Source organism: Ruminococcus sp., assembly GCF_017549005.1.
GTDB lineage: Bacteria > Bacillota > Clostridia > Oscillospirales > Ruminococcaceae > Ruminococcus.
This window is the reverse complement of the sequence record NZ_JAFYYT010000018.1, coordinates 1-45,571: the sequence shown is the minus strand read 5'-3', so window position 1 is coordinate 45,571 and position 45,571 is coordinate 1. Positions and strand designations below refer to the sequence as shown.

Below are 45,571 nucleotides of genomic sequence, written 5' to 3'. Positions count from 1 at the left end.
CTGATTAGCTGCGCCGCACATTTTTGGCTATTTGTCAATACCTTTTTGCAAAAATTTACATTATATACAAAAAAAATAATCACAGGATCTTTTTGATTCCTGTGATTATTTTACTTTTCCTTAGCTTAATGACATTAGCCTTGCTGGAGCTATCACTTTTTGCTATAATGGTGATTCTCCTGTTCATAACATATTTCGTTGTACCACTATCATCAAAAGCCCATAAGATAATTTACTGGGTCATTTCAACAACACTTAGTCTGTTTACAGCATGGTTTTGGATGTACTTTATTGCGGGACCAATTTGGAAATACTGACCTGAAAGAGTCTATCCCGAATACTCCTGGTGGTATAAGACCAGCTGAACCTTGGGAAATTCCATAAGGAGGTGTAAAATGTATGAATATGCTAAAATGGTTGGAAAGATGGTATAAATCCAATTGTGATGGTGATTGGGAGCATTCATATGGGGTCACTATTAGCACATTGGACAATCCAGGATGGGCTGTTAAAATCAACTTGATTGAAACTTCGTTAGAATACAAAAAATTTGAAAGAATTAAGATTGATAACGGCGATGATGACTGGATTGTATGTTGGGTTGAAGATGGAAGTTTTAATGGTGCTGGCGATACAGAAAAATTATTCTCCATTCTTGAGATTTTTAAAAAATGGTCTGAGAGTTAAATCCACTTTATTCAATATATAAAACATAATAATGTTTGTAAAGAAAACAAAGTTTTATATTTCAGAATATAATCAAGAAAAAAGTGCTAAATAATTGTAATAGTTTTATTAAGCGGGCTCATCTGAGTCCGCTCTTTTTTCACTCATATCAGTGTCAAGAGGAAATTCAATTATACAGCAGCAAAAGTCTCCGAAAACCAGGAAGGGAAAACGACTATGAAGTACAGTAAAGAATTCAAAGAAGAAATAAATGCCGCAATATCTGCCTGCGGTCATTGATGAACATCTTGGTTATCTGGTAATCGTTGTTGTAACAGGCATTGACGAGATAGTTCGACAGCAGAAAGCTATCGGACGCAACCTCAATCAGATAGCTACGCTCGCAAACATGGACAGGCTGACCGCCGTGAACTTCCAACCGCTCCTCGATGAGCACAGAAAGGTCACGTAGATGATTTATGATGCATTATAGAGGAGTTTCTCAATATATTCTGATATAATTCTGAATTTGCTTTCATAGCTTCCCGACTGGTTTACTTTTCGTAGCAGGTCCTTATACTGTCTCTGTGACAGTATAGGCTTTGTACTGCATAGTATCACCGTATAAAAATATAAAGTTCATAGACTTAATTAAACAATTCAAACCAATGTTTATAGGCACAACAGAATTAGTTTCAACCTTGACATAAGGCGCTATTTCCTTATCTTCTCTCTGTAGACCTCCAAATCTATCTCTCCGTTTTCAGCCTTATCTCTCAGTTCAAGAGCATAATCTCCCCATTCAGCAAATTCAGCCTGAGACATCTTCTTTTTCATGTAGCGGGCGTAGTGCTGCTTGTAAGCCTTGCTGTAAATATTCCAGTAAGGATTTGTTTTAACCTTATCAGCATATTTCTTCCTGTGTCCCATATCACGGCATACCCTGCCGTCCATACCTTCGATCTCTCTTGTGCAGTAGTCAGAGAAAAGACCTGCTGTGAGAAGAAAATATTTACCGCAGTAACCGCATTTCTTTGGAAGATAATGTAGTTCCAGACCTTTGAACAATTCAATATACAGATAGCCTCCGAGCGTTGTGAAAGTATAGTGCTGACACAGCTCGGAGCTTTTTCTTTGCCTCAGAACTTTATAGGATAACTGCATATTTCCTGACGGTTCTAATCTTTCATAAGGATAGAGTCTGTTTTTAGGTATGTCGTTAAAGTCTGCAAGAACCTGTGCTGTTTCGTTATTATCAAGATAACGGCTTTCACTGTGTATTTTCTCTAAGAACGGTTCAAAGGTGCGCTTTATCCGAAGAATGTCCTCTATGAAGATACGCATTTCTGCTGCAAAGGCTTTTAGCTTATCATTAAGTATGTAAATATCCCTGAGAAGCTCTGAATCTTCCATATCACCTGAGCCAATACGTACATAGAAATGATAATGCTCTTCTATATTATCTTCATTCAGATCATCATCATCGCCCAACTCATCTTCATCAAACGCCCAGCTATGCTCATTGAGTATCCTCCGCAGCGTATCGCGCTGCATATCCATAGAGCTGTACGGAGGAGTATTAGCTATCATCTGCTCTATTTTATCATAGAAAGATATCGCTTCCTGAAACAGCTCTTCACTTTCATTAGCTTCACGCATATCCTCGGGATAATGCAGTATAGCTTCATATCGCCTGCATTCCGAATAGAGCTTATCGAGCTCACGGTAACGCTTATCGAGTATCTTTTCAAGTATCTCGCCCAGTACATATTTCTTTTTTCCGTTTATGTATACGGTATTCCCGTTAAAATACGCTGAAAACCCTGTCATGGCAATTCTCCTTTAGCAGTTGTTTTATTCATTGTATCACATCTACTTTATATAGTCAACTCAGAAGAATTACATCAAAAATTTTTTTCTGTCAGTTTTTGTTAGTAGGGACTTTTTTTAAATGCTGGATTTTACAATAGAAAAATTTAAACAGCGTAATCAAGCCGTTTAAGAGACGAATTTCAAAAAATAGATGTTGCTTCTGAAAAAGTAGAGTATATGTCAGAATAGATGTGAAATAGTTGTAAATAGAGTATGACTATCACATCTATTGACTTTAGCGTTTGGGTTCGATATAATGGGATTGCAACGTTGCAAGAGTTACCTGAAAACATAATAAATCACAGTGGGCTAACAAATGATAGTTCCTTTCGCCGTCTTGTAATACATACAGCTTAAAAGCGTATGTCAGCGGCAATGCTGATCTTATTAAAAGGAGGAGTCATAACTATGACTACACCAAAAAGAAAAGTGCTTACGATCAAAGAGGCGGCGAAGCTTATCGAGGGACTGACGGAATACCGTATCAGACAGATGTGTATTTCGGGAGACCTGCCATGCTTCAAGGCTGGCAAGAAGTACCTCATTTCCGAGGAAGCTCTTATGAAAGCTGTCTTCGGACACTACGAACCCGAGGGCGGTGATGCTGCATGAACATCTTTGAAAAGATTCGTGGCAGTATTACCATGCAACAGGTGGCGGAGCTCACGGTGATGCAGTATCATTTGCTGTGCAGATTTCGTGAAGAATATGCTCTGCAAACACAGAAAGAAAGAGGAGATGTATTTGAATATGAAGAATGTAGAATGGACTAAGCCAAAGCCGTTAAGGACAGACAAGGAAATGCTGCCGGAATTTCCTGTGAACTGCCTTCCATCGATCATAAAAGCTATGGCGCTCAGTGTTGCTGAGACAACATCAACGGATACCGCAATGGCAGCAACTGCTCTTCTGAGTGCATTGTCATATTGCTTTTCAGGCGTTTACAGAATGTATGGAAAGGAAGATCACAGTGAACCTGTTACGCTGTATTCATTAATACTTGCAAATCCTGCGGAAAGGAAATCTCCTGTTATGAGGTTTATAAAATCTCCTTTTATCTCATTCAATGATGAGTATAACGTTTCCAATAAAGAAGCAATATACGCTTTTCAGGAGGAACGAAACAGACTTGAAAAGGAAATAAAGAAAATGCAGGAGTCAAGCGAATTTGAATCAAACGAGATAGCCGAAAAAAGGGCTGAGCTTGAAAGTATGGACAAGCTTTTTTTCAGAAGGATATGCATAGATGACATAACGCCCGAAGCTCTTGTTAAAAACCTTGATGACAACGGTTCATTGCTTATGATGTCAGATGAAGCAGGTGTATTCAAAAATTTCGGCGGCAGATATTCCAACGGAACACCGAATATTGATCTGATACTGAAATGCTGGGGCGGCGAAATGTTTATAAAGGACAGGTACAACAGCGATCCGATAGTATTATCAAAGCCGTATCTTTCAATCTGTCTCTGCGGTCAGCCATATATTCTTGATGAATTAATGAATAACAACGCATTTCTGTCAAGCGGACTCGTTGCAAGATTTCTGTACTGTTTTCCTAAGTCAAAGGTCGGAAGCCGAAACTATGATACCAGACCTGTAGATAGTCGGATAACCGAAGCTTATAAGAAACTTGTATATGGTTCATTGAAGTACAAGTTTAATTATTTCAGTGATGAAACAGCGCTGAGATTTGACGAAACAGCAAGAAAGACCTTTGCTGATTATTACAACACAGCAATAGAACCCGTTCTTATGACGGAGTTTGCAGAGTGTCCTGACTGGGGAGGAAAGTTTCACGGACTGATACTCAGATTATGCGGACTGCTTCACTGTATTAAATGTATATCAGTAGGAGTAAATCCTGAAAATCTTGAAGTCGATATGATGATCCTCGGAGCCGCAATAGATATTGCAGTTTTTTACAAAGCACAGGCACTTTGTGCATATGGAATGATCGGCGGCGACACTACATTAACAACAGCGGAATATATCCTAAAGAAACTGAGAGCAAATTATGTAACTGAAGCAACAGGCAGAGACCTTCTTCACCTGTGCAGAAAGTTCAGAACAATGGACGAAATGACGCAGCCGCTGCAGGCACTCATAGACTACGGATATATCCGCCAGGTCAGAAAGAATGCACCTGACGGAAAAAAGACCACAACAGTATATGAAGTGAATCCGAATTTTTAACTCCACTCCGCGTACCACGTACCAAACGTACCAGATGTACCACATTTTATTTGGAATGTATAATCTGTTACGTTTGGTACACTTGGTACGTGGTACGTTACACATGTTTCAGATACTGAAAAAGTTGATTTGGGAAGGGGAGCAAGCATAGCCTTTGTAAAGACACTTCAGCGGTTTCTGAAGAAACTGTACTTGCTCCTTTGGTGGGGAGCAAGCAACGCCTGTGTCATTACACTTTCGATTTTTCAAGAAAAATCGTGTCAAAGGCAGCAGACATTACTGGGAGATTCCCAGACCCTTTTCGATGATGTTTATGATATTTTTCCAAGGAGGGAAGATATGGCAAACCGTGTAAGAAAGCACATGATTAATTTCTATGTTGATGACGATGAGCTTGCAGCTATCAGGCTGAAAATGAGTAAAATTAACATGACCAATCAGTCGCTGTATATGAGAAAAATGGCACTTGAAGGACGTATCATAAAAGTGGACTATTCCGTTTTCAATAATATCGCAAGTTCCATTTCGGGCGTAGCGAGAAATATCAATCAGATAGCAAAACGTATCAATGCTACCGATAACATTTATGCAGAAGATATGCAGCAGATAAAGCAGACTCAGGAGAATATCTGGAAGTTATTGAAAAAGATACTTTCAAAACTTCTCTGAACAAGCAGACATTGTTTAACGGCAAAAACTGGCAGTTGACCTTTCCATGTAATTCACCAGCTGCAAGTATTGACTTTAAAGCGAGAAAGTGATATAATCAGCGTGGAAAGGTACGCTGTAATATTATCGAGGAGGTAATTATTATGGCCAGTATCACAAAACGAGGCGGCAGTTACCTTATCAAGGTAAGTTGCGGCTATAATTGCAAAGGCAAGCAGATGGTTCAGACTATTACTTGGAAACCTGAACCAGGAATGTCAGCTAAACAAATAGAAAAGGAGGTCAACAGGCAGGCTGTATTATTTGAAGAAGCCTGCAATCAGGGATATCAGAGTGTAGCAGTAAAGTTTGAAACCTTTTGCGAAGAATGGTTTGAGAGTTATGCGAAAAACAATCTTCGTAATACGACATACGAGCGAATGCTCAGACTGCGTCCAAGGGTCTACTCTGCTCTCGGTCATATCAGAATCGACAAGATGAATCCGAGACAGATACAGGCGTTTATTAACTCTCTTTCGTCCAAAGGTGCAAATCAGCGTAATGGTAATCCCCTTTCGCCCAAAACAATAAAGCATTATTACAGTTTAATATCAGAAGTTTTTACCTATGCTGAGAAAATGGATGTTGTCAGTCAGAACCCATGCAAAAAAGTTTCTATCCCCAAAGGGCAGTATAAAGAAAAGGAGATCTATTCTCCCGCTGAAATACAGAAGATTCTCAATCTTCTCGAAAACGAACCGATAAAGTATCAGGTGTTCTTTACTCTTATGATATACAGTGGTTTTCGCCGTGGGGAAATGCTTGGACTTGAATGGAAAGATGTAAACTTTGAAAGTAGCATTATCAGTATCCGCAGAACAAGCAACTATACTTCAATGAAAGGCACATACACCGATACTACAAAGACAAGGCGCTCACAGAGAACATTGAAGTTCCCGGAGCACATAATGTCCCTTCTGAAAAAGTACAAGAGCGAACAAGCTGAACATGCATTCAAATGCGGAGATAAATGGATAGAGAATGATCGTTTATTCACTAAATGGAACGGTGAGCCTATGTATAACGGTCAGCCTTATTCATGGTTTGAAGGTTTCTGCGAAAAGAATGATATTCCATTCCGTGGAATCCACTGCTTCAGACACACCTTCGCTTCGCTCCTTGTCAACCAGGGCGTTGATATCGTAACTGTGTCGGGAGCGTTAGGACACTCCGAGGTTTCTACAACAAGCAATATTTACTGTCACATACTTGATGAAGCAAGAGCAAAAGTAGCTGATGCAGTCAGTGCAGCTCTTGACTTTACAAATAAAAAAACAGAGCCAAGAGGCGCTTGATCTGCTTGGCTCATAATAGCTATATCATTTAATAAAGAACAAATAAAGAACAACCGCCTTTTTCTAAAAAAAGTGAAACTCGGGAATGGCTATATATAGCCATTCCCGAGCCTTTAAAATGGTGGAGCATAGGGGATTCGAACCCCTGACCCCCACACTGCCAGTGTGATGCGCTCCCAGCTGCGCTAATGCCCCAAACTGTTAAAAGTATAGCACATTATCGCGGTTCTGTCAAGAGTTTTTTAATAATAAAGGGCGTAGCCGTCGGCACCCGAAGATTTTACGGCATTAATCTGCTTGTTTATGATATCCGGATCGTTTATCCACTCAAGTTCTGCGGAGCTTCCTGCCCACTTGTCCTCACGTCCCAGCTTATATGCAGCCAGCCCAATGATAAGCGATACCTCGCTACCCTCAGTGAGTTTCACCCATTCGTCCAGAGTAGGCAGGAACGGCATAGTTTCATTTTCAAAACCGAAGTAAATCTGCGGAACGATATAATCGCAGAAGCCGCTCTCGCTCCCCCATTTTCTCACATCGGCATACTGTGTCTCATAGTCAGCCCTGATGTTACCCTGTGGACTAATACCGAAAAGAAGCCTTTTGTCCCTCTCCTTGACCGTATCGTGTAGCTTCTTCACAAAACGGCTCACGTTCTCGGTTCGCCATGCGGCAAGGTCTGAAGCTCCGCTCTCTGCGAAAGCTTCGCTGTCAAAACCGGGAGAAGTCGTCGGGTAGAAATAATCGTCGATATGAACGCCGTCAACGTCGTATTTTTCCACGATCTCACGGACCGTACCGCCGAGGAGCTCTACCGTTTCGGAGTAAGCAGGGTCAAGGTACCATCTCCCGTTCACGTTCTTTACAAATGGTTTTCCCGTATCAATCCACTTTTTCACTATGAAGCTGTCGGGCAGATTCTCCATTTGCTCGTTTGTCTGCATACGCAGGGGATTGATCCATGCATGGACAGAAATTCCTCGCTTATGAGCTTCTTCAAGAACTATCTCAAGAGGATCGTAGTTCCCGTCGAGATAAGCTCCCTTTGGGTAAATATCCGAGGAAAAATATGCGTCGCCGTTTGGGTGGACATGAAAATAGACCGTATTTACGCTTTCAGCGGCTGCGTCCTCAAGTATCTCCGCCACACTCTTCCGGAAGTCCTCCCCGCTTTTCCCCTGCATATATTCGGGAAACTTCACATACGGGAGCCACATTCCAATCTGTTTCGGGTAATTCATAGGCACATAGCCTCTTTTCGACTCTGCTGCCTGGGGAGCTTCCCTGCTGACTGCACTGCTCCTGTTTTCGGTGGGAAGAACAGCCGAGCAGCCTGACGATATAAGAAAAGCAGCTGCACAGGCAGTTGCAATGAACTTTTTCATAGCTGTCACCTCACTGAATTATATTCAGCAGGAGGACATGATATGCAAAGTAAGTCAAGAGTTAAGAGTTGCAGTGCCCCCTGCGGCGACGAATAAAAAACCAAAATCTTACTTGGCGTAGTTTACGATAGTCATTCTCTCGTTTATGACCTGAGTTTCGCCTGTCTGACGGTAGCCCATTTTCTCATAAAGGCGGCAGTTACCCTCTTCCTGCAAAATTGTATCGAGGTTCCAGTTATCTCTGCCGTGAATCTCCTCTGCAGCTCTCATAGCCGCCTGTGCGAAGCCCCTTCCGCGAAACTCCTTCATAATGAATACAGGCGATATACGCTTTGCAGAGCCGTCCTTCATATCCACAATGCGGACAGCTCCAACAGCCGTTTCGCCGTCCATGATGAAGTAACAGTAAGTAAACGGCTGACGAAGCCTTTCCTCCACGCGGCTCATTGGCTCGTTTGCAGGACTTATATCGTAGTCACGGTACTTTTCGAGGAGTCCCGAAAAAGCTTCCACCTGCATTTTCCAGAGCCTTTCGCAGTCTTTGAGCTCTATGCGTTCAAGTTTGATATTCATTTTTATACTCCATTTTGCAGGGACCGATGTCCCATACAACTAATTACTAAAAATAGCTCCCGAAGAATTACTCCCCGGGAGCTTTTGCATTATATCTGATTTGCTATAGGAGCAGCTGCGTTGTGCTCGCCGTAGCCTTCATTCTTAACGACCTCAACGTTTCTGTAGCACTCCATACCTGTACCTGCAGGAATGAGCTTACCGATGATAACGTTCTCCTTGAGTCCGAGGAGTCGGTCGCTCTTGCCTCTGATAGCAGCGTCTGTGAGAGCCTTTGTAGTCTCCTGGAACGAAGCTGCTGACATGAAGCTGTCTGAATTTGATGAAGCCTTTGTGATACCCTGAAGAACAGGACTTGTCTGAACAAGCTGTACATTGTACTCGCCTGCGTCGATACGAGCCTGGAGCTCTTCATTGATAGCGTCGATCTCCTTGCTGTCAACAAGAGTACCGGGAAGCAGATAGCTGCTGCCTGTTTCCTCTACCTTGATCTTGCGGAGCATCTGACGGACGATAACTTCGATATGCTTATCGTTGATATCAACACCCTGTAAACGGTAAACCTTCTGAACTTCATTGATGATGTAGTTCTGAACAGCCTGTGTACCGAGGATATTGAGGATATCAGCAGGATAGATGTTACCTTCTGTAAGACGTGTTCCCTTTTCGATCTCTTCGTTCTCCTGAACTCTGATCTTGAGGTTGTAAGGGATCATATAGCTTTCAGACTCGCCTGTCTCGTCGTTGGTAACGATGATATTTCTTGTGGTCTTGATCTCTTCGATGTGTATCTTACCTGAAATTCTCGAGAGGATAGCGGCACCCTTAGGACGTCTGCTCTCGAAAAGTTCCTCAACACGTGGAAGACCCTGTGTGATATCTTCTGCGTCGGCAGAAGCAACACCACCGGTATGGAAGGTTCTCATGGTAAGCTGTGTACCGGGCTCACCGATAGACTGAGCAGCGATGATACCAACAGCTTCACCGACTGAAACCATATTGTTGTTTGCAAGGTTAGCACCGTAGCACTTAGCGCATACGCCTGTTCTTGACTTACAGGTGAGGACTGAACGTATCTTGATCTTTTCGATGCCTGCGTCGATTATCTTCTTTGCGTCAGCGTCGTTTATGATCTTGTTGCGTGAAACGATGAGCTCGCCTGATTCGTCGCGGAGGTCCTCAGCAAGGAATCTTCCCACAAGACGCTCTGCGAAAGGCTCAACTATCTCGTTGCCGTTCTTGATCTCGAATACCTCGATACCCTCTGTAGTTCCACAGTCCTCCTCACGGATTATAACGTCCTGAGAAACGTCAACAAGACGACGTGTAAGGTAACCGGAGTCAGCGGTACGGAGAGCCGTATCAGCAAGTCCCTTTCTCGCACCACGTGAAGCGATGAAGTACTCCAGGATGTTAAGGCCTTCACGGTAGTTAGCTCTGATCGGGATCTCGATAACGGTACCGGAAGTATTGGCGATAAGTCCACGCATACCTGCGAGCTGACGGATCTGTGAGATAGAACCACGGGCACCCGAGTCAGCCATCATCCAGATAGGATTGTATCTGTCGAAGTTGGATTTAAGAGCCTTTGTAACATCGTCTGTGGTATTTGTCCAGAGAGCGATGATCTTCTTTGTCTTTTCCTGTGCGGAGATATAACCGTACTCATACTCTGATGTGATCTGCTCTACCTCTGCGTCTGCCTTTGCGAGTATCTCCTTCTTCTGAGGAGGAATGGTAGCGTCGCAGACAGCAACGGTAAGAGCTGCTCTTGTCGAGTACTTGTATCCGAGAGCCTTGATACGGTCAAGTACCTCAGATGTGGTAGTTGTTCCGTGGATCTTGATGCAGCGCTCGATGATATCAGAGAGCTGCTTCTTACCTACGAGGAATGCAACCTCGAGGTCGAACTGCTTGTCGGAGTTGGTTCTGTCAACGTAGCCCAGGTTCTGAGGGATATTCTCGTTGAAGATAAGTCTGCCGACTGTAGCGTCTATTATCTTGGATACCTTCTTGTCGCCGATATCCTTTGTTATCTTTACCTTGATATTAGCGTGGAGCGATACGTCATGCTCGTTGTAAGCCATGAGAGCCTCGTTCACGTCGCGGAATACCTTGCCCTCGCCGGGTTCGCCGGGCTTATCCATTGTCAGGTAGTAGGAACCGAGTACCATATCCTGTGAAGGAACGGCAACAGGCTTACCGTCTGACGGCTTGAGCAGGTTGTTTGCAGCAAGCATGAGGAATCTTGCCTCAGCCTGAGCCTCTGCCGAAAGAGGAAGGTGTACGGCCATCTGGTCACCGTCGAAGTCAGCGTTGAACGCAGAGCATACCAGCGGGTGGAGCTTGATAGCACGACCCTCAACGAGGATAGGCTCGAATGCCTGGATACCGAGTCTGTGAAGCGTAGGAGCACGGTTCAGCATAACAGGGTGATCCTTGATAACGTCCTCGAGAGCGTCCCAAACCTTATTGTCGGCACGGTCGATGAGCTTTCTTGCGCTCTTTATATTAGCTATAGCCTTCTTGTCAACGAGTCTCTTCAGTACGAATGGCTTGAAGAGCTCGAGAGCCATTTCCTTAGGAAGACCGCACTGATACATCTTGAGCTCAGGTCCAACGACGATAACCGAACGTCCAGAGTAGTCAACACGCTTACCGAGAAGGTTCTGACGGAAACGTCCCTGCTTACCCTTAAGCATATCGGAAAGCGACTTGAGGGCACGGTTGCTGGGACCTGTAACAGGTCTGCCGTGTCTGCCGTTGTCTATGAGAGCGTCAACAGCTTCCTGAAGCATACGCTTCTCGTTTCTTACGATGATGTCCGGAGCGTCGAGCTCGAGCATTCTCTTGAGACGGTTATTTCTGTTGATAACTCTTCTGTAGAGGTCGTTAAGGTCTGATGTAGCGTAGCGTCCGCCGTCGAGCATTATCATAGGACGGATATCAGGCGGAATAACAGGTACCACGCTGAGAATCATCCACTCGGGCTTGTTGCCTGAAAGGCGGAATGCCTCGATAATCTGGAGTCTCTTGAGGAGCTTTACCTTCTTCTGTCCTGCCGGGAGACCTACCAGTTCAGCCTTGAGGTCGTCAGCAACGATCTCGAGGTTGTTTCTCCAGTCGATGTCCTCCAGCTCCCTGAACTTCTGACACTCCTCGCACTCGCACTCTGTAGGCTTGTTGAAGCACTCGAGCTTCTTGCCGCCGAGAGATACCTTACCCATTTCGATAAGTCTCTGCTTGTGTGTATCATATCTTGCAGGGTCATACTCATTAAGAAGCTTTCTGATAGCCTCTGCGCCCATTTCTGCCTTGAAGTCGTCGCCGTACTTCTCGAGGTATGAGAGGTACTCCTTCTCGGAGAGGAGCTGCTTCTTGAGGAGCTCTGTATTGCCGGGGTCTGTTACGATGTACTTTGTGAAGTAGAGAACTTCCTCAAGTCTCTTCTGAGATACCTCAAGCACCTGACCGATACGGGAAGGAGTGCCCTTGAAGTACCAGATATGAGAAACAGGAGCAGCCAGTTCGATGTGACCCATTCTCTCTCTTCTTACTCTTGCTCTTGTGACCTCAACGCCGCAGCGGTCACAGATCTTGCCCTTGAAGCGTATCTTCTTGAACTTTCCGCAGTGACACTCCCAGTCCTTGGTAGGTCCGAATATCCTTTCGCAGAAAAGGCCGTCGCGCTCGGGCTTCTGAGTTCTGTAATTTATAGTTTCAGGTCTTTCAACTGCGCCGTGTGACCAGCTTCTGATCTGCTCAGGCGAAGCAAGACCTATCTTTATTGATTCAAAAGTTGTAAATTCCAAACTGCTACCTCCTAATATATTAATTCGGAATTATGAATTAGGAACTGCCGACCGCAGTCTGCACACAGACCGCAGCCGTTCATTATTCGTATCCGCTGTTCTTGATTTGTGTTCCTTATATCAGTCTTCGCTGTCGAAGTCGAAATCATCGCCGCCGTCGTCAAGATCAAGAACGTCGTCGTCCTCGGATTCGAGGTCCATATCAACGTCGTCCTCATAGCTGAACTCATCGTCGCCGTCAACAAAGTCGAGATCTCCTTCCTCATCGTCCTCGCCTTCAAAGCCGAAGCCTGCCTCGCCGAGTTCGCTCTCGCTCATATCCGAGCTGTCGAGAGTATCCTCGTCATCATATGAACGTGAAGGCATCGGATCATCGTCGTCGAAGCTCTGAGTGAGGTCGATCTCCTCCTGATTTTCGTCAAGGACCTTGACGTCGAGACAGAGTGACTGCATTTCCTTGATAAGAACCTTGAAGGACTCGGGGATACCCGGAGTAGGAACGTTCTGTCCCTTAACGATAGCCTCGTAGGTATTGACACGTCCGATAGTATCGTCAGACTTGACTGTAAGGATCTCCTGAAGGGTGTAAGCAGCACCGTAAGCTTCAAGAGCCCAAACTTCCATTTCTCCGAAACGCTGTCCGCCGAACTGAGCCTTACCGCCCAGAGGCTGCTGTGTAACGAGAGCGTAAGGACCGACTGAACGTGCATGGATCTTATCGTCAACGAGGTGGTGGAGCTTGAGGTAGTACATATAGCCCACAGTTACGCGGTTATCGAACTTTTCACCTGTACGTCCGTCATAGAGTGTAAATTTACAATCCTCTGTGAATTCCAGAGCATTGGGGTTGATAACTTTATCCATAGCCTTGAGCTCGAACATATCGTCCTTGTGCTCCTTGGCGTGTTCGTTGGCCATTTTGAAGCATTCACGGATATCGTCCTCGTGAGCGCCGTCGAATACAGGAGTCATGATGTGCCAGCCCAGAGCCTTACAAGCCATACCGAGATGTACTTCAAGAACCTGTCCGATATTCATTCGTGAAGGAACGCCGAGAGGATTGAGCACGATATCGAGAGGTGTACCGTCAGGAAGGAACGGCATATCCTCCTCAGGGAGTATACGTGAAACAACGCCCTTGTTACCGTGACGGCCGGCCATCTTATCGCCGACAGTGATCTTACGCTTCTGAGCGATGTAGCAGATAACGCGCATATTTACGCCTGCCGAAAGCTCGTCGCAGTTGTCTCTCGTGAATACCTTTACGTCAACGATAACTCCCGATTCGCCGTGAGGTACCTTGAGTGAGTTATCACGTACTTCTCTTGCCTTCTCACCGAAGATAGCGCGGAGAAGTCTTTCCTCGGCTGTAAGCTCTGTTTCTCCCTTAGGAGTTACCTTACCAACGAGGATATCGCCGGAATTAACCTCGGAACCGATGCGGATGATACCGTTTTCGTCGAGATTTGCAAGTGCATCGTCGCCCACGTTGGGGATATCACGTGTGATCTCCTCAGGTCCGAGCTTTGTATCACGGCACTCGATCTCGTATTCTTCTATATGAACTGATGTGAATACATCTTCTCTTACAAGGCGCTCGTTAAGGAGAACGGCGTCCTCGTAGTTGTAACCTTCCCATGTCATGAAGCCGATGAGAGCATTCTTACCGAGTGAGATCTCACCGTCAGCAGTTGCGGGACCGTCTGCAAGCACCTGTCCCTTCTTTACCTCTTCGCCTGCTGTGACGATAGGTCTCTGGTTCACGCAGGTACCCTGGTTTGAACGCTTGAACTTGATGAGCTCGTACTTGTGCTCAACGCCGTCGGTATCGACCATTGTGATCTTGTCTGCGTCAACATATGTTACCTTTCCGTCGTAGTCGGAAACAACGCATACGCCCGAGTCAACGGCAGCCTTGTACTCCATACCAGTACCGACGAAAGGACGCTCTGTCTTGAGGAGCGGAACAGCCTGACGCTGCATGTTCGAGCCCATGAGGGCACGGTTAGCGTCATCGTTCTCGAGGAACGGGATCATGGAAGTAGCTACAGAAACGACCATCTTAGGCGAAACGTCCATGTAGTCGACCTTTTCACGCTCGCACTCGAGTATCTGCTCACGGTAACGCGCGTTGACACGCGGTCTTGCAAGCTTGTTGTCCTCTGTGAGGGGCTCGTTTGCCTGAGCAACAACGAAGTTGTCCTCCATATCGGCAGTCATGTAAACGACCTCATTGGTAACAACGCCGGTAGCCTTGTCTACCTTTCTGTAAGGAGCCTCAACGAAGCCGTACTCATTGATCCTTGCAAAAGTAGCAAGATATGAGATAAGTCCGATGTTAGGACCTTCAGGTGTCTCGATAGGACACATTCTTCCGTAGTGGCTGTAGTGAACGTCGCGGACCTCAAATCCCGCACGGTCTCTTGAAAGACCGCCTGGTCCGAGGGCTGAAAGACGTCTCTTATGTGTAAGCTCGGCAAGAGGGTTGTTCTGATCCATGAACTGTGACAGAGGTGAGGAGCAGAAGAACTCCTTCATAGCCGAAGAAATAGGTCTTATGTTGATAAGAGTCTGAGGAGTGAGCGTATTCACATCCTGAGTCTGGAGGTTCATTCTCTCGCGGATACCGCGTTCCATTCTTGTGTAGCCGATGCGGAACTGGTTCTGGAGGAGCTCACCTACGGAACGGATACGTCTGTTTCCGAGGTGGTCGATATCGTCAACCGTACCTACGCCCTCGCAGAGGTTGAGGAAGTAGCTGATAGAAGCTCTGATATCGTCAAGGGTGATGTACTTCGGTGAGAGCTCGTCTGCCTTCTTCTTGATAGTTTCCTCGAGCTCGTCAGCGTCTGCGGCATTGTCGATGATATCCTTGAGGACATTGAATGAGACCTTCTCGTTGATGCCGTACTTCTCGGCGTCGAAATCAACATAGCCCTTGATGTCGACCATACCGTTACCGATGACCTTGACTGTCTTTTCGACCATGCGGACCGATGTCTCGCCGCGGTCGTCGGTATAGTACTCCTTAGCCTCAACGTTTACGTAAGCGCTGTAAACGCCTGCCTGCTCGATCTCGCAGGCCTTGTCGTATGTGAGGGTCTCGCCGGCGTCAGCGAGGATCTCGCCTGTCATTTCGTTGATGATAGGCTGTGCAAGAGTTCTGCCCGAAAGACGTGAAGCGATACCCAGTTTCTTGTTGTACTTGTAGCGTCCGAAGCGGCAGAGGTCGTATCTCTTAGCCTCGAAGAAGAGGTTATTGAGGTGGCTTACTGCGCTTTCGACCGTAGGAGGCTCGCCCGGACGGAGCTTCTTGTATACGTCTATGAGAGCGTCTGAGCGGTTCTTTGTCTGATCCTTCTGGAGGATAGTCTGTCTGAGGCGCTCATCGTCGCCGTATATCTCGAATATCTCCTCATCGGTACCCTCTTCGCCGAGAGCTCTGATGAAAGTAGTGAGCGGTATTTTTCTGTTTTTATCTATACGAACGTAAACAACGTCGTTTGAATCCTGTTCATACTCCAGCCATGCACCGCGGTTAGGGATTATCTGCGAGCTGAAGAGGTCTTTACCTGTCTTGTCCTTTGTGAATGAATAGTAAACACCCGGCGAACGGACGAGCTGAGATACGATAACACGCTCAGCGCCGTTGATGACGAAAGTTCCGCTGTCAGTCATGAGAGGGAAGTCGCCCATATAGATCTCGCTTTCGCTGACTGCGCCCGTTTCCTTGTTTGCAAGTGTAGCGGTCGCTTTCATCGAGACCTGATAGGTAGCTCCTCTGGATTTACATTCTGCGAGAGAATACTTGGGAGTATCGTCAAAGCGGTAGTCCTTGAAGTTGAGGACGAGATTGCCGTTGTAGTCAGTGATGGCGGTCATCTCGCGGAACACCTCGCGAAGACCTTCTTCCTTGAACCACTTATACGAGTTCTTCTGCACCTCGATAAGGTTCGGCATCTCCAGAGGCTCGGTAATCTTACCGAAGCTCATTCTGACATTCTTTCCCAGCTGCTTAGGTGTAACATTCACCATAGGCGGAACCTCCTTGTATTTTTTTACTGCATTCCCCTGCGCACACAGAGCATGGAACAGCAGTTCTGTTTATAGCTGCCGTATCATCTGAAAAATTTTCTGCAAAACTATTGACAAGTCTGTGCAAAGTATGCTATAATATCTTGCAAAATAGCGATACTATTCCATATTGATACATTATAACATTATAATACAGTTTTTGTCCCATGTCAAGGGGCTATGGAAAGATTTATCAAAAAGCGCCGAATTTGTAAATGAACAGGCGCTTTTTTTGTTGGTTTTTGAGGGCGGAGTTTTCTCGTTCCCGAGCATGAAAACCGGGATATCAGCTTTGTATGAATGCACATAATAACAGCAAAGCGCTTGTGCAATACGCACAAGCGCTCTTTGTAATTTCAGGTCACTTTACAAGCTCGACCTTGTAGCCCTTTTCCGCAAGAAGGTCGTCTATGCCCTTCGTTCCCGAAAAATGAGTAACTCCTATAACAACAAAGTACTTATTTCCGCTCTCCATGAACTCTCCAAGCTTATCAGCCATATTCCTGTTGCGCTTGTAGAGGTTAACCTCGAGGTATTTCGCATAGTCGTCGTCGAGGTCTGAGGAACGGTCGTTCCAGTAGTACTCCTCGTCGAGAGCGTCCACATCTCCCCTTGCCCAGCAGTCGTACTGGTAAGCAAGATTTGACGTAAAGCTCCTGATATCCCTGGCTCTGCGGACCGTATCGTATATCATGAAGTCCGAAAGCGCGTCCGAACAAGCGTCCATGATCTCGATCTGTACGTCAAGCCCCTCAAGTCCCAGTATCTCTTTGCCGTCCTGTGTGGCTTTGGTCATGTATTTCGAGTCGATATTCTCCATAACAAGGTTCTCAACTCTCTGAATGGACGCGCCGTTCACCTGTGAAGCCCAGCCGTTTGCGGTATATCCGTCCATAGCCTCACTGTAATATGAGTATTTCGACAGATACTCTATAGCCGTCTCATAGGTCTCCTTTGAGATATGATCCTTTACGGTAGTGCCGTCGTTGTAAACGATGTGATTTGTATATTCCTGGAACTGCTGCGGGTCGAGCATGGCGTTGAAATCCGATTCCAGAACAACTCCGCTGCATTTCTGATATGCGTCATCCACATAATCGGGAAGATCCATAGTATACTTGGTAGCAAATCTCATGATACCCAGCATATACATTTCGTTTCCTGTTTTGTCGTCCGTTACCTTCCACATTGCAGGCTTAGCTTTTTTTACTTTGATGTATGAGTTGATATCGTCAGTCTCTTTTTCTGTTGTACCTGTCGTAGTTTCCTTTTCCCCTTCTCCAGTGACTGTAGTCTTCGCATTTGTATCCGTGTCGTCCACGTGGATCTGATGCGAGCACGAAACAGCACTAAAAGCAATAAGCGCCGCAGAAAGAGCGGCAAAGAAACGTACTCTGCTCATAACAATCCTTTCATCAGCCGAAGCTTCTATCAATTATATCATAATGTGCGTCTATAGCACGGAAACAGAACTCAGTATCGCCCGTAATGATACCCTGCACCATTTTTTCGTGGGCGTCCTGGAGCTGTTCCTTGACATCCTGCCCCGATGTCGTCAGGAAATCGTCTATCCACCTCATATACACCTCCGAAACAGCATTCATGAAGGTTATCCAGAAGCTGTTTTCGGTAGCATAGATAAGGGAATAATGAAAGTCCCTGTCTGCTACAGTCTGTTTGCTCGTTCCCTCAGACTCCTTCAGGCGGTTGAGGGCGGCAACTATTTTAAGTTTATTGTCCGAAGAGCAGCCTCTTGCAATAAGATAGCTGCATACGGTCTTTTCCATACTGCGTCTGAACGAGCATATCTCCTCCTTAGAGGTCTTGTTCATAAGCAGCATGACGTCCATAGCCTTTGCGATAGAATCCGAGATATTATCGGTGAGATAATTACCCGAGCCCTGTTTTCCGTTGACTATACCGAGAATTTCAAGTCCTCTGAGCGCCTCGCGGACAGTATTGCGGCTTATGCCGAGCTTTTCCGAGATACTGCGCTCTGTCGGAAGCTTGTCCCCTACCTGCAGCATTCCGCTTCTGATAAGATCTAAGATATAGTCAATTGTCTTGCGGTATTCACTGTTGCCCATAGCTTCCTCCTAAGCTCAAAATTATACACATTAAATTATAACACACTTTCTTCTGCAAGTCAAGAAAATAACGTATTATTCTTACAAAAGTCCGTTTCAGGTTAAATAAATGCCGATGTTTTGAAAGATGTTCCAATCAATTCCACAACAGCATGAAATGTATCACTTTTTGCTTTTCTTTTTTGATTTTTTCCTGGGTTCTTCCGGTTTTTTCTCTTTTCTGCCGCTTTCGTACTCAGCCATAGCTTCCTCGAGCACCTTTCTGCACTCAGGCAGCTTTTCCTTTTCCTCGGGCGGAAGCTCGGGATATTCGGGCTTGCAGGCTTTAATAGCGTCAAGGAGTATCTCCGTGATGAGATACCTCGTATACCACCTCTGATCCCCCGGGAGCACATACCACGGACTGTTTTTAGTGGAAGTCTTGTTTATCACATCGTTGAAGCACTTGAGATAAGCGTCGTACTTGTCCCTTACCTTGAGGTCATCTGCGCGGAATTTCCAGTTCTTTTCGGGCAGCTCTATCCTCTCGAGGAGCTGTCCGGTCTGCTCTTCCTTTGAAACGTGCAGGAAGATCTTGACCATACGGTAGCTGTTCTCATAGAGGTATTCCTCGAAATTGTTCACCTGTTCGCAGCGTTTTGCGAAGAACTTCTTCTTTGTATCGTCAAGGACTCTTTCCGACATATGGTAATTCTTCCATATATCCTCAGCCTGAATGGTAACGAGGTCCTCATAGTGGCTCCTGTTGAAAACTGCTATCTCGCCTCTGCGCGGGATATTCTGATGTATCCTCCACAGGTAGTCGTGAGCGAGCTCATCAGCGGTAGGCGCCTTGTAGTAATGCACCTTTACTCCCTGAGGATTTATGCCGCTGAAAACATACTTTATGCAGGAGTCCTTGCCCGAAGCGTCAAGAGCCTGTATCACGACGATAAGTCCCTCTCTTGCGTCAGCGTAGAATTTGTCCTGCAATAATACGAGGTCACGCTTGTTTTCCTCGTATTTTGCGATGATCTCGTCCTTATCGACCTTATCCTCCCTGCTGTCCGTGGGAAGCTTACGGATATCGGTCTTTTTGCCTTCCTGTATCATGTACTTGTCTGCCTTCATGTCAAAAACCTCCATTTCATGGTCAGAATATTCATTATACGTTCAATCCGGAACAAGCGGTGCGACAGTCATCATACTGTAAACCAGCACAGAGTAGAGAGTAGCCTGTCTCGCCGCAAGAAGCGCGTGTCTTTCGTTTTCGCTGCTCACATTTTCATCGCTTGCGTAAGCGATAGTCAGCAGCAGGAATGCATGGCTGACAGGCTCGGTCCTGCCGAATTCGGACAGGTCTCCCACAGACCTGTGCTGTGAAAGGAAAGCCTCGCTGTCGCTTATATCGTCGAGTATCTCCGCCGCCGAGAACTTCGTGATAGAAAGCGCCGCCAGCATTGCAAGCTCATAGTGTTTGCCGTATTTCCTGCCTTTTTTAATCATGCTGTCATAAAGCTCGCCGAATTTCGCACATTTATCCTCGGGAGTGCCGCCTGCCATTGCAAGAACATGTGAAACAGTCTGTATACTGTTATTGTCGGCTCTTTTTTTCAGGAGCTTATAGCAGGCCTCCATATCCTCGATGAGCTCGTCGTCGGACTTCTCGGAAAAAGCCAGCATTACCGCAAAGGCAACGTCCTCCTTTGTGGTTAGTATCCTGTGCTCCTTCTTCATTCGGTCGTAGATCTGTCTGCCGCGCTTTATGTAGTCCTCAGCCTCTTCCGCAGGAGCTATCCGCACAAGCAGTACCGAAAGCAGCGCCAGATGCTCTGAATTGGTGAAATACTTCCGCAAAAGCTCATAGCAGCCGAGGTATCTTTCCATTTCGCCCTTAGGGTCGTCGCTTATTGAAATAAGCGACGCTATCAGCGGACGCACCGTACTGCGGAAGCTTGACAGCATTTTCGGATTTTCCTTTATCAGGTTCATGCTGTCCTTGAACTTTCCCAGGTCAAAGACCGCGTCAGCCGCGCAGAAAACGTTTGCACACACGGGATAGAGCACGTCCCTTTCGAGGGGGTAAAAGTCGGTAAATAGCCCAAGATTGAGCAGATACTTGTCGCATAATGTTTCCAGCAGCTCTTTCATGGCGCACCTCCTTCATAAAAAATGCAGATCAGCGTATGTGCCGCACGTTTCACACATCTTCCGCGGCACCGATACACGCTAAAGCCAAATATTTTTCCAATATTTGCCGCTCATTTTCAATTATCGTAACTATTATACCACATTCCAATAAAAATTTCAACTAAAATTTTATGAATATATTGTTTTTTTCGTACAAATAGATTATAATAATGTCATAACTGTCTAAAAATCAGGAAAAACCGATGTGAGCAGGGCTGTGTGCCGAACGTTTCACTGCTCACAGGAAAGGAAATCAGAAATGCCTTTTTACAAAAACGATATGCCCATACTTGAATACGACACCTCCGTGACCTCCCTTTTCGGGATAAAATCCGAGCTCAGGAACCTGAAGCTCCCGAAAAAGGCGGTATACGCTCTTCTCGGCAGCTGCATGGACGAATACGCCGCCGAACATAACGCGGTCATCACAGGCGTTATCCCCACCATTACAAGGGATTATCCCATATATACCGTTAATTGCGGCGGCGAAGAGATATGCCTCTGTCAGGCACCCATGGGAGCTCCGGCAGCCGTACAGAACATGGAGATACTCCTTGCCTGCGGCGTAGAACAGATAATTTCCGCAGGCTCATGCGGAGTTCTCACGCCCATGCCAGAAAACGAGTTCATAGTCCCCGTGAGAGCTCTCCGCGACGAGGGCTGCTCCTACAAGTATCTTCCGCCCTCCCGCCATATTGAGCTCGATATGCCCCTTACAGACCACATCTGCACAGTCCTCGGCAGCCGCAGTATCCCGTTCAGAAAGTGCACAACATGGACTACCGACGGACTTTTCCGCGAAACTCCCGATACCGTCGCCCACCGACGCAGCGAGGGCTGCGACACCGTGGACATGGAGTGCGCCTCCCTTGCAGCCTGTGCAAAATTCCGCGGTATCGACTTCGGAATGCTGTTTTTCACAGCCGATTCCCTTGCCGACCTTGAAAACTATGACAGACGGGATTTCGGTGTTGCTTCACTTGAGCCCGCCCTGCGCCTGTGCATGGACATTATTGTCAGCTATAACGCCGAAAACTAACGAAAGCGAGTCACGAAAATGGCAAATATCATCGAAATAACCGATCTTAATGCGGAAGAGCTCCTCCCCTACACCGATACCTCCGAGAAGAAGCTGCTGGACTATTTCTCGCAGGGAGACGGCATTTTCACGGCTGAGAGCCCGAAAGTAATACGCACAGCTCTGGATTCGGGCTATGAACCTCTCTCACTTCTTCTCGAAAGGAAGTACATAAGCGGTCAGGCGGCGGACATCATCGGGCGCTGCGGCGATATCCCTGTATATACGGCTTCATCGTCCGTACTTGAAAAGCTGACGGGCTTTAAGCTCACACAGGGCGCACTCTGCGCCATGCGGCGTAAAAAACTGCCCACACCGCAGGAAATCCTTGCAAAAGCCGAGCGTATAGCCGTTCTTGAGGACGTCATGAACCAGACCAACATAGGCGCTGTTTTCCGTTCAGCGGCAGCTCTTGGGTTTGACGCTGTGCTGCTCACGCCCTCATGCAGCGATCCCCTTTTCCGCAGAACAGTCCGCGTAAGCATGGGAACGGTCTTTCAGCTCCCGTGGACGTACCTCGGTAAGGGAGCTCCCGACTATATCACAGAACTGAAAGCAATGGGCTTTGCCTGTGCTGCAATGGCTCTGCGCCGAGATACAGTGCGTATCGACGACGAAAGGCTGAGAGCCGAGCCGAAGCTCGCCGTGATACTCGGGACCGAGGGCAACGGACTCCGCGACGAGACTATAGACAGGTGCGACCACACAATAAAGATACCAATGGCAAACGGCGTAGATTCACTGAATGTTGCCGCTGCAAGCGCCGTTGCATTCTTTCAGCTGAGCAAGAATATATAAAAAACAGGCTGTAAATGCAGCCTGTTTTTATTTACCCCATATCAAATTAAAAGACGATCATCGCCGTAAATCTCTTATCCCTACAGTCGATTTTAAGCCTGAAGCCGTTTTGTGCCGCGGCAGCTGCCGCAATTGCAAGTCCGAGGCCGTGGCTGTTCTTGTCGCTCCGCGCCTTGTCGCCCTTGACAAAGGGCATGAGGAGGTCCTTTGTATCGACGTTTTCAGCAGTATCATTCACTACGCATAAGCGTTTTTTGTCAGCAGTAATTTTGATAGTACCGTCGTTTCTCGTGTACTTCACCGCATTTGAAACAAGGTTTTCCACAGCTGTTCCGAGGATATCCCTGTCTGCGGAGACCTCTCCGCCGCCGCTGATATCCAGCTCTATGCCTCTTTCCTCCAGAACAGTGCGGTACTTGTCTGCCGCACTCTCCGCAAGCTCCTTTATATCGACTTTCGTTTTGTTCAGTTTCTTTATCTGCTCGGTCTCGCTGAGTTTCAGTGTTTTTGCGATGATATCATCGGTATACGCCACATTTTTCATAATAGAGCCGAGGTAATTCAGCTCCTTTTCACTGCCGTCCTCCTTGCGCATTTCAATAAGGTTCTCCGCGTAGCCGCCGATAACTGCAAGAGGCGTTTTCAGATCATGGGCAAGATTGTTGGTAAGCGCCCTCTGATAGTCCTCAAAGGCGTACTGAGCCTTGTTTTTAGCATTTCTTGTCAGGCAGACCACCAATACGAACAGCGTCATGCAGCCGAATAACAAGCTCATAAAGAATATCATTCTGCGCCATGAACGCAGCCCATTCATATCAGTCTCAATGAAGCTTATTATGGCTCTTTCCTCTTCATCATCATATATTCTCTCAAAAGCAACATCTGTATTTTTGCCAAAATCGAACATATCATTAAAAACAGCCCTCGAACTGTTCCTGTCAAGCCATTCTTTAATCCTGTCCCTGTATTCCCCGTAAATTTCATCGACAAGTCCCGGATCACAGCCGTAAATGCCCTGTATCGCGACGCCATGCGGATATTCCTCCATATTATGGCGCGAAGCTATCTCCTTTAAAACATACCCTTCCACATCGCAGTCTACCGTGATCGTGTACTCCTTCTCCAACACACTTGAAAAGTCAAAATAACCATAGTTCAGAAAGCCGTTATCCCATCTGTATCTCTTGACATTTATAGTATGAGGTATCATTTTTTTCTCTTTTTCATTGATGTAAAGACTTGTGATGTCGAGCTCATTGCTGTGATCTCTGCTCTCTATGTCCCTTAAATGCTCCTCAAAAAGTCCTCTGAGCTCGGGAATATCGTATTCCTGAGGGTCAAAGACGTAGTATTCGGTACTGTCAGGCGCTTCTGACATTCTTATACCCATACACATCACTTCACGACATGAATCGACGATATCACCGTTCGTGTCAACAGTAAAAGTTACTGACCTGCACTTTGGCTCCACCCATGTCACAGGATCAAGATATCCACCTTCGGTATTAGGAGCGATTGAACCGAGCATACTTAAGAAGATATATTTCGGCAGATACTTTTTCTGCTCATTCTGTCGCCTGATGCTTCGCATATAGGACGTCACAACATTATCTGCCTGATTCTCCAAAAGGGTGTAGACCTGCATCTTTACGAAAAAGGAAGTATAATTTCCGACGATCATCGTTATTATAATTGGTATTATCATACCTTTTAAAAACATTTTCAGGAACGAAGTACGTTTCGGTTTCCTTTTAAAAAGCTTGTTCTTCATCTGATCTACTCCTTCGCAAGCTTGTACCCCCGTCCCACAAGAGTTTTTATCTGTGCGCCTGCGCTGCCGAGGGCTTTTCTGAGTTTCTTTATATGATTGTCCACCACGCGGTCGCTGCCGAAGTAGTCATAGCCCCACACCCTGTTCAGCAGGGTATCACGGGAGATGACCCAGTTCTCATGCTCAAGCAGATATCGGAGTATAGCAAACTCCTTAGGCGGCAGCTCCACCTCGCAACCGTCCGCGAAACACCGCAGAGTCCGTGTATCGAGGCAGATAGTACCGCAGATGAGCTGAGTATTGTTTCCGATTTTTCCTGCACGCCGCACAACTGCTTCGCACTTGCTGTACAGCACTGAAAGCAGGAATGGCTTGACTATATAATCGTCGCAGCCGAGGTCGTAGCCGCTGAGGATATCTTCCTCGCGCCCACGGGCAGTAATAAATATAACAGGTACGTCGCTTTTCATGCGGAGCTGTCTGCACAGCGTAAAACCGTCCGCTTCGGGCAGCATGATATCCAACAGCACAAGCTCATATCCCTCTATGCCGCCGCTTATCATATCAGAAGCTTCGCCGCCGTTACGAACAGCCTCGACTTCCGTTCCCTTATTCCCGAAGTATTCGGTGATTATCTCGCATATTTCGGCATCGTCCTCTACAAGAAGTATTTTTTTCATAAGTAACGCGCTCCTTATCTATAAAAGCATTATAAAATGCTGATGTATCCTTTTTATGTCCTGAGTGTGCTTTTTTTATATCATTATATATATGTTGCATATAAAAGTCAAACAATTTTTGTAAATATCTGTTACAGCACGGTTACAAACAGCAATAAACGATAAGAACAGAACAATTTTTGTCTTGTTTTGGCCGAATCTTTATTGTATAATAATTACAGATAATACAGTGGACATATATATACAGTGTTCAAATGAGTTTACAAAGTTATTTCAAACTGTATTATTTAGTTACAAATTGGAAACACCAAATCATTATGCATTACCGCTGCTTTAAAATGTTACAGGACATAAACATGAATAGAGGCAAACCTTCCCTGACGGTATGCATAAATGATATAAAGCTGCATGACGCCCCTCAGCGTATGGCAGCAAGTCGGATATTATGGCTTCCGACCTTGGCAGAACTGGCAAGAACGGGATCTGTGATCTCGTTCCCCCTGACCAGACTGCCTGCGGAAAGGATTCCGCTTTTTGAATATGATTGTACCACCTCTCTGAATAATAGATAAGAAAGTCCCCCTTATGACCGAGGGGACTTTCTTATTTCAGACAAAAACCTCCCGGAAGCATTCAACACAGACTGCTCCCGGGAGATTTTTGTATTATTCCACAAATTGCAGCGCACATTTTTGTGCAGAACATAGATTCTGAAATTAATTTTTCTGATATTAAACGGTTTTCCGTTTAATTTCCTGCATTTTTTGCCCCCTTATAGAAAGCATTACCGCCGTTTGCACCCTTTCTTATATAAATCAAAAGGGCGGCAAAGCCGCCCTGACTGATCACTATTCACTGACAACAGCGTTCTTCATTTCCTTAACGAACTCGCCAACGTATGGAGCCGCTTCCCTGCCGTACTTTTCAAGGAGCTTGATTATTGCCGAACCCACGATAGCTCCGTCTGAAAGCTCAGCCATTGCTTTAGCCTGTTCGGGCTTTGAGATACCGAAGCCGACAGCACAGGGAACGTCCGTATTTCTGCGTACAAGCTCCACAAGCTCGCCTATATTCGTGGTTATCTCGGCTCTTTCGCCTGTAACTCCGAGACTTGAAACAACGTAGATGAAGCCGCTTGCTTCCTTTGCTATCATGGCAACTCTGTCCTCTGAGGTAGGAGCGATCATGGAAATAAGGTCAACTCCGTACTGCTTTGCAACATCTGCGAACTCGTCCTTTTCCTCATACGGAAGGTCGGGGAGAATGATACCGTCAACGCCCGCTTCGCAGCACCTTGCCATAAAGCGCTCTGCGTCGTATGAAAATACCACATTTGCATAGGTCATGAATACGAAAGGTATCTTAACGTCCCTGCGGAGCTCCTTTACGAGCTCAAAGACCTTGTCCGTTGTAACGCCTGCGGCAAGAGCGCGGATATTGGCTCCCTGAATAACGGGACCTTCAGCAGTAGGGTCTGAAAAAGGTATGCCAAGCTCTATGAGGTCTGCGCCGTTTTCTGCGGCAGCTCTTACTATCTTTGCGGTAGTCTCAAGGTCGGGATCACCGCAGGTTATGAAAGGTATGAAAGCCTTGCCGTTTGCAAAGGCTGATCTTATATTACTCATGGATATCCTCCCCTCTGTAGCGGGCAATCGCAGCGCAGTCCTTGTCGCCGCGTCCCGAAACCGTTACTATGATTATCTTGTCCTTGTCCATAGTCGGAGCAAGCTTCATAGCGTAAGCAATTGCGTGAGCCGACTCGATAGCAGGAATGATACCCTCAGTACGTGAAAGGTACTCGAAAGCGTTTACAGCCTCATCGTCTGTTACAGGCACGTATTCAGCCCTGCCGATATCGTGGAGATGTGCGTGCTCGGGACCTACTCCGGGATAGTCAAGACCAGCGGAAATAGAGTAAACAGGAGCAATCTGACCGTACTCGTCCTGGCAGAAATATGACTTCATACCGTGGAAGATACCTATCCTTCCCGTATTGACGGTTGCAGCCGTTTCAAATGTGTCGATGCCTCTTCCTGCCGCCTCGCAGCCTATAAGGCGTACTCCCTCATCGGGAATGAAGTGGTAGAAGCTTCCGATAGCGTTTGAGCCGCCGCCCACACAGGCGATGACTGCGTCGGGGAGCCTGCCCTCAGCTTCAAGTATCTGAGCTCTTGCCTCACGGGAGATAACAGCCTGAAAATCACGTACTATAGTTGGGAACGGGTGAGGTCCCATAACTGAGCCGAGACAGTAATGAGTATCGGCGATACGTGTCGTCCACTCGCGCATAGCCTCGGAAACAGCGTCCTTGAGGGTAGCAGTTCCGCTCTTTACCGGGATAACATCAGCTCCGAGGAGCTTCATGCGGTAAACATTGAGCGCCTGACGCTTGGTGTCCTCCTCGCCCATGAATACCACGCACTCCATATCGAGGAGAGCCGCAGCGGTAGCGGTCGCAACACCGTGCTGACCTGCTCCTGTTTCGGCGATAAGGCGCGTCTTGCCCATTTTCTTTGCAAGGAGAGCCTGTCCGAGAACGTTGTTTATCTTGTGAGAGCCTGTATGATTGAGGTCCTCGCGCTTGAGATATATCTTAGCTCCGCCCAGCTCCCGTGTGAGCTTGTCTGCACGGTAAAGCAGGGAGGGTCTTCCTGCGTAATTATTGAGGAGCTCTGTTAGCTCGCGGTTGAAATCGGGATCGTTCTTATAGTGCTCGTAAGCCTTTTCGAGCTCTATGACTGCATTCATAAGCGTTTCGGGGATGTACTGACCGCCGTGAACGCCGAATCTGCCTTTTGATTCTGACATATTATCTTTCCTTTCGGTTTATAGTTTACGCAGGATATCCAGCGTATGATTTGAAGCACCGATCAGGTCCTGTCTTTCGCAGGTAGCGAAGTGGTACTCCATGTATTTTTCAAATGTGTATCTGTCCATGCTGTCGATACATTCGCTGATGTAACAAGCCGCTCCGTCAGTCGCTATGAGCTTTATCCTCTCCACCGGTAAGCCTGCATAAAGAGAAGCTATCTCCTCCGTTCGGATAAGCTCAAAAAGCTCTTTTGGCTCGCTCTTGCAGTGCCATTCGGGAGTGACCATATCGTTATCAAGCACCTTTTTCAGATTTCCGTGAAGAAAAGCGTGCTGGATAACAGCGGCTTCGTTCATACAGTAAGCCGCAAGTATGAAGCCGCCGTGCCTTGTGACTCTTACCGCCTCGGAAAGTGCCTGTATCTTGTCCGCCTTTGTGTACAGATGATACATAGGATTGAGAACAAGAGTCATATCAAAGCTCTCATCACCGAAACGCGACAGGTCGAGAGCGTTTCCCTGTACTGCTTCAATCGTTTCACTGCCTGTGAGCTTGCTTTTCATGATATCAAGATTATGCTCAACGAGCTCCACAGCGGTGACATTATGTCCCTCACGGGCAAGAGCTGTACTGTATCGCCCCGTACCTGCACCGACTTCAAGGATACTCGCCTTTCTGCTGCCGAGATTATCATGGATATACTTCATTGTGGTAAGATATTCCACCTGACCGTGCTGTGTGAGGAGCCTTTCGTCCTCGCTGAAGCTGTTATAGAAGTTTTCGAGATATTCCATAGCTTCACCTCAGACCTTTCCGACCGCCTCCGCAAAGGCTTTCATCTTTTCAAAGTCCTTGAAGCCGTCGGTTTCGAGGCATGAGCTTGCGTCCACAGCATACGGGGCAAGTTTTTCTATGGCTTCGCCGACATTTTCGGGAGTTATCCCCCCTGCAAGGAAGAATTTCCGCTTAATGCCGCTGATAAGCGACCAGTCAAAGGTCTCTCCCGAGCCTCCGCCCGAATCAAGGAGAACAAAGTCCGCGCAGGAACGCTCAGCCCTTTCGCAGTCAGCTCTGCAGCTTATCCTGAAAGCCTTTATCACGGGAATACCCTTGCTTTTCAGAGCCATTATCTCCTCCTCGCTCTCGTTTCCGTGGAGCTGAGCGACCTTTATCGCACCGCTCTTTACGGCAGAAGCGATATTCTCAATGGTCTCATTCACGAAAACTCCCACAGGGATTATCCTTTCGTCAAGGAGCTCCGTAAGCTCCGTCGCTTTTACGGGGGATATGTACCGCTTGCTCTTTTCTGCGAAAACATAGCCGATATAATCGGGAAGGAGCTTGTTTACATACTCTATGTCCTCCCTGCGGCGAAGTCCGCACATTTTTATCTTAGTCATATTATCCTTTCAGCTCTCTGAGCTTTGCCTTTTTGTCAGCGGCTCTCATAAGAGTTTCGCCGATAAGCACCGCATTTACTCCTGCCTCGCGGAGAAGCCTTATATCCTCCGCAGTCTGTACTCCACTCTCGGAGACGAAGCTCACATTTCCGGGAGCAAGCTCGCGGAGCCTGCGGCTGTTGCCTGTATCTACTGAAAAGTCCTTGAGATTGCGGTTGTTCACGCCTATGATACGCGCTCCTGCGGCAACTGCCGTGCGGAGCTCCGCTTCATCGTGAGCTTCGACGAGAGCCGATATTCCCAGCTCGTCACATATGCCGATGTATTCGCTTATCTGCTGCTGTGAAAGTATGGAGCATATAAGCAGTACCGCCTTTGCCCCGAGAAGCTTTGCCTCGTATATCATGTACTCATCTACGGTGAAGTCCTTGCGTATACAGGGGATACTCACATTTGCAGCTATCTCGCGGAGATACTCGTCGCTGCCGAGGAACCATTTCGGCTCTGTGAGGACTGATATGCAGTCCGCACCTGCCGCTTCGTATTCCTTTGCGATATCAAGATAAGGGAAATCCTCCGCGATAACGCCCTTTGAAGGAGAAGCCTTCTTGCACTCGCAGATAAAGGCGATATCCTCCTTTTTCAGAGCCTTTTCAAACTCAAAACCGCCCTTTGGCAGCTCCAGCGCGAGCCTTTTTACCTGCTCTGCGGAGAGCTTTTTCTTAGCTGCCGCCACACGCTCGCGGGCATAGTCTGCAAGCTGGTCGAGAATAGTCATACCGCACCTCAGTTCTTTGATTCTGCAATGAATTTATCCATTACTGCAAGGGCAGAGCCGTTGTCTATGAGCTCCTCAGCCTTTCTGATACCGTCAGCCATAGTCTCAGCCTTGCCGCCGATATATATAGCAGCGCCTGCGTTGAGGAGGACTGCGTTTCTCTTGTGTCCCTTTATGCTGCCGTCAAGTATGCCGCGTGTTATAGCCGCATTCTCCTCAGGAGTGCCGCCCTTGAGGTCGTCCTTTGTGCAGCGCTCAAAGCCGAACTGCTCGGGAGTTATCTCATAGTTCTTCATCCAGCCGTCCCTGTACTCGCATACTGCTGTGGGAGCGCTCAGCGATATCTCGTCCAGCTTATCCTTGCCGAAAACTACCATGCCGTTCTTTGAACCCAGCTTCATGAGAACTTCCGCAACAGGCTCAAGGAGAACGCTGTCGTAAACTCCGAGCAGATGATGCTTAGGGCAGGCAGGATTGGTAAGGGGTCCGAGAATATTGAACACCGTGCGGAAACCAAGCTCCTTGCGGATAGGACCTACATACTTCATGGAAGTGTGATACTTCTGGGCAAAGAAGAAGCAGAAGCCCACGTTTTCAAGAAGCTGTCTGCACTTATCGGGGTCAAGGTCGATATTTGCCCCGAGAGCCTCAAGGCAGTCGGCAGTTCCCGAAAGTGAAGAAGCAGCGCGGTTTCCGTGCTTTGAGACCTTAACGCCCGAAGCTGCAATAACGAATGCGGAGGTGGTGGAAATATTGAAGCTGTGAGCATTGTCGCCGCCTGTTCCAACTATTTCGAGGAGATCCATGTCGTTCTCGAACTTTACAGCTGCGTCGCGCATTGCTGCCGCACAGCCTGTTATCTCGTCTATCGTTTCAGCCTTTGTGCTCTTTGTGGAAAGAGCCGAGAGAAAAGCCGCATTCTGAGTGGGAGTAGTCTCACCGGACATTATCTCCGAAATTACCTTGTATGCCTCGTCATAGGTGAGGTCTTCCTTGTTTACTATCTTTTCGATCGCTTCTTTTATCATAATAACAACTCCTTGATTTACATTTCTATGAAATTTCTCAGCATTATGTGTCCGTCGGGAGTCATTATCGACTCGGGGTGGAACTGTACGCCGAATATGGGGTATTCCTTATGCTGGACCGCCATTATCTCTCCGTCGTCCGCAACTGCCGTCACATTGAAGCAGTCGGGAATGGTAGCTGCGTCCGCTGCAAGGGAATGATACCTCGCCACAGGAGCTCCCTCGTCTATGCCTCTGAAAAGCGGACTGTCATTCATGAAGCTTATAACGGACTGCTTACCGTGCATTAGCTGCTTTGCGTAGGTAACTGTAGCTCCGTATGCCGCACATATAGCCTGATGTCCGAGGCATACGCCGAGGGTCGGTATCTTACGGCATACCGTCTTTGCAGCTTCGATTATTATTCCTGCGTCCTCGGGGCGTCCCGGTCCCGGGGAAAGAATGATCCTGTCGGGAGCAAGTTCTTCTATCTGCCCCACAGTCATCTCGTCATTGCGTATCACCTTTATATCGGGCTCTATAGCGCCTATCATCTGATATAGGTTATATGAAAAGCTGTCATAATTATCAATGAGAAGTATCATATCTCTTCCTCCTCTGCAAGCTTGAGTGCGTTTACTACCGCAGCGGCCTTGTTTATGCACTCCTGATATTCCTTTTCGGGAACCGAGTCAGCAACTATTCCTGCGCCGCTCCTTACGAATACCTTTCCGTTTTTCTTGTAGGCTATGCGGATAGCGATACAGGTATCGAGGTTTCCCGTAAAGTCTATGTAGCCGATCGCTCCGCCGTAGATTCCGCGCTTGTTGTCCTCGAGCTCGGCTATGAGCTGGCAGGCGCGTATCTTCGGAGCCCCCGAAAGAGTGCCTGCAGGGAGAACTGCGCTCACTGCGTCAAGTCCGTCAAATTCCTCCCTTATCTCGCCGCGTACAGTTGAGCCGATGTGCATTACGTGGGAATAGCGCTCAATACTGTGAAGCTTTTCTACCTCCACAGTGCCAAACCTGCTTATCTTGCCGAGGTCGTTTCTTCCGAGATCGACCAGCATATTATGCTCTGCAAGCTCCTTTTCGTCACGGAGCAGTCCTTCTTCAAGCTCCTTGTCCTCTTTTTCCGTCTTGCCTCTGGGGCGTGTTCCTGCGAGGGGGAAAGTGTGTAGGACTCCGTCCTCAAGCTTTACGAGAGTTTCGGGAGAAGCTCCTGCGATCTCCACGTCCGTACCCGAAAAATAGAACATATACGGGGAAGGATTGATAGTTCTCAGTACGCGGTAGGTATTCAGCAGACTGCCCTCATAATCTGCGGAGAGACGGTTTGAAAGGACTATCTGGAAGATATCTCCCTCGCGGATATGGCGCTTTGCCTTTTCGACCATTCCGCAGTACTCCTCCTTGCTGAAAAGGGCTGTAACTTCGCTTTTCAGGTGTCCCGCAGGTTCGCGCCGTGCAGTTCCGTTCCTGAGGAGCTCCGCCATTTGCTGAAGCTCCATTTTTGCCTTGTTATAGCCTGCCTCTCCCTCCTCAAGTCTCATATTCGCAATGAGTATGAGCTTCTGACGGAAGTTGTCAAAGGCTATGACCTTGTCGAAAAGCATGAGGTCCACGTCCTTGAAGTTCTCGGTATCCTTCACATCGGTACGAAGCGTTTTTTCGCTGTATGCGAGGAAATCATAGGAAAAGTAGCCTGCAAGTCCGCCTGTGAAAGTTGGAAGATAGTCGAATTTGGGACTTCTGTAATTTGAAAGGATCTGTCTTATCTGTACTGACGGATCGTCTGATGTCATTTTTACGTCGCCTATGGTCAGCTCGCTGCCTGCCGCAGTTATCTGCAGCTTAGGGTCGTAGCCCAGGAACGTGTAGCGTCCCCATTTCTCCTTTTCAGCCACAGACTCCAGCATATAGCAGTGAGTCGAAATGCTTTTCAGCTTCATTATGGCTTCGATAGGAGTGCAGATATCCGACAGTATCTCACAGCTTACAGGGAGAATGTCGTACTTTCCGCTTTCTGCGTAGCGTCTGACTGTGTCAAATTCGGGTAAAAAATTCATGTAAAGCACCTCCGCAGCCTGTCAGGATAACAAAAAAGTCCCTGACAGACCAATTATGATCTGTCAAGGACGAATAATCTTATCCGCGGTACCACCTTGATTCACGGCTTTGCCGTGCGCTTAACAGGATACTGTCATATCCCTGATGATTAACGCACATCCTAACGTTGCAGAATACTCTGACCGACAATGACGGAACGTCATTTCACCGATCATTTGACTGCACCCTCGGCGGTCCATTTGCTAATCTGTTTTTCACCCGACTCTCAGCAACGCGGGCTCTCTGTGGAAGCATAATTAACTTTATCTCCGCTTCAACGGTTTAACTTGTTGTTATTATATCACCGTAAATCTTACTTGTCAAGTAGTTTTTGAAAATTTTTTCGGGATTTTTTCGGGCAGAAACTTCAGTACCGAAATACAGCCGTTTGTCATATTGTCAGCTCAATTATGTTCCCCTCGAAGGCGGAAATGCAGCTCTCATAGTAACCGTCACCTGTTGTCCGCGGTCCGCTTATGACCTCATAGCCGTCTTTCCTTAGCTTTTCCGTCAGCTCGTCAACACGTTCTGCGCTGCCGAGGCTAAAAGCTATATGCACATAGCCGGTCCTTGCCGCGGACTTCCGCATATCGTCCATACCTGGACGGTTCATTATTTCCAGCCGCGAACCGTCATCAAAGCTGATAAAATACGAGCGGAAACCTGTTTTTCCGTTGTGATAGCCGCCGTTTGAACTGCCGCCGAGATACTTCACGAAGAAATCACGGGCAGCTTCAAGGTCGTTTACGTACATTGCTATGTGTTCTATCTTCATGGCATAAGCTCCTTTCCATAACAGGATTATACCCTTAAACCACGGTTATGTCAATATCATAAGTTTTCCTATATGTATTATTGGCGTTAGTATATATTAACATGATTTGGGCTATTCTGCGTTGTTTCTGCTCTTTCACAATGTTTCTTCTGTGCAACAAAAACTTTGCCCTTGTTGATTTTGAAAGGTCTCCATGTTATAATTGACAATGTAATAACAATGTTATAAGGTAATTAGTAAACCGTGTATTTATCTCACTTTCATATACAGCAATCTGACCACTTATTGCTGATTACCGGAACCGAAGGGAGTAAAAAATGCTCGAACTGAAAAATATCGTTTTCAACGCCGAAAACGACGGAAAAAACGTGGGTATCCTCCGTGATATAAGCCTCACGGTGGAGGACAATAAATTCGTAGTTATCACAGGTCCCAACGGCGGCGGAAAGTCAACTCTCGCAAAGGTCGTTGCAGGCATAATCAAGAACAATTCCGGTCAGATAATCTTTGACGGCGAGGACATCACCGAAAAAAGCATAACCGACCGCGCACGTATGGGTATCGGCTTCGCTTTTCAGCAGCCTGTGCGCTTCAAGGGCATGACTGTAGTCGATCTTCTCAGGATAGCTGCCGGAAAGACTCTTTCCGTTTCCGAAGCCTGCGAGTACCTCTCAGAGGTCGGTCTCTGTGCAAAGGACTATATCGACCGTGAAATAAACGCCTCTCTTTCTGGCGGCGAGCTCAAGCGTATAGAGATAGCTACGGTTCTCGCACGAGATGTGAAACTCGCGCTTTTTGACGAGCCCGAGGCCGGTATCGACCTGTGGAGCTTCAATAACCTCATCCGTATCTTCGAGAATATGCGTAAGGACCGCCGCGGCAGGTCTATCATCGTTATATCGCATCAGGAGCGTATCCTCAATATCGCCGACGAAATAGTTGTCATTGCCGACGGCAAGATCGTCAAGAAGGGCAGCAGGGATATCATACTCCCCGAAATAACAGGTACGGAAAACGCTGTGAACGCTTGCAGCAGGATACAGTAAGGAGGCGGCAGACATGATTCAGATGGACGCAGTTCAGAAAAGACTTTTTCAGGAGGTCGCCGATCTCCACGATATCCCCGAGGGAGCTTACAATCTCCGCGCGAACGGACAGGCTATCAGCAGAAATACTACCGCAAACATTGATATACAGTCCAAAACCGACGTCAGCGGCATTGATATCCGCATAAAGGACGGCACAAAGAACGAAAGCGTGCATATCCCCGTAGTTCTCAGTCAGAGCGGTATCAAGGAAAACGTTTACAACGACTTCTTCATCGGAGAGGACTGCGATGTGCTCATAGTTGCAGGCTGCGGCATAGAAAACTGCGGCTCGCAGGACTCGGAGCACGACGGTATACACCGTTTCTATATCGGAAAGAACTCGCGTATCAAGTACGTTGAAAAGCACTACGGCTCAGGCGACGGAAGCGGAAAGCGCATTCTCAATCCCGTTACCGAGGTCTACATGGAAGAGGGCAGCACCATGGAAATGGAAATGGTGCAGATAAAGGGCGTTGACTCCACAGAAAGGACTACTATCGCCGAACTCAAGGAAAATGCAAAGCTTATCGTCCATGAAAGGCTCATGACACACGGTCAGCAGCAGGCAGGCAGTATCTACAAGGTCGACCTCAGGGGCGACGGTTCAAGCGCAGACGTGGTTTCACGTTCTGTAGCACGCGACGATTCATATCAGAAGCTCGACCTCTGCATTATCGGTAACGCAGCCTGCAGCGGTCATACAGAGTGCGACTCTATCATTATGGACAACGGACGTATCCTTGCAGTTCCCTCTCTTGAAGCAAATAATATCGACGCAGCTCTCGTTCATGAGGCTGCTATCGGCAAGATAGCAGGCGAACAGCTCATAAAGCTCATGACTCTCGGCCTTACCGAGGCAGAAGCCGAGGAACAGATAATAAACGGATTCCTTAAATGAGCCGCAGGCAGCGGTGCTCACATCACTTAGGATCATACGCAAATAATAAAGAGCGTGATAAAGATTTTTATCACGCTCTTTTATTTATCATTCACTTGTCAATGGTCTTGCCGTAATTCCAACAGCTACGCCCTGTGTGCCTGTTCCCACATGAGAAGCTATACTGCACGCAAGTGGACGGTACGTCACCTTGTAGCCGCTGAACTCGTTCTTTACCATATTCACCCAGCGCTCTACCTCCTCGGGAGTTTCCATTGTACCTGCCGCGCCTATACTGATATGCTCAGTCGGAATGCCCGAATATTTCTCCTCAAGGTCCTTTCGTACAGCCTGCAGCATTCTTTCCTCGGCTGCCGACATTCCCCTCGCCTTTGCGTATGCGTCAAGCTTTCCGCCCTGTATCTTCAGTATCGGCTTCAGATTCAGAACCGTTGCGATAGCTGCTCCGGCAGAGGTGATACGTCCTGTTTTCGTGATACGCTTGAGAGTCTGCAGAGTTATATATATATCGTTGAGATATGCGTCCTCTTCCAGCTGTTCCTTTATCTCCGCGGCACTCATGCCGTTGTCAGCATAGTACTTCGCGTCGTATACGGAATCCAGCAGGGTTATGGATATACGATGATTGTCAGCTACGCATACCTTTCCGCCGTAATCTATGGCAAGCGCCTTAGCCGTATCGCAGGAACCGCTCAGACCGCTTGACATCGGGATATATACAAGCTCGTCATATCCGTCGGAGAGTATCTTCTCCCACATCTCCGTAAGAGCTCCGGGCGACGGCTGTGAAGATACTATTTCCTTGTCCTCGTTCAGCGCCTTATACAGCTCCTCATGGGTAAGCGTAAGCTCCTCCATGTAGTCCTTTCCGTCTATCATTACAGGCATGGGAAGCACGTATATGCCGTGCCTGTTGCCCTCTTCCAAAGTAATACCGCTGTTTGTATCAGTCATTACTGCCGTTTTCATATAATTCCTCGTTTCAGATCGCCCGCCGAAGCGAGCCGTTTTCCCATAGGTCGATTATATCATTTTATAACTTTTTTGTCAATAGAAAGCAGTATGCAACAGAAAAGGCTGCGGAATATCCGCAGCCCCGGCAGTATTATGCCGCTTTTTCAAAGAATTCGTCTATAAGGTCGATTATATCGGGATTAGTGGCGTTGTACAGATCACGGTCAATGGACTCAACGAACTTTACACGCTCATCATAGGGAACATCATTGTTATATTTCTCGTTCAGCTCGTTTGCCCGCGGGATATAGACATTCTTCTTGTACTCAGCATATTCCGCTGTGCTGAATATGGAGCTGTGTCCGCTCCTGCCCTCGTCTGACATAGTGCGGAACTCCGCTTTTGGATTGGTTATCCTGTCTCTCTGCGCTATTATGGAAGCTCCGTCATACCTGATGACCTCGTCGTTCTCGCCGTGTATCACCAGTACGGGTATCCCAGACTTGTTTATGCCGTCAACTGCCGATAAAGAGGAGTTTTTTCCGAACTCCACCTTGTTGTACATCCATATCAGCGGATAAAGGAGCTTCCCTGCCATTCCGTAGCTGTTGTCGCAGGTCTCGGCGAGCTCCGCAAAAGGCGTATTGTAGCCCGACATTGTAACGCTTGCCTTTACGTCGTGGTCAAAGTTCAACACAGCTGCCGCCGCATAGCCGCCCCAGCTGTGGCCTGCCACAAACTTTTCCATATCCTTTGTGCGGCTGTCGCTTTCTGCGAAATCAAGAGCGTTGTCAAGGTCGATGACCGACTGTGCAAGTCCTCTTGTACCCTCGCCCTCGCTGTAGCCGCTTCCCGTGCAGTCGTAGGCAAAAACGCTCCAGCCGCGGTCAACAAGATTGGTTATAAGACTGAGATAGAACTCGTGACCGCTTCCGATACCGTGTGCAAATACAATGAGTCCCTTTTTGTTGTCCATGCCGTAAAGGTAGCCTTTCAGCGTGTTATCGCCCGATCTGAAGCTCACCTCTTCGCGGGGATAATCCTTTTCGTAGTGGTCGTAGAACCATGTAAGCGTCAGTTTCGGGTCGGGGTAGTCCCCTCGCCCGAAGTTCTTCTTCATTTCGCCTGATGTGATGAAATAGCCTATAATAAACGATATTATCAGCAGTATCAAAAATACTATACCTGTTATTTTCAGTGCTTTTTTCATAATATCCCCCCTGTTTTTTTATTATAGCATTTATTTTTTGTATTTTCAATACAGTCATTTGTAAACAATATTTAAAGCTATGCCATTTTTAATTGACAATCACTACAAAAAAATTTATATTTTTTTCAACGCCTGACAGTATAGCTTGAAAATGGAAAAAGATATGCTGCAATAAAAATACAGAGGGTCATTTGTACTGCAAATAATTATCGTGAAGCTCTCACAGCCCGAAAACCCGCTTTTTCATATAATCTGCAATGAGATAATCTTCGGCGATAACAGCGATTTGGTAACAAAACCTGTCTATAGAGAACAGGAAAAAAGAGCAGTCCGCATGGGCTGCTCTTTCGTTGTATTCATAGACTATACCCCAAACTACCTGTTATTGACAGTTTCGGGGTACATATCGTGATGTGCGAGCCTGTCCCATGCGAGCTGCTCCCACTTTGTGCCTGCAATGCCGTAATTGCAGTAGGGGTCTATGGAAATGCCGCCGCGCGGGAGAAACTTTCCCCATACCTCGATATACTTAGGCTCCATGAGCTTTATGAGGTCCTTCATGATGATATTCACGCAGTCCTCGTGGAAGTCGCCGTGGTTGCGGAAGCTGAAAAGATAAAGCTTCAGCGACTTGCTCTCAACCATTTTTTCGGCAGGGATATAGGAAATGTATATCGTTGCAAAGTCAGGCTGTCCCGTGATAGGGCAAAGGCTGGTGAACTCGGGACAGTTGAACTTCACGAAATAATCGTTGTCAGGGTGCTTGTTGGGGAAGGTCTCAAGCACGGACGGGTCGTAATCCGCAGAATAGGTGGTCTTATTATTGCCGAGGAGAGATATGCTTCCCTTTTCGCTTTCATTTCTGCCTGTCATTGTCATACTCCTTTCGCAAGCGCAGGATCTGCTGCGCCGTTTGCCGCAAATGCAGCTGCTCTGTCGATACAGGTACCACATTTTCCGCAGGGCTTGTCTCCGCCCTCGTAACAGCTCCATGTGAGCTCATAGGGCACGTTCAGTTCCAGCCCTTTTTTTACTACCTGAGCCTTTGTGAGACCGATAAATGGTGCCTCAACTCTCAGCGCACAGCCGCTTCCCAGGTATATCGCGCGGTTTATTGCTTCGTTGAAGTCGCTGCTGCAATCGGGATAGGCGTTTCCGGCAGCGTCGTCGCTGTGGGCTCCGTAGTATATGACCTCGCAGCCGTTGGAAAGAGCTATGCTCGCAGCCGATGACAGGAAAAGCCCGTTCCTGAACGGAACATATGTGGATACGGGAGCTCCGTCCGTTTCGCTGAGCTGCTCCGCGTAGGACTCCTTCGGTATCTCATGTGTCGAGCCTTTCAGCAGTGAGCAGTCAGAATCCGCAAATATCAGCGCAAGGTCAAGCTTTTTGAGCTGTACTCCGTAGTGAGCGGCTATTTTTTCCGCAGCTTCAAGCTCCTTGCTGTGCTTCTGACCGTAATAAACGGACAGGGCAAGTACCTCGTCTGCTCCGTATTTATCAACGGCTATGCCGAGACAGGTGGTGCTGTCAACACCGCCGCTGAACAAAACCAGTGCTTTCATATTTATCTCCTTATCAGTTCAGTAAATTTCTCAGCTCGGGGTCGTTTCTGAACTCTCCGCGCCATGTTTTCGTAACGGTCTTTGCAGAAGCGTTCCTGATGCCGCGGGCAGTCATGCAGCTGTGGCAGCCCTTTATGACAACTCCCACATCAGGCGAACCCGAAGCCTCGGCGATTATCTCCGCGATATCGCTGCCCAGCTTTTCCTGGAGCTGGAGCCGCTTTGCAGCCATGTCGCATATCCTCGCTATCTTGCTGAGCCCGAGGACTCTTCCCTTCGGTATATATGCTACGTCTACCGTCATATCGTACATGAGCGCCATGTGGTGCTCGCAGTAGCTGAAAACCGTGATATCCTTCATGACGACTGCCGTATCGTCCGAGGCTTCAAAGGTCTTGCCGAACATCTGCGCTATATCGTGATTGGTATAAGCTATGCCCTCGAAGACCTCCTCCATCATGCGTGCGACACGCTGCGGAGTTTCGCGAAGTCCCTCACGCTCGGGGTCCTCGCCGATAGCTTCAAGAATACCTCTTATATGCATTTCTATCGCTTTTGTATCCATGTTTTCTCCTTTCATACTCCGCGCTTGCAGGGATCCCAAATGAATTTATGCAGCTGCAGCTGCAGCCTTACACCGTTAAGGCGCTCCGACGCCATGAAATCCACTATTTCCGCCGGTTCTATCCTGCCGAACACAGGGCTTATATACACCCTGCACTTACTTACAAGGCCGAACTCCTTTATTATCTCCGCAGCCCTTCTCAGGTCGCTGATACTTCCCGAAACGAACTTTACGGTATCGTTTTGCGTAAGGAGACAGTAGTTTTCAGTAAGCATATGAGCTTCCATGCCGCTGTCGGGAAGCTTGTAATCGAATGTGAAAAATGGGCGGTACTTACCTGCCGCAAGCTCCGCAGCGGAAATGCTGCCATTTGTCTCTATCTCGACGGTGTTTCCCGAGCTTATGAGAATATCGGTGAGAACGTTCAGCTCAGGCTGCAGAAGGGGCTCTCCGCCTGTGAGAGTAACGTTCCTCACGCCAGTTGAAGCCACATATTCTGCTATTTCCTCAGCGCTCATGAGCTCCGCCTCCGCGTCGGCAGCGTTAGCCCATCTTGTATCGCAGTAGCTGCATTTCAGGTTGCAGCCCCTGAAACGTATAAACACCGCGAGCTCTCCTGCACGCTGTCCCTCGCCGTTAATGCTGACGAACTTTTCAACTACAGGATATCTCATGTCTTTTCCTCATATACCGCGCAGTTTTCGGGCGTTTCATACACAGCCACGCTGCTGACGGGAAGTCCCTGCTCTTTTAGCTCATTGTAGAAGTACTCCGCGAAATTCTCGGCAGTCGGACGGAATTTCACAGCTATGAGCTTAAAATTCTCGGCATTGAGAGCGGAAACTGTCTCAGCTCTGAGGGAATCCTCCTCATATATGAGTGCATGGTCGAAGCTGTCCGCAAGGGCGCGGACTGCGCTCTTTATATCGCCGAAATCAATGAGCATACCGCGCTTCGTACCGCTGCTGACCAGTCCGTCTCCCGAAAATTCTGCTTCTATTTTCCAGCGGTGTCCGTGGATATTGGCGCACTTTCCCTCATAGCCTGCGAGAAAATGAGCGCTGTCGAATGCCGATGAAGTCTTTAATCTGTACATATGATCACTCCAAATAAAAAAGCACCTGCCGCAGCAGATGCATCCTTACACAACGAACTATACCGTCAGCATGAGCTGCGGTATATGGATGCCCTGGTTTTTATTAACGACAGGATGGCGCAAACGAACTGTCGGAGCAACGCTCGAAAGTTATTATATCATCTGTGAGCGACTTTGTCAAGCCATTTCACAGATACTTATACTATTTCAAATACATGGTCTCCCTGCACGGGGATATGCTCGGAGATCATATCGTCTATACTTCCCCATAAATGGCCCTTCAGCACGTCGATAAGATCGTTTATATCGTTCTCAGTGCCCTCAGCTTCCATTTCCACAGAGCCGTCGTCAAGATTGCGCACCCAGCCTGTAATGCCGAATCTCTGTGCTGTATGAGAGGCTCTCCAGCGGAAGCCGACTCCCTGTACATAACCGTAAAAAATAAAATGCCTGCGTATCTTTTCCATATCATACCTCAAAAAACAAACCGCCCGTAACGAGCTGAAATAATACTGTTTCTTTAATTATATACCCTTAATTCACAAAGGTCAAGGCTTTTATCCGCTTTTTTCACGAATTATTGAAACAAATCCGTAAAATACAGGCTGATTTATATAATCATCATTCTCATTCATTGACATACTCCGCTTTCGGTAGTATAATAGTTTATATTTTGTAATGAAAGGACAGAATAAAATGAAAATAAAAAGAACTGCTGCTCTTATCATGGCTTTCGCTATGGTTCTTACAGCTGCTTCATGCAGCGGCAGGAAGGAAACAGCTTCGGACAAGGATACCGCAAAGGAGACCACAACTGAAACAGCTGCGGAAACTACAGCTGCCGATCCTTCGGAAAATGCTTCGGACGAGGCTTCCGAGGATGAGATACCTGCAAATATGTTCGGTACAACAGCCGACATAAACGACTTCATCAAGACTACGGATATCAATCCTCCGCTCTGGAAGGTCACCGATCCCGAAAGCGGCAATTCCCTCTATCTTCTCGGAACTATGCACATTGTTCCCGAGGCTGCAAAAGATTACCCCGAGGAATTAATGGATATCTACAAAAACTGCGAGGCTATCGCCGTTGAGTACGACACCGTTTCTCTTATGTCGGACGCAGCTGCCTTTACTAAGTTCCAGCAGGGCTTCATTTACAATGACGGTTCAAAGATAACCGATCATATCTCTGAGGAGACCTACAAGAAGCTCACTGATTATTTTGAATCCATGGGCGGCTACAACGCTATGTTAGACCAGTACAACACAGGCTTCTTCATCAATCAGCTCAATTCGATAATGCTCCTCAGACTTGAAAATCTTCAGACTTCGGGCACGGACGAGTACTTTATCGGGCTTGCAAAGAATGATAACAAGGAAGTTATCAATATCGAGACCCTTGATACACAGATAGGCGCTCTTTCGGCTTATTCCGACGAGCTTGCCGATTACGTTCTCAGCGACTGCCTTGACGATATGGACAACATCGATGAGTACGCAGAGGATATCTCTGATATCTACGAAGCATGGGCAAAGGGCAGCGGCGATATACTCTTCGATTCCGACATGGACGTTGACGATATCCCCGAGGACCTCAAGGACGATTACGCAGAGTACAAGAAGACAATGCTCAACGACCGCAACAAGGAAATGGCTGACAAGGCTTCCGAGCTCCTCAAGGAAGGAAAGAACTGCCTCTTCATGGTAGGCGCTCTCCACTACTCCGAGGACGTCGGAGTTGACAACCTCCTCGAAGGTATGGGATACAAGGTTGAAAAGATAGCATAAAAAGAAGGCAAGCATTCCGCTTGCCTTCTTGCTTTTTAATATTGTTTTTCATCATATGTGCAGATCTGAAAATCGCTGTTTACATATTTATCCTTGTCTACCTCGATAAGGATATGCCAGTAAGCCATATCATCTGTACCGACCTGAGGTACAATGCGCTTTATGGTAATATTCAGGCCGCCTACCTGCACGACTTCATGTCCTATAGAGCCGCTGCTCTCCCGAAGAACCGCAATAATGAGCTTGTGGCTGTTGAACCAGTTATCGTCATATTTTGCTGTTGCGTCAATGAAGCTTACACTGCTTCCCTGACCATTGTCAAGGGTAAATGTTCCCTTGTTCTGCTCAATATAGCTGTCAAGCTCCGCACGGCTGGTTATGACCTTTCTCTTCGGGAAAGATGTATAATCATCGCCAAAATAGTGGGCACGGATATACTGAGCATTGAAATCGTAGCGCTGCCACGGTATCGGAGTGCTGTATTGTGCAATATACATACCAATCTCCTCGCCATGCGCCCTGAGATACTCTATGATATCATCGGGCAGGTCAGCTTCCTCCAATACAGGATTGCTTGTCGAACTGTTCCTCCATACCCATTTCTCGCTGAAATTAAAGGCGAAAACCTCCGTATCTCCGGGAGCGTTCAGACAATACTGCGGAAGTCCGTCACAGGTCTCGGGAGAATAGGTCAGCTCGTTAAGACGGGCGAATACGTCCATTTTCTCTGTGATCACAGGCTTTGTCGTCGTAGTAACAGGCTCTGTGCGCTTGGTAGTTTCCTTTGTTGTAACTTTTGCGGTAGTTTTTGAAGTGGTTTTCACTGTAGTCTTTGGCTTCTCTGTTTTTGAGGGGGGGGCTGCCTGCTGAACCGCCGTTTCTGTTGCCTGTACGGGCTTTTCACCGTTATCGGCAGCGCTTGTTGGCTTCTCAGCGCCTTTTTTCTCCTCAGCCGCGGAAGTCACCATGCTTTTCTCTTTATTTTCCTCAGCCTTTGAAGTCGTGACGGCTTCTTCCTTTTTATCGTTACTTTCCTTTGTTGCCGCCTCAGCTGTGACAGCCTCAGTGCTGCCCTCAGTTGAAAGCTCTGTCTCTTCCTTTACAATTGGAGTGCGGTGCTTGAATACGTTGTATCCTGCCGCTCCGAAGCCCACCGCAAGCACCAGTACAGCAGCCGTTGCAGCTATCCTTCGCCACTTTATCTTATTGCTGTAGATCTCGACTCCGGATACGGTCATATCGTCGTCAGCGCCCTTGTGATCGGCTTTGGCAAGCTTTGCGAGGCTGATCTCGGCTTCCTTTATAAGGTCGTCGTCGATCATGCTGACAGCTTCAAAAAATTTCTTTTTATCCATAATCATAACCCTCTTTCTTCAAGTATTCTTTCAGCTTTTTCCTTGTCCGAAAAAGATAGGTAGCGACTGTTTTCTCGTTAATGTCGTAAAATTCCGCTATCTTTGAGATACTGTCGCCGTACCAGTAGCGCCTGACGAAGACTTTCCTGTGAAGCTCCTTCTGAGTACGCAGAAAGCTGCTGATTATCCCTGCCAGCTTTTCCGCAGAGATATCGTCGCCTCGCCTGTCGGGTATGCACTCCGAAAGCTCGTCAAGAGAAACCTCGTAATCCGAGCTGCGCTTCTGTGCCGTGTTGTATTTCAGGCGGTCTATAGCCTTGTTCCTGACAATGCGGCAGAGGTAGGTCTTCAGGTCATTGGGCTCCTCGGGCGGTATCTTGTTCCATATGTCATAGTATGCAGAATTTACACATTCCTCGATATCCTCACGCCTGTACAGGATATTTCCCGCAATATAGCAGCAAAGTCCGTCGTACTTGCTTTTCAGCTCTTTCAGCGCGTTTTCATCTCTTTTCCGGAACATTTCCATAATTGATGCATCATTCATTCGGGAAACCCTCCTTTCATGAGGTATTGAGTTCCTCTTGTCTATATAGTCGATTTTTTCAGTGAAATATTTCACTTCCGCCAGAATTTTTTTCCGCAGTTCAATAACAAATATCCCCCGACTGTCATAAACAGGAACGGGGGACGTTGTTTTTATTCAGTTTTCAGACCTGTGCGCGGTTTCCGTACATTTTCTCGTAGTAGTTCTGATACTCGCCGCTGATGATAGTCTCCCACCACTCACGGTTCTCGAGATACCACTTGATAGTCTTCTTAATACCGTCTGCGAACTTTGTCTCAGGCAGCCAGCCGAGCTCGTTGTGTATCTTTGTGGGATCGATAGCATAGCGCATATCGTGGCCCTTTCTGTCCTCAACGTGTGTGATAAGGCTCTCGGGCTTGCCAAGCTCCTTGCAGATGAGCTTAACGATGTCGATGTTCTTCATCTCATTGTGACCG

At 47.2% G+C, this 45,571-nt stretch carries 43 protein-coding genes and 1 tRNA gene; 12 read left to right on the top strand and 32 right to left on the bottom strand.

The genetic code is table 11. The annotated features are described in order from the left end of the window. The first annotated feature begins 399 nt into the window (after positions 1-399). On the top strand, positions 400-687 hold the full coding sequence (locus IKW96_RS05800) for an immunity 53 family protein (protein WP_296571564.1): 288 nt from the start codon (positions 400-402) through the stop codon (positions 685-687). Positions 688-937: 250 nt separating this feature from the next. Then, positions 938-1,138 (top strand): plasmid mobilization relaxosome protein MobC, encoded by a 201-nt coding sequence (mobC, locus tag IKW96_RS05795; protein ID WP_296571561.1) that lies wholly within the window; start codon positions 938-940, stop codon positions 1,136-1,138. 242 nt (positions 1,139-1,380) lie between these two features. On the opposite strand, the gene IKW96_RS05790 is transcribed toward mobC (IKW96_RS05795), so the two are convergent. Beyond that, positions 1,381-2,496 (bottom strand): DUF6076 domain-containing protein, encoded by a 1,116-nt coding sequence (locus IKW96_RS05790; protein ID WP_296571559.1) that lies wholly within the window; start codon positions 2,494-2,496, stop codon positions 1,381-1,383. A 450-nt stretch (positions 2,497-2,946) separates the two neighbouring features. Here IKW96_RS05790 and IKW96_RS05785 point away from each other — a divergent pair, with 450 nt between their 5' ends. From IKW96_RS05785 to IKW96_RS05765, 5 genes are all read left to right on the top strand, one after another. Then, a complete protein-coding gene (locus tag IKW96_RS05785) occupies positions 2,947-3,150 on the top strand; it encodes a helix-turn-helix domain-containing protein (protein WP_242940092.1) in 204 nt (67 codons plus the stop codon). Continuing rightward, complete coding sequence (locus IKW96_RS05780) at positions 3,147-3,311, top strand: hypothetical protein (RefSeq protein ID WP_296571556.1); 165 nt, start codon at positions 3,147-3,149, stop codon at positions 3,309-3,311. Before IKW96_RS05785 ends, IKW96_RS05780 begins: the two co-directional genes overlap by 4 nt. Next, positions 3,289-4,734, top strand: a complete 1,446-nt coding sequence (locus tag IKW96_RS05775; RefSeq protein ID WP_296571553.1) for a YfjI family protein — start codon at positions 3,289-3,291, stop codon at positions 4,732-4,734. The genes IKW96_RS05780 and IKW96_RS05775 overlap by 23 nt, the downstream gene beginning before the upstream one ends. Before the next feature lie 339 nt (positions 4,735-5,073). Beyond that, positions 5,074-5,403, top strand: a complete 330-nt coding sequence (mobC, locus tag IKW96_RS05770; RefSeq protein ID WP_296571551.1) for a plasmid mobilization relaxosome protein MobC — start codon at positions 5,074-5,076, stop codon at positions 5,401-5,403. Between the two features lie 143 nt (positions 5,404-5,546). Next, the gene (locus tag IKW96_RS05765; protein WP_296571548.1) at positions 5,547-6,737 is read left to right on the top strand and encodes a site-specific integrase; all 1,191 of its coding nucleotides are present in this window, start codon (positions 5,547-5,549) and stop codon (positions 6,735-6,737) included. Between the two features lie 119 nt (positions 6,738-6,856). Here IKW96_RS05765 and IKW96_RS05760 read toward each other — a convergent pair. From IKW96_RS05760 to IKW96_RS05720, 9 genes are all read right to left on the bottom strand, one after another. Continuing rightward, positions 6,857-6,932 (bottom strand) — tRNA-Ala (locus tag IKW96_RS05760). Between the two features lie 47 nt (positions 6,933-6,979). After that, entirely contained in the window at positions 6,980-8,122 is a 1,143-nt protein-coding gene (locus IKW96_RS05755) for a family 10 glycosylhydrolase (RefSeq protein ID WP_296571545.1), read from the bottom strand. A 108-nt stretch (positions 8,123-8,230) separates the two neighbouring features. Further along, on the bottom strand, positions 8,231-8,695 hold the full coding sequence (locus IKW96_RS05750) for a GNAT family N-acetyltransferase (RefSeq protein WP_296571540.1): 465 nt from the start codon (positions 8,693-8,695) through the stop codon (positions 8,231-8,233). Between the two features lie 89 nt (positions 8,696-8,784). Further along, the gene (gene rpoC / locus IKW96_RS05745; protein ID WP_296571537.1) at positions 8,785-12,507 is read right to left on the bottom strand and encodes a DNA-directed RNA polymerase subunit beta'; all 3,723 of its coding nucleotides are present in this window, start codon (positions 12,505-12,507) and stop codon (positions 8,785-8,787) included. 120 nt (positions 12,508-12,627) lie between these two features. Beyond that, positions 12,628-16,542 (bottom strand): DNA-directed RNA polymerase subunit beta, encoded by a 3,915-nt coding sequence (gene rpoB / locus IKW96_RS05740; protein ID WP_296571534.1) that lies wholly within the window; start codon positions 16,540-16,542, stop codon positions 12,628-12,630. A 400-nt stretch (positions 16,543-16,942) separates the two neighbouring features. Further along, complete coding sequence (locus IKW96_RS05735; protein ID WP_296571531.1) at positions 16,943-17,983, bottom strand: TraB/GumN family protein; 1,041 nt, start codon at positions 17,981-17,983, stop codon at positions 16,943-16,945. A gap of 13 nt (positions 17,984-17,996) precedes the next feature. Further along, positions 17,997-18,668, bottom strand: a complete 672-nt coding sequence (locus tag IKW96_RS05730) for a GntR family transcriptional regulator (protein ID WP_296571527.1) — start codon at positions 18,666-18,668, stop codon at positions 17,997-17,999. Between the two features lie 162 nt (positions 18,669-18,830). Then, entirely contained in the window at positions 18,831-19,778 is a 948-nt protein-coding gene (locus tag IKW96_RS05725) for a PPK2 family polyphosphate kinase (protein WP_296571524.1), read from the bottom strand. Positions 19,779-19,820: 42 nt separating this feature from the next. Next, a complete protein-coding gene (locus IKW96_RS05720; protein WP_296571521.1) occupies positions 19,821-20,798 on the bottom strand; it encodes a DUF4003 family protein in 978 nt (325 codons plus the stop codon). A gap of 298 nt (positions 20,799-21,096) precedes the next feature. Here IKW96_RS05720 and IKW96_RS05715 point away from each other — a divergent pair, with 298 nt between their 5' ends. Beyond that, positions 21,097-21,876 carry a nucleoside phosphorylase gene (locus IKW96_RS05715; RefSeq protein WP_296571518.1) on the top strand — a complete coding sequence of 260 codons (780 nt, stop codon included), beginning with the start codon at positions 21,097-21,099 and terminating at the stop codon, positions 21,874-21,876. An 18-nt stretch (positions 21,877-21,894) separates the two neighbouring features. After that, positions 21,895-22,713 (top strand): RNA methyltransferase, encoded by an 819-nt coding sequence (locus IKW96_RS05710; RefSeq protein WP_296571515.1) that lies wholly within the window; start codon positions 21,895-21,897, stop codon positions 22,711-22,713. A gap of 46 nt (positions 22,714-22,759) precedes the next feature. On the opposite strand, the gene IKW96_RS05705 is transcribed toward IKW96_RS05710, so the two are convergent. The 11 genes from IKW96_RS05705 to IKW96_RS05655 all read right to left on the bottom strand — a co-directional run bounded on the left by IKW96_RS05705 (position 22,760) and on the right by IKW96_RS05655 (position 34,044). Further along, entirely contained in the window at positions 22,760-24,484 is a 1,725-nt protein-coding gene (locus IKW96_RS05705) for a HAMP domain-containing sensor histidine kinase (protein WP_296571513.1), read from the bottom strand. Positions 24,485-24,489: 5 nt separating this feature from the next. After that, positions 24,490-25,164: a response regulator transcription factor gene (locus IKW96_RS05700; protein ID WP_296571509.1), complete on the bottom strand. Its 675-nt coding sequence runs from the start codon at positions 25,162-25,164 to the stop codon at positions 24,490-24,492. An 848-nt stretch (positions 25,165-26,012) separates the two neighbouring features. After that, the gene (gene trpA / locus IKW96_RS05695) at positions 26,013-26,789 is read right to left on the bottom strand and encodes a tryptophan synthase subunit alpha (protein WP_296571506.1); all 777 of its coding nucleotides are present in this window, start codon (positions 26,787-26,789) and stop codon (positions 26,013-26,015) included. Beyond that, positions 26,782-27,972, bottom strand: coding sequence for a tryptophan synthase subunit beta (gene trpB / locus IKW96_RS05690; RefSeq protein WP_296571503.1), 1,191 nt, complete (start codon positions 27,970-27,972; stop codon positions 26,782-26,784). Before trpB ends, trpA begins: the two co-directional genes overlap by 8 nt. An 18-nt stretch (positions 27,973-27,990) precedes the next feature. Further along, positions 27,991-28,770 (bottom strand): class I SAM-dependent methyltransferase, encoded by a 780-nt coding sequence (locus IKW96_RS05685; protein WP_296571500.1) that lies wholly within the window; start codon positions 28,768-28,770, stop codon positions 27,991-27,993. A gap of 9 nt (positions 28,771-28,779) precedes the next feature. Further along, the gene (locus IKW96_RS05680; protein WP_296571497.1) at positions 28,780-29,376 is read right to left on the bottom strand and encodes a phosphoribosylanthranilate isomerase; all 597 of its coding nucleotides are present in this window, start codon (positions 29,374-29,376) and stop codon (positions 28,780-28,782) included. A gap of 1 nt (position 29,377) precedes the next feature. Then, a complete protein-coding gene (gene trpC, locus IKW96_RS05675; RefSeq protein WP_296571491.1) occupies positions 29,378-30,154 on the bottom strand; it encodes an indole-3-glycerol phosphate synthase TrpC in 777 nt (258 codons plus the stop codon). Positions 30,155-30,162: 8 nt separating this feature from the next. Beyond that, on the bottom strand, positions 30,163-31,182 hold the full coding sequence (gene trpD, locus IKW96_RS05670; RefSeq protein WP_296571485.1) for an anthranilate phosphoribosyltransferase: 1,020 nt from the start codon (positions 31,180-31,182) through the stop codon (positions 30,163-30,165). A gap of 17 nt (positions 31,183-31,199) precedes the next feature. Beyond that, entirely contained in the window at positions 31,200-31,766 is a 567-nt protein-coding gene (locus IKW96_RS05665; protein WP_296571482.1) for an aminodeoxychorismate/anthranilate synthase component II, read from the bottom strand. Next, positions 31,763-33,229, bottom strand: a complete 1,467-nt coding sequence (gene trpE / locus IKW96_RS05660) for an anthranilate synthase component I (protein ID WP_296571479.1) — start codon at positions 33,227-33,229, stop codon at positions 31,763-31,765. Before trpE ends, IKW96_RS05665 begins: the two co-directional genes overlap by 4 nt. Positions 33,230-33,660: 431 nt before the next feature. Further along, complete coding sequence (locus IKW96_RS05655; RefSeq protein ID WP_296571476.1) at positions 33,661-34,044, bottom strand: VOC family protein; 384 nt, start codon at positions 34,042-34,044, stop codon at positions 33,661-33,663. A 317-nt stretch (positions 34,045-34,361) separates the two neighbouring features. On the opposite strand from IKW96_RS05655, the gene IKW96_RS05650 reads away from it, so the two are divergent. After that, entirely contained in the window at positions 34,362-35,090 is a 729-nt protein-coding gene (locus IKW96_RS05650) for an ABC transporter ATP-binding protein (protein ID WP_296571473.1), read from the top strand. A 13-nt stretch (positions 35,091-35,103) separates the two neighbouring features. Then, a complete protein-coding gene (locus tag IKW96_RS05645; protein ID WP_296571468.1) occupies positions 35,104-36,030 on the top strand; it encodes a SufD family Fe-S cluster assembly protein in 927 nt (308 codons plus the stop codon). Between the two features lie 87 nt (positions 36,031-36,117). Here the strand turns inward: IKW96_RS05645 and IKW96_RS05640 are convergent, their stop codons facing one another. The 8 genes from IKW96_RS05640 to IKW96_RS05605 form a co-directional block, all read right to left on the bottom strand. Next, on the bottom strand, positions 36,118-36,999 hold the full coding sequence (locus tag IKW96_RS05640; protein ID WP_296571466.1) for a DegV family protein: 882 nt from the start codon (positions 36,997-36,999) through the stop codon (positions 36,118-36,120). 136 nt (positions 37,000-37,135) lie between these two features. Next, positions 37,136-38,194 carry an alpha/beta fold hydrolase gene (locus IKW96_RS05635; RefSeq protein WP_296571464.1) on the bottom strand — a complete coding sequence of 353 codons (1,059 nt, stop codon included), beginning with the start codon at positions 38,192-38,194 and terminating at the stop codon, positions 37,136-37,138. 375 nt (positions 38,195-38,569) lie between these two features. Then, positions 38,570-39,073, bottom strand: coding sequence for a preQ(1) synthase (gene queF, locus IKW96_RS05630; RefSeq protein ID WP_367112943.1), 504 nt, complete (start codon positions 39,071-39,073; stop codon positions 38,570-38,572). Continuing rightward, complete coding sequence (gene queC, locus IKW96_RS05625) at positions 39,070-39,759, bottom strand: 7-cyano-7-deazaguanine synthase QueC (protein WP_296571458.1); 690 nt, start codon at positions 39,757-39,759, stop codon at positions 39,070-39,072. The genes queF and queC overlap by 4 nt, the downstream gene beginning before the upstream one ends. Positions 39,760-39,772: 13 nt before the next feature. Continuing rightward, a complete protein-coding gene (gene folE, locus IKW96_RS05620; RefSeq protein WP_296571455.1) occupies positions 39,773-40,324 on the bottom strand; it encodes a GTP cyclohydrolase I FolE in 552 nt (183 codons plus the stop codon). 11 nt (positions 40,325-40,335) lie between these two features. Continuing rightward, on the bottom strand, positions 40,336-40,998 hold the full coding sequence (queE, locus tag IKW96_RS05615; RefSeq protein ID WP_296571449.1) for a putative 7-carboxy-7-deazaguanine synthase QueE: 663 nt from the start codon (positions 40,996-40,998) through the stop codon (positions 40,336-40,338). Then, positions 40,995-41,420: a 6-carboxytetrahydropterin synthase QueD gene (queD, locus tag IKW96_RS05610; RefSeq protein WP_296571446.1), complete on the bottom strand. Its 426-nt coding sequence runs from the start codon at positions 41,418-41,420 to the stop codon at positions 40,995-40,997. Before queD ends, queE begins: the two co-directional genes overlap by 4 nt. Before the next feature lie 197 nt (positions 41,421-41,617). Beyond that, complete coding sequence (locus tag IKW96_RS05605; protein WP_296571443.1) at positions 41,618-41,887, bottom strand: acylphosphatase; 270 nt, start codon at positions 41,885-41,887, stop codon at positions 41,618-41,620. A gap of 229 nt (positions 41,888-42,116) precedes the next feature. Between IKW96_RS05605 and IKW96_RS05600 the strand changes: the two genes are divergently transcribed. Further along, positions 42,117-43,211: a TraB/GumN family protein gene (locus IKW96_RS05600; protein WP_296571440.1), complete on the top strand. Its 1,095-nt coding sequence runs from the start codon at positions 42,117-42,119 to the stop codon at positions 43,209-43,211. Between the two features lie 35 nt (positions 43,212-43,246). On the opposite strand, the gene IKW96_RS05595 is transcribed toward IKW96_RS05600, so the two are convergent. The 3 genes from IKW96_RS05595 to IKW96_RS05585 all read right to left on the bottom strand — a co-directional run. Beyond that, positions 43,247-44,566 (bottom strand): hypothetical protein, encoded by a 1,320-nt coding sequence (locus IKW96_RS05595; protein WP_296571437.1) that lies wholly within the window; start codon positions 44,564-44,566, stop codon positions 43,247-43,249. Continuing rightward, the gene (locus IKW96_RS05590; RefSeq protein ID WP_296571434.1) at positions 44,559-45,113 is read right to left on the bottom strand and encodes a sigma-70 family RNA polymerase sigma factor; all 555 of its coding nucleotides are present in this window, start codon (positions 45,111-45,113) and stop codon (positions 44,559-44,561) included. The genes IKW96_RS05595 and IKW96_RS05590 overlap by 8 nt, the downstream gene beginning before the upstream one ends. A gap of 163 nt (positions 45,114-45,276) precedes the next feature. Continuing rightward, a partial coding sequence (locus IKW96_RS05585) for a GDP-mannose 4,6-dehydratase (RefSeq protein WP_296571431.1) occupies positions 45,277-45,571 on the bottom strand: 295 nt, incomplete at its 5' end.

Coding starts and splice junctions, on each gene's coding strand:
- IKW96_RS05800 (WP_296571564.1), top strand. CDS start 400: ATGAATATGCTAAAATGGTTGGAAAGATGGTATAAATCCAATTGTGAT.
- mobC (WP_296571561.1), top strand. CDS start 938: ATGCCGCAATATCTGCCTGCGGTCATTGATGAACATCTTGGTTATCTG.
- IKW96_RS05790 (WP_296571559.1), bottom strand. CDS start 2,496: ATGACAGGGTTTTCAGCGTATTTTAACGGGAATACCGTATACATAAAC.
- IKW96_RS05785 (WP_242940092.1), top strand. CDS start 2,947: ATGACTACACCAAAAAGAAAAGTGCTTACGATCAAAGAGGCGGCGAAG.
- IKW96_RS05780 (WP_296571556.1), top strand. CDS start 3,147: ATGAACATCTTTGAAAAGATTCGTGGCAGTATTACCATGCAACAGGTG.
- IKW96_RS05775 (WP_296571553.1), top strand. CDS start 3,289: ATGAAGAATGTAGAATGGACTAAGCCAAAGCCGTTAAGGACAGACAAG.
- mobC (WP_296571551.1), top strand. CDS start 5,074: ATGGCAAACCGTGTAAGAAAGCACATGATTAATTTCTATGTTGATGAC.
- IKW96_RS05765 (WP_296571548.1), top strand. CDS start 5,547: ATGGCCAGTATCACAAAACGAGGCGGCAGTTACCTTATCAAGGTAAGT.
- IKW96_RS05755 (WP_296571545.1), bottom strand. CDS start 8,122: ATGAAAAAGTTCATTGCAACTGCCTGTGCAGCTGCTTTTCTTATATCG.
- IKW96_RS05750 (WP_296571540.1), bottom strand. CDS start 8,695: ATGAATATCAAACTTGAACGCATAGAGCTCAAAGACTGCGAAAGGCTC.
- rpoB (WP_296571534.1), bottom strand. CDS start 16,542: ATGGTGAATGTTACACCTAAGCAGCTGGGAAAGAATGTCAGAATGAGC.
- IKW96_RS05735 (WP_296571531.1), bottom strand. CDS start 17,983: ATGAGCAGAGTACGTTTCTTTGCCGCTCTTTCTGCGGCGCTTATTGCT.
- IKW96_RS05730 (WP_296571527.1), bottom strand. CDS start 18,668: ATGGGCAACAGTGAATACCGCAAGACAATTGACTATATCTTAGATCTT.
- IKW96_RS05725 (WP_296571524.1), bottom strand. CDS start 19,778: ATGAAGGCAGACAAGTACATGATACAGGAAGGCAAAAAGACCGATATC.
- IKW96_RS05720 (WP_296571521.1), bottom strand. CDS start 20,798: ATGAAAGAGCTGCTGGAAACATTATGCGACAAGTATCTGCTCAATCTT.
- IKW96_RS05715 (WP_296571518.1), top strand. CDS start 21,097: ATGCCTTTTTACAAAAACGATATGCCCATACTTGAATACGACACCTCC.
- IKW96_RS05710 (WP_296571515.1), top strand. CDS start 21,895: ATGGCAAATATCATCGAAATAACCGATCTTAATGCGGAAGAGCTCCTC.
- IKW96_RS05705 (WP_296571513.1), bottom strand. CDS start 24,484: ATGAAGAACAAGCTTTTTAAAAGGAAACCGAAACGTACTTCGTTCCTG.
- IKW96_RS05700 (WP_296571509.1), bottom strand. CDS start 25,164: ATGAAAAAAATACTTCTTGTAGAGGACGATGCCGAAATATGCGAGATA.
- trpA (WP_296571506.1), bottom strand. CDS start 26,789: ATGAGTAATATAAGATCAGCCTTTGCAAACGGCAAGGCTTTCATACCT.
- trpB (WP_296571503.1), bottom strand. CDS start 27,972: ATGTCAGAATCAAAAGGCAGATTCGGCGTTCACGGCGGTCAGTACATC.
- IKW96_RS05685 (WP_296571500.1), bottom strand. CDS start 28,770: ATGGAATATCTCGAAAACTTCTATAACAGCTTCAGCGAGGACGAAAGG.
- IKW96_RS05680 (WP_296571497.1), bottom strand. CDS start 29,376: ATGACTAAGATAAAAATGTGCGGACTTCGCCGCAGGGAGGACATAGAG.
- trpC (WP_296571491.1), bottom strand. CDS start 30,154: ATGACTATTCTCGACCAGCTTGCAGACTATGCCCGCGAGCGTGTGGCG.
- trpD (WP_296571485.1), bottom strand. CDS start 31,182: ATGATAAAAGAAGCGATCGAAAAGATAGTAAACAAGGAAGACCTCACC.
- IKW96_RS05665 (WP_296571482.1), bottom strand. CDS start 31,766: ATGATACTTCTCATTGATAATTATGACAGCTTTTCATATAACCTATAT.
- trpE (WP_296571479.1), bottom strand. CDS start 33,229: ATGAATTTTTTACCCGAATTTGACACAGTCAGACGCTACGCAGAAAGC.
- IKW96_RS05655 (WP_296571476.1), bottom strand. CDS start 34,044: ATGAAGATAGAACACATAGCAATGTACGTAAACGACCTTGAAGCTGCC.
- IKW96_RS05650 (WP_296571473.1), top strand. CDS start 34,362: ATGCTCGAACTGAAAAATATCGTTTTCAACGCCGAAAACGACGGAAAA.
- IKW96_RS05645 (WP_296571468.1), top strand. CDS start 35,104: ATGATTCAGATGGACGCAGTTCAGAAAAGACTTTTTCAGGAGGTCGCC.
- IKW96_RS05640 (WP_296571466.1), bottom strand. CDS start 36,999: ATGAAAACGGCAGTAATGACTGATACAAACAGCGGTATTACTTTGGAA.
- IKW96_RS05635 (WP_296571464.1), bottom strand. CDS start 38,194: ATGAAAAAAGCACTGAAAATAACAGGTATAGTATTTTTGATACTGCTG.
- queF (WP_367112943.1), bottom strand. CDS start 39,073: ATGACAATGACAGGCAGAAATGAAAGCGAAAAGGGAAGCATATCTCTC.
- queC (WP_296571458.1), bottom strand. CDS start 39,759: ATGAAAGCACTGGTTTTGTTCAGCGGCGGTGTTGACAGCACCACCTGT.
- folE (WP_296571455.1), bottom strand. CDS start 40,324: ATGGATACAAAAGCGATAGAAATGCATATAAGAGGTATTCTTGAAGCT.
- queE (WP_296571449.1), bottom strand. CDS start 40,998: ATGAGATATCCTGTAGTTGAAAAGTTCGTCAGCATTAACGGCGAGGGA.
- queD (WP_296571446.1), bottom strand. CDS start 41,420: ATGTACAGATTAAAGACTTCATCGGCATTCGACAGCGCTCATTTTCTC.
- IKW96_RS05605 (WP_296571443.1), bottom strand. CDS start 41,887: ATGGAAAAGATACGCAGGCATTTTATTTTTTACGGTTATGTACAGGGA.
- IKW96_RS05600 (WP_296571440.1), top strand. CDS start 42,117: ATGAAAATAAAAAGAACTGCTGCTCTTATCATGGCTTTCGCTATGGTT.
- IKW96_RS05595 (WP_296571437.1), bottom strand. CDS start 44,566: ATGGATAAAAAGAAATTTTTTGAAGCTGTCAGCATGATCGACGACGAC.
- IKW96_RS05590 (WP_296571434.1), bottom strand. CDS start 45,113: ATGAATGATGCATCAATTATGGAAATGTTCCGGAAAAGAGATGAAAAC.